Source organism: Phytobacter sp., assembly GCF_059074235.1.
This window is the reverse complement of record NZ_JCACPZ010000009.1, coordinates 287534-328326: the sequence shown is the minus strand read 5'-3', so window position 1 is coordinate 328326 and position 40793 is coordinate 287534. Positions and strand designations below refer to the sequence as shown.

Sequence of the window (40793 nt, the reverse complement as noted above, 5' to 3'; positions counted from 1 at the left end):
AGGTCGTCAAAAAGGTATGGGTTGATTATGGGCTACACCAATATTCGTTCCGGGGAAGAGGTGGTGAAATTGCTCGAGCGGGTAAAAGAAGAAACACTGCAATTCAGCAATGGCTGAAAGGGGGCAAGCCCCCTTTCAGGATACTACTCAGGGTAATGCACTGACGAATGAGATATCCCATGCCGTGGCAATAAGCGAGATACCGAATACCAGGCCCATTACGAGCGGTAACGTTTTTTCCAGCTTTTCCATTGCTTGTCCCTCTCTTCGTTCGTGTTGCGCCAGCTTCAGCGACAACGGATTTGCCCTGGCCGACAAGGTCGACACCGTTACGGCAAGAAAATTATAGGAAAAAAAAGCCGTCCTTGTTAGCTATTCGTGTTTTAGGCACCGATGCCGATGTTTCTGTCATGACAGCAAACAACAGTATGTTGTAACTAATTCATAAATAAAATAAAGGGAAGCGGCCAAAGACTCGCTCCCCCTGCATTAAATCACTGTCGCTGTTAGCAGAGTGGTTTAACCGCCTCACGCATACCACGCAGCAGAATGGCATCCAGATCCAGAGAAATCTGTTCTACCAATCCAGCAACCTGCGTCAAATCTTGCTCCCAGTGATCGCTGACAGACAGAATTGAGCGGACCAATTCTGTAGTGCTGATTTGACGGTCACCGTGTTGGCTCCACAGCTGCTGATAACGCTCGATCCAGTGTGCATCGTCCTGCACCGGATAAGCTTCGCCGTTGCGTTCGGCACGGTAGAAGGCGATCAGTGCCGCCAGAGCGAAGGTCAGACGTGCAGGTAATTTACCGTTTTGCTCCTGTCCTTTCAGCAACTGCGGCAGAATACGGGTACGGAATTTAGTCATCCCGTTAAGCGCAATCGACAGCAACTGATGCTTGATGTACGGGTTACGGAAACGCCCCGTTACCGCGCTGGCAAAGGATTCCAGCTCATCGCGTGGCAGGTCGAGGACCGGAATGATCTCTTCGTAAATCGCTTTTTCCACGAAGGCACAGATTTCCGTGTCGTTCATGGCTTCGCCGACAGTATCCAGGCCCGCCGGGAACGCCACCGGTACCAACGCAGTGTGCGCGCCGTTGAGGATGGCTACTTTACGTTCTTTGTACGGCTTAATATCGTCAACAATCAGTACGTTGAGCGGATATTTGTCCAGACGCAGTTCCTGCGCGAGGGATTTCGGCCCCTGAATAACAAACAGATAGAAGTGCTCAGCGGTATCCAGGAAGCCGTCGTGGTAACCCAGTTCGGCTTCAATCTGTGCAACTTCATCACGCGGATAGCCGGTCACAATGCGGTCAACCAGTGTGGAGCAGAAGGTGTTCGCCTCGTTCAACCACTGGGTAAAGGCCGCTGGCAGTGCCCAGTCCTGTGCATAACGCAGCACCAGTTCTCGTAGCGCATCGCCGTTATAATCAATCAGTTCGCATGGGATGATGATCCAGCCTTTATCCGCTGCGCCGTTGAAATGGTTGAAGCGTTCGAACAACAAACGGGTCAGTTTCGCCGGGTAGCTGACGGCAGGTGCATCTTCAAATTTGTCACCCGCATGGTAGCTGATGCCCGCTTCGGTCGTGTTGGAGAAAACAAAACGCATATCCGGGTTGTGTGCCAGTTTCAGGAACTCATCGTATTGGCTGTAAACACTGATTTCACGGTTTACAGAACGAATGAGGCGGGAGTCGCTGACCGCTTCGCCCTGCTCATTCAGCCCACGGATAATGGTGGTGTACAGACCATCCTGAGTGCTCAGTGACGGCGGGAAAGTACTGTCGATAGGACGAACAAGCACAATGCCTGCATTCAGATCAGTGTGCTCGTTTAGTAAGTCTATCTGCCAGTCAACGAAGGCGCGTAAGAAGTTGCCTTCACCGAATTGAATTACGCGCTCAGGGTAAGAAGCACCGGGAAAATCGCGACGGTTAACAGTGTTCACAATGTGTTCCTTTTTTGATTAGTCATACAACCCAGGAAGATTGGTGTAATCACTTACCAGACTTTTGAACCATGAACCCCTGTTTTGATCAAAGTGAGCAGACAAATTTAATGTCTATCACAAAAACTTATAAAATACGCTAGTACTTGTCATTTCCCCATCCGGCATCAATGCATAACGCGGAATTTCTCCGACTTTTTGCCACCCGCATTGCGTATAGAAGGTTTCCGCACCGCTGCCGGTACTGGTATCCAGAACTAATACCGTTTTACCGTGATCCCGTGCTGCTGTTTCCAGCGCCGTCATTAAACGCCCGGCTACACCTTTACGCCGTGCACGGTCGTGCACCAACAGCTTGGCAACATCAGCGCGATGTGGCTGGTTTTCGGGTTGATCGAGGATGAGTTGCACCGTGCCGACTATCCCCAGCCCTTCGGGTTCATCGACCAGTACCAGGCGTTCGCCACGCGCCACGCTGGATGCGACTTGTTGCCAAAAAGCGCGGGATTTTTCACGACCGAAAGGGAGCATAAAGCTGACTGAGGCCCCGCCCTGCACACAGTTTTCGAGTACATCGCAGAGTTCATCAATACGGGCGGTAATGTCGTCAGCAGACAGGGTATGAAGAGAAGAGAGAGTGGCCATTTTCATTCCTTAAAAACAACCACTATGCATTTTACATTTTCACAACACAATCAATGACGTCAAAGCTTTTTGTAATGACGTTAGCGAGTGTGTTGATTGTCCGATTTCATAGCATACATCTTGGTGTCGGCATCTTTCAGCCAGGGCTTCACATCACCATCCCCGTCGTGGTCAAACTCGCTGACCCCCCAGGAAAAGGACAGTTTCCAGGGTTTTCCTGACGTGAGATTCCAGGCTTTGGTCTGCTCGGCCAGATGTTCAACGGCGATCCAGGCCCCCTTCTCATGGGTATCCGAGAAAAGCACAGCAAACTCGTCTCCCCCGTAGCGCACCAGCAGATCGGCTTCACGGAAACTAGCCCGCATAATCTCTGCCATCGCCTTCAGCGCTTCGTCACCTTCACCATGACCCCAGGTGTCATTGATTTTTTTGAAGCCATCAAGATCCAGCCACGCCAGGGCCAATGGTTCCGCACGACGCCGGGCACTGGAAATCGCGAACTTCACAAGACTATCAAACGCACGGCGATTAAAAAGTCCCGTCAGCTCATCGGTGGTTGCAGCACTCATTACTGCAAATTCATTTTCCACGATCAGCGCGAAATCCTTGAGGATCTCCAGCTCTGCGGCAGTGAAATCGCGCGGATTCCGGTCAATGAGGCAGAAAGAGCCCACAATTGCGCCGTCCGGCAGATGCAACGGATAGCCAGCGTAAAAACGCAAACTGGATTCACCAATGACCAGAGGATTGTCCGCAAAGCGTTCATCTTGCTTAGCGTCATTAATGATTAACGGTGCGGCGCTGAGAATGGCATGGCCACAGAAGGAAATATTTCGCGGCAGATGTTCATGCGAAAGTCCGTCACTGGACTTGAAATGCAATGTCTGTTCGCTCACCAACGTAACCAGGGCAACCGGAACATTAAACAGCCGTTTTGCCAGCCGGGTGAGGCGGTCAAAACGCTCACTGGTGCCAGTATCGAGCAGTCCGGAGTCACGTAAGGACGCCAGCCGTTTTTCCTCATTAGCAGGAATTGCAGGTGCTTTCATAGGGTGCTTTCTCGCTATTCATGACCTGATGTTTTCCGCGATTATAAAAACCATCCAGCGTTAACTTCGCGGTGTATAGCATAAAGCGTAGCGTATTCAGCAAGTTTAGTGGGCGTAGATCTGGTTTTTTCCGAGACGTTTTGCGCGGTACAACGCATCATCTGCTGCTTTTAACCAATGGGGGACGCTGTACATGCCGGGTGCCGCACTGGCAATACCGATGCTGAGCGTGCAGCGAAAGGTATGTTCGGGTTTAACGGTCATCAATGCTGAGGCTTCGAGTATCCGCGTCGCGACCACCATCGCCTCATCAGGTGTGGTGTTCGGCAACAGAATCACAAATTCATCACCGCCAAGCCTCGCAGGAGTATCCGTTTTACGTGAAGCTGCATGAAGGATTTTCGACACCGATACCAGCAGCGCGTCGCCCACCTCATGACCAAAGCGATCGTTGACCTCTTTGAAATTATCGATATCAATCGAGATCAGTGCCGAGTGACGCGGAGCCTGGTTAAACTGATTTAACTCATTCTGAATGCGCTGTTCCAGTAAACGTCGGTTCGCGATGTCCAGCAGCGGATCCATCATCGCAATACGTTCCAGCTCCCGGCTTTTAATGCGCAATTTCACCGCAATATTGTCGGTCAGGACGCTGAGTGCCAGCATGTAAACGGCAATGAGCGGCAAGGTAGCAAACATTGTGCGTTGAGTCACAAGCGGTTCGAAATGCATGCCCTGAGCAATCCAGGCGGCGGCGAAAACGCCCAACATCGCCAGTCCGGCTTTACGCATCAGTTCAAAGCCACCCGCTGACAGTCTGTCGGAGAGCAGTATGGTTGCAATCACGACGGATGGCAGAGGGTTCACTGCCATCATCGCGATCCAGAATCCCCCCACTCCCGCGTCAAACACGAGGTTGTAATGTTCGATGGTTAGCGGTGTCGGTGAACGGCGCGCGCGTAAAAACGCCACCGTGGGCCAGATAAAGGCATTCGCACCAAGCAGCAACATCAACCAAAGCGGTCGTTGCAATTCAAGCAATACAGAGAGGATTGGAAAGAAACACAAAAACGTTCCCAGAATACGCATCAGGTACATTCTTCTGACAAAACGTCTGCCAGTTACCCGTGAACTTTTTTTCAAATGATCCGATCCGTTCATGACGCGATTTAATTCCGAAACGTATACTGAGTTATAGTATTGACGATAAAAATTAGTAGCAAGCAATTTAATAAGTTATCGCTATCGTTTCCGCTTATATCTCGCTTTTCCGTTCACTTTTTTTGCAATTATATGTGACTGGGTAAGGTTGCGTTTTTTTCATCCGCTGAAGGCTTAACCATACTCGTACAATTACGTCCTGATTTTTTAGAACGATAAAGGTATTCGTCCGCCTGCGATAAAAGCTTATTAAAGGTTTCGGTCAGCCGTTTAGGTCGTGGGGTGCCATTACTCAGACCAATACTCACAGTTAAACGCAGGGTATTGCGCCGCCACATAAATTCATGTGCTTCAACGGAAAGGCGGATCTTCTCCGCCAACGCAAAGCCTTCATCCGGGTCCCGTGTTGCAACAACCACCGCAAACTCCTCTCCGCCCATACGCGCTAATACGCCCTGCTCGCCGATTTCCTGTTGCACCTTTTGGGCAAAAGATTTCAATACACGATCGCCACATTCATGACCGTAGTTGTCATTAATGCTTTTAAAAAAATCGATATCCAGCAGCATCACCGTCAAATGCGTATTGGCAAAACGATTACTGCCATGATTAAGGGCTTCATAGAGTCCAGAGCGTGAATAAACCTGAGTCAAAAAGTCAAAATCCGCACGCAGAGAAACCTGGCGAATCAGCCGATTAATGGTTGCCACACTGACGGAGACAATGACCGGGCAAATCGCCATCGTAGCAATACCCAGACGGGCAGAAAACATGCGCGGCATTTCCGCAGGCGACGCAACGAAAATATTAATAATGCCGTTGGCCATTAAAATGATTTCTAACCCGCCAGTCACTAACGTAACCAGACAGGTGACCGGGAGTGGGTATTGCACCGCACACCAGATAAGCGCCGGCAGAGGAAAAGCCAGGCTTCCCGCTCCACCAATGAAGACAGAGACCGCCACCGATGCCATCAGCGCCAGTACTGGCAGAAAATTTTTGCCTTTGAAGGTGGGCATTTCACGTGGCCAGCTAAAGGTTAGCATGCAGGGTAGAATCAATACGCCCGTTGAAAATTGCTCACTGAACCAGTCGCAGAAAAGCGTCCAGAAACCTAAACCACCAATGCCGACCGAAGCCACGGCGCCGAGCAGCGCACACAACATGGCGGAGATCAGACAGTAACTGAACAGATTAAGGGCATTTATGGGTTGTGGCGTCTTGCGGATCCGGCGTTTTTCTCGCAGAACCAGCGTGGCCATGCTCAGGATAAACACCATATTAGAGAGATTAATGAGTACCGATGCCATGCCCCAGGTGGTGGTGACACCGTCGTACACCAGCATCGCGATATAGCTCAGGAGATACAAATACCAACGGTTAAGAAAAGCATAGCGCGCAAAAATACCTGCCATAACAGCATTTAGCGGCCAGAATAACGACAGTTCATCCACCAGGCGCAGCATGGCACCAATGAAATAAAACAGCGTAGTTACTGTAAAAATGAGAATCGCATTGACCAGCGGTCTACCCTCCCGAAAGGGTCGGAAGGGTCCAGCAAATAAAGCACGCATTAACTATCAATCCATTTCATTGGCGGCGCGAATCAATTGGGCGTGGCAAAAATTAGCACGTAGTTTACCATGCAATGCTCTGATAACAGCCAGCTAACATACCTAAAAGCGTGATTCATTAGCGTGATGAATTCATTTGCTGCACCAGCCAGTGATAAATGACCTCCACCACATAGCGTTGCTGCGCTTCAGAGAGAGCAATACCTGCCGGAATATGGTGCCACTTCTCCAGACATCCCCGACAGCAGGTCGCCGTTGCATGTTGGGCAATAAACACTGGATGCCCCCGCATTGGTGTCTGTTTGCCGTCATTACGCGGCAGCGCTGGCGCGAGACGTTGGGCGATAAAATCGGCCGCGTGCTGCTCGATAACCGGAGCACCTTTATCAAAGCAATACTGGCGCTCTTTCACCCCCAGACGGAAACGCGAACGAAAAGGCGAACGTGCCAGACGAACAAACAGCGGTGCAAGATGCGTCATCAGTAAACCGAACGCCCCAGTTGTTGCGTCAACGCTTCGAGCAACGCAATACCCGCCAACGAATTCCCGGCTTCGTCCAGCTCTGGACTCCAGACAGCAATCACCATCTCATGGGGTACGACGGCCACAATTCCCCCACCAACACCTGATTTAGCGGGCAATCCGACGCGCCATGCAAACTCACCGGCGTTCTGGTACATACCACTGGTTGCCATCAGAGCATTCACCTGCCGGGTCTGTTGCGGCGTCAAAATAGCGGACTCACTCTGTGGAGCCTTGCCTTGATTGGCCAAAAAAAGGAACGTTCGCGCCAGCTCTGTGCAACTCATTCTCAGTGCACAGTAGTGGAAATAATTTTGCAGCACGGTGGTGACGTCGTTGTGAAAGTTGCCAAATGACTTCATGAGCCAGGCAATAGCGGCATTGCGCGCAGAATGGTCAAACTCTGAACGTGCCACCACATTATCGAAACTGATATCCGGCGTGTCCGGAGAGCTTTCTGACAATCTCCAGCATACGCTGACGCGGTGCGCTAAGCCGGCTTTGCAGCATATCGCAGACCACCAGCGCCCCGGCGTTGATAAACGGGATTACGCGGCTTACCCTGTTCGATTTCAAGTTGCAGGAGCGAATTAAAAGGCTGACCGGACGGGTCTTTCCCCACCCGCGTCCAGATCTCAGCTTCATCGTAGTGGTTCATCGCTACCGTCAGGCTGAGCACTTTCGACAGTGACTGGATGGAGAAACGCTCATCTGCATCACCCGCCTGATAGTGCTCACCGTTCACCGTGCTGATGGCGATACCCAGTTTTTTGCCACTGACCTGAGCCAGCGCAGGAATGTAATCGGCGACCTTCCCTTGCCCTAACAGCGGGCGTACCTGCTCCAGCAGCGCGTCAAGCACGCCATTACCCATCACATTCGCCACTGTTTTACCTTACTCGCCGCTTACGTCGGGCTGCGAGTATACCAAAGTTCAGGCGGGGAGACGAAAACGGGAAACCGCCTGAATAAGACGGTGGGAATCCTCATGCAGCTGCACGGAGGCCTCGCGCCGCACGCAGTCACCAGCTCCCCGGTGCGCTGCGCCACGTTATTGAGCGAGTGCAACTGGCGAGTCATATGGTGAATGCTCTCCCCCTGACTCAGGGTCGCGGAAGAAATGTCATTCAACAAACCGCTGAGATGCCCCACCAGCCCGGTCACTTTTTGCAGATTATCTTCGAGCTTGCTCACCGCCTGAGATCCGTCGTCGATCCCTTGCAGCGAGTGGTTGATCAGTGTCTGAATGGTTTGAGTCGAGTGGCTGCTCTTACGCGCAAGCAGTCCTACCTCTTTCGCAACCACCGCAAAACCGCGCCCGTGATTGCCCGCATGGGCCGCTTCGATTGCCGCGTTCAGCGCCAGGATATTGGTCTGAAAGGCCACACCGTCGATCATTTCGACAATGCCGCGCATTTCCGAAGCTCTGTCGACGATTTTACGCATCGACTGATTCACCGTTTCCATCATGCTGTCCCCGCCTGCCGCCGCCTTACGCGCTTCATCTGCACGCTGACTGGCAAGCTGCGCATAACCGGTGTTGCCTTCAACGTGCGATTCCAGGCTGGCAATGTGCGAAGTAACATCCGCCAGCTCCTGTGCCTGGCGCGTCGATTGCTGGTAGAGTTTCTGATTACCTTCGGCAAGCATGTCGATATTGCTGACCATTGAGCTTGTGGCATGACTGACCTGCATCACCAGTTGCTGCAATCCCTGCTGCATGGTGTCGATACTCAGACCAATCTGGTCGATTTCCCGGTTAAAGCGTTTCACGTCTGGCAGTTCCGCCGACAGGTCGCCCGCCGAGAGGGTATTAATGTGTGCAATCAGTCGGCGCAGAGGGGTGATCACCCAGCGCGACATTGCGAACCAGACGACAATCGCAATCACAATGAGTAGCGCAGGCACCAGCACAAACACATGCTGTAGCTGAGATAAATTCCCCATCAGCGCCTGACGGCCCTGTTCGGCCTGCTTCTCGCTGGTCTGCTGGAAACGCGCATAGTTGTCATTAAAATCCGCCTGGAACGCCTGAGCCGGAACGGCAAAGAACGCGTCGATGGATTGGGTTTTGACCAGGCCATCCGCCTGCTCTTTAATGGCTCCATAAAAGAGTTGATAGCTGTTAATCAGCCCTTCGTCTTTTGGTGGATTGAGCGCCTGCCAGTCCTGCCAGGCCTTCTGCGATGTGGCTAACGCCTGCTGTGTTTCGTCCATCAGGCTATGCCAGCTTCCGTCAGAGCCAGTCTCCTTGTCCTGCATAAAGTAAACACCTGCGCGATTGAGCAGATCGCTGGCCGCCAGCAATGACACTCGCGCTTCGTCGACTTTGACCTGCTGCATGTGAGCCTGCTGATTCAGTTGTTCGTTGTGCTTAGCGTCATTAAGAGAGGTGGAAAGCAGGATCGATGTGGCGATTTGTAATGCTGAAAACAGCCCAATAATCCAGAAGATACCTGCCAGTAAGCCAAAATTCCGTGGAGTAGTACGCCGGAAGATACGGCGAAAAATTTGATTTAAGTTCATGATATTCTTCTATAACCTTACGATTGACGTGAGTCTACGAAAGAATAATGACAGAACCATGACACGCAGATATGGCGCGCCCTGGATGGGCGCGCAGAAGGTTAGAGACGGTCTTTCCAGACCGTTTGCACATTGCAAAACTCATGCAAACCAAAGTGTGACAGTTCGCGACCAAAGCCGCTTTTCTTCACCCCACCAAATGCCACGCGGGCATCACTGGCGCAATAACCGTTGATAAACACGCCGCCACACTCCAGGCGCGCAGCAAAGTCTTGCGCCAGCGTATCGTTAGTCGTAAAGACCGTAGCAGAAAGGCCAAACTCGCTGTCATTGGCAAGCGCCAGTGCATGCTCTGCATCGCGTGCCACAGTTATCGCTGCGACCGGGCCAAACATCTCCTGGCGAAATGCCGTCATTTCCGGCGTGACGTTGGTCAGCACCGTGGCCGGGTAGTAATTCCCTGCCCCGACCGGTTTTTCGCCGCCCAGTGCGAGGGTTGCCCCTTCGTTCACCGTCGCCAGTACCTGTGCGTGTAGCTCATCGCGCAGATCAAAACGTGCCATTGGGCCAAGATAATTCTTCTCGTCCTGGGGTGCCCCCTGCTGCAAAGCGGCCGCTGCGGCGATAAATTTCTCGGTAAAGGTATCGGCAATGCCCGCTTCGACGATAAAACGTTTGGCAGCGGCACAGACCTGCCCGGTGTTCTGATAACGTCCGGTGACTGCGGCTTTCACCGCCAGTTCGATGTCTGCATCGTTAAGTACAATAAACGGATCTGAACCGCCCAGTTCCAGCACACACTTTTTCAGTGCCGCACCGGCCTGCGCACCAATCGCCGCCCCGGCCCGCACGCTACCGGTGACGGTGACCGCTGCGATGCGCGAGTCGTTTATCGCCTGACTTACCCCGTCATTGGTGGCATTCACCCAGTTAAATACGCCTTGCGGAATACCTGCTTCGGCGAAAATTTTTCCCGTTAATTCGGCACAGCCGAGCACGTTCGGCGCATGTTTTAACAGGTAGGAATTCCCGGCAAGCAAAATGGGCACCGCCCCACGCAGCACCTGCCAGAGGGGGAAGTTCCACGGCATTACCGCCAGAATCGGCCCCAATGGACGGTACTCAATGGTCGCGCGATTGTTTTCCACCAGCGTGGGCTCACTGCCGAGCATGGCCGGGCCGTGGTCGGCATACCAGTCACAAAGACTCGCTGATTTGCTCACTTCACCGCGCGCCTGGGCAATGGGTTTACCCATCTCAAGGGAGATCAGTTGCGCCATCTCTTCGCCGTGCGCACGCAGAACCGTTCCGACGTTACGCAAAAGAGCGGCACGCCCGGCAACAGGCTGCTGTCGCCACTGGCGATATGCGCTGGCTGCGAGTTCCAGTGCGGTATCCACATCCTCGCGGCTGGCCCAGGGTCTGGCGGACAGGGTTTCACCATTTGCCGGGTTAACAGAAAGTGCATGGGTTGCAGGTGATATTGACATGGTTTTCTCTCTCATTTCTGGACTACGGACATGTTCGCCGGGTTTACTCTTTCTGAAAAGTGAATAATATTAAGCAAAGCGTTCACGATGAGAGAACAAAATGGACCTGACGCAACTTGAGATGTTTAACGCCGTGGCGCAGACCGGCAGCATTACCCAGGCCGCCCAGAAGGTGCACCGTGTGCCGTCAAACCTGACGACCCGCATTCGCCAACTCGAGGCCGATCTGGGCGTCGATCTCTTTATTCGTGAAAATCAGCGCCTGCGCCTTTCCCCGGCCGGACACAGCTTCCTGCGCTACAGCCAGCAAATCCTTGCGCTGGTTGATGAAGCGCGGATGGTGGTCGCCGGAGATGAACCGCAGGGGCTTTTCTCTCTCGGCTCACTGGAGAGCACCGCAGCGGTGCGCATCCCCGCCACGCTTGCAAAATATAACCAGCGCTATCCGCGTATTCAGTTCGATATGGCGACCGGCCCGTCCGGCAAGATGATCGACGGCGTACTCGACGGGACGCTCAGTGCCGCCTTTGTCGATGGCCCTATCATGCATCCCGGTCTGGAAGGTATTCCGGTCTATCGCGAAGAGATGATGATCGTTGCGCCGCACGGTCACGAACCGATCAGTCGCGCTTCTCAGGTTAATGGTTCAAGCATTTACGCCTTCCGTGCCAACTGTTCTTATCGTCGCCATTTCGAAAGCTGGTTTCACGCCGATCAGGCCACACCCGGCAAAATTCACGAGATGGAGTCGTATCACGGTATGCTCGCCTGCGTGATTGCCGGTGCGGGTCTGGCGCTTATCCCGCGCAGCATGCTGGAAAGTATGCCCGGTCATCATCAGGTGGGGGCCTGGCCACTGGCGGAAAACTGGCGCTGGCTGACCACCTGGCTGGTCTGGCGGCGTGGAGCCAAAACCCGCCATCTTGATGCGTTTATAGAATTGCTAAACGAACATCCTCAACCAGTCCCTTCTCCATAAAAATGCTGAGCGGATCGTCTTCATATGGCGCAAATGCGCTGCGTTGCTGATAGCCGCAGCGCGTATAGAGTTTCACTGCTGCAGGTTGTTTAATGCCGGTTTCAAGTCGCAGCGTATGGCAGCCACGGGACAGCGCTGCTTTTTCCAGCGACTCTATCAACATTTCACCCAGTTTTTGCCCGCGATGGCGTTCGTCGATGTAGACCCGTTTCATTTCTCCAGCACCTTTACCGTCCAACACGACGGCACCGCACCCGATGGCCTCTCCACTGTGATGCTGGATAGCCAGCAGAATCAGTGTCGATACGGGTATCTCAGTCAGTTCGAGCAGATGATTGCTCTCCTGCGGGTAGAGCTGGCCCTGCCAGGCATCAAGAGTCGCAATCAAAGCACGAATATCGGGTTGCGATGCAGAGGCGGGTATCACGGTGTACATGGCGGTCTCCTGTTATTGTCTTGTTAAATTACGCGTAAAGGTTGTCCAGTCGGCCATACAATTAACTTATAAATACCTGCCTGGATTGCGTAATGCGTTCCCTGAGCGGTACTTTACGCTCAAACGTACTCCTGACAACGGAACTGAGATGAATACCAAAGCCCGTAAAGTGATGATCATTGGCACCGGTAACGTAGGCGCGTCTGCCGCCTATGCCCTGCTCAACCAGAATATTGCTGAAGAGTTGATCCTCGTGGACCTCAACCGTGACAGGGTTGAAGGACATGTACAGGATCTCGCGGATGCCGCCGCGTATATGCCTGGAATGATGACCATCTCCAGCCGCGATGCGACTGACTGTGCGGATGTGGACATCGCGGTAATCACGGTTTCCGGCGGCCCGCTTAAACCCGGCCAGACACGCCTGGATGAGTTACAAAACACCGCGCGGATCGTGAAGAATATCGTGCCGTCCATGATGGAAAACGGCTTTAATGGCATTTTCCTGATTGCCACAAATCCGTGCGACATCATTACCTGGCAGGTGTGGAAGCTCTCCGGCCTGCCGCGCAACCAGGTCATCGGCACTGGCGTTTGGCTGGACACTACCCGGCTGCGTCGGGCTCTGGCGCAAACTCTGGATATCGGCGCGCAGAGTATTGATGCTTTTATCCTTGGCGAGCATGGCGACACCCAGTTCCCGGTCTGGTCACACTCCTCTGTCTACGGCTCACCGATTGCCGACGTCTGGTTGCGTAAAACCGGTCTGGCGCTGGATTGTGATGCACTGGCTGAGAAGGTACGTAAACATGGCTTTGAAATTTATGCCCGCAAGGGCTGTACCGAGTACGGTATTGCAGGAACAATTGCCGAAATTTGCCGCAATATCTTTACCGGCAGCCACCGGGCGCTGGCTATCTCCTGCGTACTGGACGGGGAATATGGTGTGAATGATGTCGCCATTGGCGTACCGGCAGTATTGGCGCAAAACGGTGTGCAGCAGATAATTGAATTACAGCTCGAAGGTGACGAAGTGGCGAAATTCAACCACTCCGTGTCGGTCATTAAAGAGAACATCTCTCGTCTGCCGTAACGGCACGACGATCAGTTGGCGATGGTTAGCCGTCCCGGCAGAACCGCCAACTGTTGGCGAATATCGTCACCGAGTTGACCGTCGGTGATGATATCGGTGAGTGAGTCCAGCCTCGCGACATTAAACAGCGACCAGGCGCCGTATTTGCTGCTGTCTGCCAGCAACACCCGGCGCTGAGCGTTATCGATAAGCGCTCTTTTCAAGGCCGCTTTTTCTTCGGTTGGCGAGGTAATGCCCTTTTCCATATCCCAGCCGTTGCAACTGACAAAGGCCAAATCCGGCCAGATTCCCTGCAACAGCTTGCGTCCATGCTCACCGACACAGGACTGACTGGAGTCGTCAATTCGCCCACCAATAATTGTCACTTCGATTTGCTTGAATTCAGATAAAAACAGCGCGATGTGCAGATCGCTGGTGATGACCCGGAGCGGTAGATGAGTCAACTGACGTGCAAGCTCAATCATTGTCGTGCCCGCGTCCAGCACAATTGCATCCCCTGCTTTTACCAGAGAGGCCGCCGCCGTGGCGATGGCATGTTTCTCTGTCAGGTTACGCTGCATCTTCTCAAGCGTGGTTGGCTGAGAGGGTATAAACCGGTTAAGGGTCACGCCACCGTGGGAACGGCTGATCACCCCTTCCTGATCGAGCTTGATCAGGTCACGACGAATGGTGGCGGGTGACGCATTGGTTGCGCTCACCAGTTGATCCACCGTCACCAGATTATGGCCTTTAAGATAATCCATAATCTGCTCTAACCGGTTATAACCCTTCATATTATTCTCGCGTAATTTGCATCGCTAACTGGATGGATACCGCCATGCTCTCCGGTTTTGCTTTGCCGGTCCAGGCAATATCAAATGCGGTACCATGATCCGCAGAGGTACGGATAAACGGCAGGCCCGCAGTGATATTAACTCCATCGTAAAAGCCCAGCAATTTTAACGGAATATGGCCCTGGTCGTGGTACATCGCCACCACCATGTCATACATGCCCTCATGGCACTGCATAAACACGGTATCTGGCGGGCACGGCCCCGTCACGTTCAGCCCTTGTGCCTTCATCGCCTCAACGGCTGGCCCGACCGTCGTTATCTCTTCGTCACCGAAAAGACCGTTTTCTCCGGCGTGCGGGTTCACCCCGGCCACGGCGATACGCGGGTTATCGAAACCAACGCGTTTCAGGAAGCTGTCAGCCACGCGAATCACCGTCTTGATACGGTCCTGATTCAGAGTGTCGAGGAATTTACGCAGCGCAATATGCGTCGTGACATGAATCACTTTGAGCTTATCGGTATACAGCACCATGGCGTAATCATTGATGTTGGTCAGCTTCGCCAGCAGCTCGGTGTGACCCGGATAGTGGTGGCCTCCCAGATGCAGCGCTTCTTTGTTCAGCGGCGCGGTGGCAATCGCTTTCACTTCACCCGGCCATCGCCAGTTCAGTCGCACGGCGAACGCAACGGTACGCCAGATCGCCCGCCTGTGCCTGCACTTTGCCTGGTTCTAACGCCTGTGGATCCGCCAGTGGCTCATCCAGCACGTTAATCACACCCAGGCGCAAAATGCGCCTGGCTCACCTTATCAATAATGCGCAGTTCCGCATGCGGCGTGACGTTCAGTGCCAGTACGCGGTTAAATGTCTGCGCGCAACCTATCACTACGACCGGCGCCCCGGAAAGTTCACCTTCAACCAGCGATTTAATAATAATCTCCGGGCCAATCCCTGCCGGGTCGCCCATGGTTACGGCAATAACATTAGTCACTCGATTTCTCCTCAATAAAATTCAAAACCTTGAGCAGTGTGGTTTCGTCGCCGAAGCCCCCTGCTTTGGTCATCACTGGTCGTTGCCATTCGCAACCTGAAAAATATCCCCACGGCACGCAGCCTGCGGCGCGGCCCTGGATTCGAAACCCTTTTGCACCCAGGGTGGCGTGCTACCGCAATGGCGACATCGCCGCCAGACAGGTAGAGCGCATCGGGTTGCGTTTCAGCCAGCACATCACGGGTCAACTGACCCAGATACGCACAAATTCGCTCACCGCATTCAGCACGTGAAAGTTGCCAGCGTTCGCACAACGCCGCCACCTGATGGCGTGCCAAATCGTCCGGGCAGGTATGCACCAGACAGTGTTTGCCAGCGCTCAGTGCAGCAACAATGCCCGCCCGGTAATCCACCGGCTCAGAGGCAAACGCATTGTTGATATCAATAAAGAGGTGTTCGCAACGCGGATGCGCAGCCGCCACAGCAATCTGTTTTTGAGCGATTTCACTCATGGAGCCGACAATCGCCAGCACCGTCCCCTGTTTTGCCGGGGCAAGCTGACGCGACAGGGCATCACAAATCCCCGCAGATCCCACCAGCAATGGGCGAACAACAGCCTTCATGGCATGACCAACGATCGCATCGAGGTCAGCATCGGTTTGCGCATCCACCACTACCATGACTGGCTTATCCACCGTAGCGTTCGCCAGTATCTGTGGCAGATCGCCCGGCTGCACATTGATGCTCGGCCCGATAAAGAGTGCCCCAACGTCGGCATGGGTGATCGGCGTTTTCGGATCGCTGGCGAATTCGGTTTCCGTCAGCAGTACACCATTCACGAAGCATTTGCCGTTGCGGGTCACACGACCCGCAACCGGAAAAGCGGGCGCAATAATCACGGCAGCCGCACCTGCCACCAGCTGCATTGCAGCCACTTCGGCTCCCGGATTACCCCGTAAGGTGGAATCTATCTTCTTCACCAGCCAGTCAGGCGCATGCTGACGCAACACCTTTTCCGTCAGTACAGCGACCCGCTCCGCGGCGACATCTGCAGACAGTGCCCGACTGTCAGTGTTAAAGACCAGTGCCTCGGCGTCGCTGATATCGATTTCATCCAGTGCCACTTCCACTCGCATTCCAGCCTGCGCCAGGCTCACGCCTGCGTCGTTCGCACCAGTGAAGTCATCGGCCAGAATCACAACTCTGTGTTCTGCGGTTTGTTTATTCATCCCTACTCCGGGTCGTTTCGTTCTGGGTGTGATTATATTCAATCATGATTGATTATATGTGAGCAAGATCAACTTATTTAATTTGCGAATAAATTATAAATTTAGCCCATACAGTGACCGTGGTTGAAATTGATGATTAAGTTCAATCACCACATAGAAAGACAGGAGAACGTTGTGGTTACGATTAACAGCACCCTTATTAGCGGCGCAGGGGCGATTCCCGCCCTGGCACCGCTACTTGCAGGCAAGAAAAATCTCTTACTGGTCAGCGACACCAATGTCATCAAGCTTGCCGCCACGCAGCAGATCCTCGCGCTGCTGGCAGCCGATGGTCGCCAGGTAGAGATTATCGACAATGTGCCGCCAGAACCGAGCCAGCATGACGTGGCGAAGATTATGGCCAATGCCCCGGTAAGTACTTTTGATCTAATTGTCGGGATCGGCGGCGGTAGCGTGCTGGATGTCACCAAACTGTTGTCCGTGCTGCATCACCCGCGTTCACCGGGTCTCGATGCGCTGCTTGAAGGCGTTAAACCGGTTGAACGTATTGCCTCTTTACTCATCCCAGCTACGGCGGGCACCGGCTCAGAAGCCACACCGAATGCGATTCTGGCGATTCAAGAACAGGACACCAAAATTGGCATCATCTCCCCCGTGTTGTTACCGGATTATGTCGCTCTGTTGCCCGAACTGACGACCAGTATGCCTGCGCATATTGCCTCATCGACCGGGATTGACGCCCTGTGCCACCTGATTGAGTGCTTTACCGCCACCATCGCCAACCCGGTTAGCGATAACGTTGCCCTGACCGGACTGCGCAAACTGCTGCACAACATCGAAACCGCAGTGAATGAGCCACATAACCTGGTCGCCCGTCTCGAAATGCTGTGGGCTTCTTACTACGGCGGTGCGGCGATCACCCATGCGGGCACACATTTGGTCCACGCGCTCTCTTATCCGCTCGGCGGGAAATACCACCTGCCGCACGGTGTGGCGAACGCCATTCTGCTGGCACCGTGCATGCAAGTGGTTCGCCCATACGCGGTTGAGAAATTTGCCCAGGTCTGGGATCTGGTGCCAGGTGCGGATACCTCACTGAATGATGAAGAGAAATCCCACGCGCTGGTGCAGTTCTTTGCCGATCTCGTTAAACGCCTGAATCTGCCGGATAACCTGGAAAGCCTGGGTGTACCGCGTGCCGACATCCCGTTACTTGCCGACGCTGCGCTGAACGTCAAACGCTTAATGAACAACGCCCCTTGCACCGTGAACCACGACGATGTGCAGGCGATTTATCAGACACTGTTTAAATAATGATTCAAGGAGAGGCTGTAATGAGCAAGAAAATTGAGGGCGTGTTGACGGCGATCGTCACGCCTTTTGATGAGGAAGGTGCACTGCACCTTGAGTCGCTAAAACAACAGATCGATCGCCAGCTTAACGCCGGGAACGGTATTTTCTGCGGCGGTACCAACGGTGAGTTCTTCGTGCTGAATGAGCAGGAAAAAATCGCTGTCACCGAAACCTGCGTTAAGCAGGTGTCAGGTCGCGCTAACGTGGTTGCGCACATTGGTGAGATTTCTACGCGTGAAACCATTCGTCTGGGAAAACAGATTGAAAAACTGGGCGTCGACGCCGTCTCGGTCATCACCCCTTATTTTGTGCCGTTAAAACAAAACGAATTAATTACCCATTATACCGCCATCGCCGATGCCCTCAGCGTACCGGTATTTCTGTACAACATTCCTGCCCGCACCGGGAACACCCTTGAACCCCAAACCGTTCGCACACTTGCCTCACACCCGAACATCATCGGCATTAAGGACAGCGCAGGCAGCTATGAGAGCCTGAGCGGTTATCTGAATGCGGTGAAAGAGATTGAAAACTTTGATGTCCTTAACGGCCCGGATTCTCTGATTCACCAGGGCTTTGTTGACGGTTGCTCGGCCTGCATTTCGGGTCTGGCTAACGTTGCGCCGAAAGAGATCAACACCATCTGGGCGCGCTTTAAAGCGGGAGATATCGAGGGCTCCCGCCAGGCTCAGGAAAACGTCACTGGCCTGCGTACCGACCTGTACAGCGTCGGGTTCTCACCTGCAGCGGTGAAAAAAGCCCTGCAAATCATGGGATATGACGTCGGCGCAAGCCGTTACGCCGTCACGTTCAGCGAAGAACAACAACAGCAAATTCGCCAGATAGTGACCCAGTACCTGCACTAAGGCGCAATTTTTTAATAGTTACCCTAAATAATTCGCGTTGCAGGCAGGCGGCAAACGAGTTCATCCCGATGAGCTTACTCAGGTAAGTGATTCGGGTGAGCGAGTGTAGCCAACGCATCTGCAACATGAATGATGACGGGTATAACAATATAGGGCACCTCAGGTGCCCAGAATTCACACGCCCTGAAGAGAGGCAAAGATGAACACTTTTACTTCACAAGATACCCTAATCATCGTCGGTATAGTGATTGCCTATATCGTCTTTACCACCTGGCTTACATTCCGTTTACGCAGTAAAAACTCCGGCGATTTTATGGAAGGTTCCCGTGCCATGCCGGCCTTCCTCGTTGGGATCTTGTTGATGTCTGAATACATCGGCGCAAAATCCACCATCGGTACCGCACAGGCCGCGTTCGAAGGCGGGATTGCCGCATCATGGTCCGTTCTCGGTGCAGCCATTGGCTTCCCACTGTTCGGGTTATTGCTGGTCAAACGTATTTATAACACCGGTAAAATCACCATTTCTGGCGCGATTGCTGAGAAGTACGGCAACAGCACCAAAAATATTATCTCTATCATCATGATCTACGCCCTGCTGCTGGTAAACGTAGGTAACTACGTCAGCGGTGCCGCGGCCATTGCCACCGTGCTGAAAGTGAGTCTGCCGATTGCGGCCTTTATCACCGCAATCGTCAGTACCTTCTACTTCGCTTACGGCGGCATGAAAGGTGTCGCCTGGGTGACCCTGCTGCACAGTGCCCTGAAATACTTCGGTATCCTGATCATCATGGGCTTTGCACTGTCCAAAACCGGCGGTTTTACGCCGATGATCAAAGAGATGCCGCACTTCTACTGGACCTGGGACGGTAACTTCGGCCCGAGCACCATCTTCGCGTGGCTGATTGGCACCATTGGTTCTATTTTCTGTACCCAGTTCGTGATTCAGGCGATTTGTTCCACCAAAGATGTGAAGACCGCGAAGCGTTCCACCTGGATTGCATTCTGGTTCTGCCTGCCGATTTCTCTGGCGATTGCCATCATCGGTGTGGCGGCGAAGTACCTGCACCCGGAAATCAACAGCCTGTACGCGATGCCGGTCTTCCTGCAGGATATGAACCCATGGATTGCCGGTTTAGTGACAACGTCACTTGTTGCTTCCATCTTCGTGAGCGTGAGTACCGTTGCATTGGCTATCGCCTCGCTTGTCGTAAAAGATTTCTACGTGCCTTACCGTAATCCGACGCCGGAACAAGAGTTTAAAGCCACCCGCTGGTTATCCCTGTTCATCGGTTTCCTGCCGCTGGTGCTGGTGCTGTTCGTGCCGGAAGTGCTGAAGCTCTCTTTCTTTACCCGTGCGATTCGTCTGTCTATTACCGTTGTTGCCGTCATCGCCTTCTACGCGCCGTTCTTCAAGAGCACCCGTGGTGCAAATGCCGGCCTGATTGGCGCCTGCGTCGTGACTTCTCTCTGGTATGTGCTGGGCGACCCGTTTGGTATTAACAACATGTATATCGCGCTGATTACGCCTGCGGTGATCATGGTGCTCGACCGCCTGATCCCGAACAAAGAGCACGCAAAAGCGCCAACACCCATTCAAAATAGTGGAGTTTGATATGTCCGTTACCGTTAATCGTGATGGTGTAATTCGTCAGCAGGAAGACACACAGGTACAAAGCGCTATGCTGCCGTCACCCTGCCCGCAAAACCATGCAGCCAACATTCAGCCGCTGCCAGATGGCTCGCTGATGTGCGTCTGGTTCGGTGGCACACAGGAAGGCGTAGCGGATATTTCCGTGTGGGGCTCGCGCCTCACACCAGGCAGCGACCGCTGGAGTGATGCCGTTAAGTTGTCAGACGATGCGACCCGCTCCGAGCAGAACCCGGTGCTGTTCCTCGCACCGGATAATGTGTTGTGGTTGATGTGGACCGCACAGCTTTCCGGCAACCAGGACACCGCCATTGTGCGTTTTCGTCAGTCTCAGGACCTGGGTCAGAGCTGGGGGGAGATTGCCACCCTGCTGGATAAACCCGGCACCTTTATTCGCCAGCCGGTCACCGTACTGGAGAACGGCAACTGGCTGCTGCCGGTGTTTTATTGCCGCACCCAGCCGGGTGAAAAATGGGTCGGGAATGACGACATCAGCGCGGTGAAAATCTCCGCGGATCAGGGTAAAACCTGGCGTGATGTTGAAGTCCCGGAAAGCCTGGGATGCGTGCACATGAACATCACCGCGCTGAAAAATGGCAATCTGGTGGCCCTGTTCCGCAGCCGCTGGGCAGATAACATCTATTACAGCCAGTCGACCGATGGCGGCGAAAGCTGGTCTGTTCCTGAACCGACCACCCTGCCTAATAATAACTCGTCCATTCAGGTCACCACACTTGCAGACGGTAACCTGGCACTGGTCTTCAACTTTATGAGTGCCGCAGGTGCGCTGGAACGCCGTGCATCTCTGTACGATGAAATCGACGACGGTGACGGACGTAAAGAGCCGGAAGTTACCGGTGGCCGCAGCGCCTTCTGGGGGGCACCGCGTGCGCCCATGACCGTAGCGATTTCGCCGGATGGCGGTAAAAGCTGGCCGTGGCAGCGTCATCTTGATGAAGGTGACGGTTACTGCATGACCAACAACTCGCAGGAAAAACTCAATCGTGAGTTCTCCTACCCGAGCATCAAGCAGAGCGCCGACGGCACGCTGCACATTGCTTACACTTACTTCCGCCAGGCGATCAAATACGTTCGTGTATCACCTGCGTGGGTAAAGGAGTAACCGATGATTGTGGGTCACCTCAACGCCCTGCCGCAGGCAGGGTTACCCCGCGCGTTGCGTGACATTCTCGATCTGCCGGAGTGTTCTCTGGCAGCTTTGCAGGCACGGGACGACGGACGCTTTCAGTTACCAGGTGCTCAGTGGTTCTGCAGCGTCGGTCCGGCCAACACGCAGTATCGTGAGCAGCGCCATACCGAGTATCACCACCAGTGGGCGGACATCCAGGTATTGCTGGACGGCGAAGAGATCATCTACGCCGGGTCTCAGTTTGAGACGCAGACAACGGATGAGGAACGTAAGCCGGACCTGTTTATTACCACCACGGCGGAACTGCCGGTCAGCATGCTGTTACAGGCAGGCGACTTTGCTGTATTTCTGCCGGGCGAGCCACATCAGGCGTTGTGTGCTGCCGCTGAGCCGTTAACCGTGCGCAAAGCGGTATTCAAAGTGCCTCGCGCCCTGCTGGAGGAATAAAGATGCCACATGCGGTAGTAACCGGGGCCAGTTCAGGTATTGGCGAAGCGATTGTCAGTTGGTTGCTCGAACAAGGCTGGCGTGTGACGGGGCTAAGCCGCTCGAAGGTGGTGCGAGATACCCCCGCGTTTGAGAGCGTCTGCGTGGACTTGAGCGACAGTGCTGCTCTGGCTGAAACGCTGACCACTCTGCCAGTGCCTGACGCAGTGGTTCACGCGGCGGGAATGATGGCTGCCGCACCATTGGGTGAGATAACTGCGGATGTCAGTCAGCGGTTGTGGCAACTGCATGTGCTGGCCGCTGAGACGCTGGTCAACCATTTCGCCCCTCAGATGACACACGGCGGACGCATTGTGATTATTGGCAGCCGCACCTCTAGGGGTGCGGCCGGGCGTTCACAGTATGTGGCGACCAAGGCCGCCCTGGTAGGGATGGTACGCAGTTGGGCGGCGGAACTCGCTCCACGCGGTATTACCGCCAATGTGGTCGCACCGGGTGCGACGCAAACCCCGATGCTCAATGCGCCAGGTCGCGCAAGCTCGCCGCCAAATATGCCGCCTATCGGACGGTTGATCGAACCGCGAGAAGTGGCGGCACTGGTGGGGTTTGTGTTGTCGGCAGATGCGGCGGCAATCACTGGCCAGGAGCTGGTGATGTGTGGTGGGGCGTCGTTGAAGTAAGGTGCCGTATTGTAGAGACGGAAAAGGTGACATTGCGTCACCCTTTTTTGTCTTAATCCCGCAGATACACCTTACCAATCAAATAGGTGGTGGCCTGACCGCCAATCAGCACCCTGTCACCTCGCCATTCGCAGCGCAAATCACCACCGCGGGCAGAAACCTGGCGCGCCTGCATCACGTTCTTGCCCAGCTTATCGCCCCAGTACGGAATCAACATGCTATGCGCGGAGCCGGTCACGGGGTCTTCCGCAACCGCTTCGCCCGGGCAGAAGAAACGGCTGACAAAATCGTCATTGTCGCCAGGTGCGGTGATGCAAACCATTTTACCCAGCGGGATCATGCCTGCGATATCTGGCGTAATGGCTTCGACCTGTTGCTGATTTTCCAGTACTACCATGTAATCACGTGCCACGCGGACTTCTTTGGCGCTGTCGATACCCAAAGTCTCGAACAGCAGTGCCGGCGGTACATCCACCGTTTCGGTTCCCCATGCCGGGAAATCAAGCGTCAGCCAGTCACCTTTACGGGTCACTGACAGCGGGCCGACAAAACGGGTAGCGAACTGAATTTGGGTATCAGGGAAGTCGAGATACTCAAAAATAACGTGCGCAGCCGCCAGGGTTGCATGGCCGCACAAGTTAATTTCATGTTGGGTCGTAAACCAGCGCAGTTCATAACCGGTGTCGTTGCGAACAAAAAAAGCCGTTTCAGACTGGTTGTGCTGCTGGGCCATCTTCAGCAACTGCTCGTCAGGCAGCCACTCGGTCAGCGGGCAGACGGCTGCTGCGTTACCGCCAAAGGTGCGGTCACTAAAAGCATCTACCATGTAAAAGTCGATTGTATGCATAGCGTTTCCTCTTGTTTTCCTTTTGTTTTTCACCTGTATTTCTACCACATTCAATCGACATTTTTCATACCCAATTAAAATTGAGACATTCGTCACAAAAAGTTTGTATTTTGCGCAGAAATAGATCTAAGATCGCACTAATTTCTTCTCCTGCTACGAATCCCAAAACACTATGACAACACAACTGGTTTCACGGAAAGTCGCGTGGCTTCGGGTGGTTACGCTTGCCGTCGCTGCGTTCATTTTTAATACCACTGAGTTCGTGCCTGTGGGGCTGCTGTCGGACATTGCGCAAAGTTTTGATATGGAAACGCCGCAGGTAGGCATCATGCTGACCATCTATGCCTGGGTTGTGGCACTGATGTCGCTGCCGTTTATGTTGCTCACCAGCAAAGTTGAGCGACGCAAACTGCTGATAGCCCTCTTCGTCCTGTTTATCGGTAGCCATGTGCTCTCGTTCCTGGCATGGAGCTTCAACGTACTGGTGATTAGCCGCATCGGGATTGCCTTTGCCCATGCGATTTTCTGGTCGATTACCGCCTCTCTGGCCATTCGTCTGGCCCCTGCGGGCAAACGTGCGCAGGCGCTGAGCCTGATTGCGACTGGTACGGCACTGGCGATGGTACTTGGCATTCCGATTGGTCGTGTTGTCGGGCAGTACTTCGGCTGGCGCACCACTTTCTTCGCGATTGGTTTTGGCGCACTGGTGACACTGGTCTGTCTTATCAAGCTGCTGCCAAAACTGCCGAGCGAACATTCCGGCTCACTGCGCAGCCTCCCTGAACTGTTCCGTCGCCCGGCGTTGTTAAGCATTTATCTGCTGACCGTGGTTGTGGTGACTGCGCATTACACTGCCTATAGCTACATCGAGCCATTCGTACGCGATGTCGCTGGCTTTAGCGGCAACTTCGCAACGGTACTGCTACTGGTGCTTGGTGGTGCGGGCATTGTTGGCAGCGTGCTGTTTGGTAAACTCGGCAACAAACACGCCTCTGCGCTTATTAGCGGCGCAATCGGGCTGCTGGTGCTCTCCCTGCTCTTCCTGCGCTCAGCGGCAGGCAGCGAACAACATCTCGTCATTCTGAGCGTGTTCTGGGGCGTGGCGATCATGATTATCGGCCTTGGCATGCAGGTCAAAGTGCTGGCACTGGCACCGGATGCGACAGACGTGGCCATGGCGCTGTTCTCGGGTATTTTCAATATCGGGATTGGTGCGGGTGCACTTGTGGGTAATCAGATAAGCCTGCAGTGGTCAATGTCAGCCATTGGCTATGCAGGTGCGATCCCTGCTGTGGCCGCGCTGGTGTGGTCGGTGATTATTTTCCGCCGCTGGCCAGTTTCGCTGGAAGATAACCAGCAGCCGCATCATATGTAATAGATGTGTCAGGCCGGGGAGCCTTTCTCCGGCCCACGACCTCCGTTAACTTCCAGACACCACCTCTTTCATCACCTGCGTCTGCCAGTCGAACCACGGGTTCCAGGTCAGCCGGGCATGCACCTTGTCTTTTTCCACCAGCCCCCAGTCGGAATACCAGACCTCTTCCCCTTTCAGGCAGCGCTGCGTCGCCGCGTCGGATTGCCCGTTGGCGCAAAGCAGCACGCTGCCTTTGCGTCCGTACAGCGAATTGCGCGGGGAAAAAAGCACGGACATGTGCGAGAACTGGCTGATGCGCTCATCGGGCAGGAAATCGGGTTTAACACGCACACGTGAAACGTTAGACACCTCAGCACGCGGTGCACCGTACCAGATCACACGGCTTGCCGGATGGGTAAAGGTGCGGTCGAAATGGTCGAGGATCCAGGCCGTATCGAGTACCGAATCATGCTCACTGAGTACAATTAACACTGGTTTATCGAAGGTTTCACGGGCAATAAGATGCTGCGCTGAAGCGCTGGTGCGGTAAAACTGGGCAAATCCATTCGTGGGAACACGCAAATAACGGGTGGCGATTTGCTGCGGGAATACCGCGCTTGGCGGGCGAAGCCAGTCGCGAAACACGGCGGCTACCGGGGCCAGAAAATCATAACCAGTGCTGGATTTAATGGCAGGCGAAAAGAGCAATAACCCCTGTATCTGCGGGTGCTGCATGGCATATTCCAGTGCCAGGTTACCGCCGGTGGAGAAGCCACCGAGCCAGACTTCGCTCACGTCTTTACCCATAATGGCAGCTTGTTCGCTCACCACCTGACGCCACTGGTCGACGCTGACATGCAGCATATCGGCCGGACGTGTGCCGTGACCGGGTAACAACACGGTGCGCACCAGAAATCCCTGTTTCACCAGCTCAGGCGCAATATCCGTAAACGACCCAGGCGCATCACCCAGACCGTGAATCAGCAGGATACCGCGTGAGGGTTTGCCTTCAGGCCGCCACTCCTGCGGGGTATTCCATTGCAGTTCGGTGGTTTTATCCAGCGTCTGGAACGCCCGGTGGCTGGCAACCCAGTCACGGGTTTGCTGCTGATACCGGGCAAAGCTGTCTTGACCGAGCGGCGGTTGACTGCTGCGTGGCTGCTGACACCCCGCCAAAACGCTCATTAGCAGTACCAATACAATCCTGGCCACGCAACCCATTAATGTGTCGCCGGGAAATGGGTGATAATTTCCAGCACGCCATTGATAATAAATTGCACGCCCATACAGACCAGCAAAAAGCCCATCAGGCGAGAAATCGCCTCAATACCGCCCTTACCTACCAGGCGCATAATGGCGCCAGAACTGCGCAAACAGCCCCATAAAATCAGCGAAACAGCAGCGAAAACCAGCGGAGGCGCAACCCAGACAACCCACTCCGGGAAGGTCGAACCATCACGAATGGTGGCGGCCGAACTGATGATCATCGCAATGGTTCCGGGACCCGCCGTACTCGGCATCGCCAGTGGCACGAAGGCAATGTTCGCCGTGGGTTCTTCTTCCAGCTCTTCCGATTTAGTTTTCACTTCCGGTGCTTCGTGCGCTTTTTGCGGCGGGAACAGCATGCGAAAACCGATAAACGCCACGATCAGGCCGCCGGCAATACGCAGGCCAGGAATCGATATTCCAAAGGTGTTCATCACCACCTGACCCGCATAGTAAGCCACCATCATAATGGCGAACACATAGATAGACGCCATTTTCGACTGCTGATTACGCTGCGCGCTGTTCATGTTCCCCGCAAGCCCCAGGAACAACGCGACGGTGGTCAGGGGGTTCGCCAGTGGCAGCAACACCACCAATCCCAGGCCAATTGCTTTAAATAAATCCATCATTTAACAGAGCACTCCTGCAAAAACATCGTACCGGCAAGTATATCTGCATCCTTGCCCCTGCGGCATACCGCTTTACGATTCGTTACTTTTTGTAAGAAATTTCATGGACATAGTCACCATGACAATCGTCTTTCAGCGTACTTTAGCAATTCGTGGCATAAGCTAATTCATTCAGTTGACTTATACTTGCCTGAGCAATAATATCTGCCGTGATTAATCTACTTGCCGGGGCAACCATTGTGAAAAGCACAAGTGATCTGTTTAACGAAATCATTCCACTTGGTCGCTTGATCCATATGGTTAACCAGAAAAAAGACCGCTTACTGAATGACTACCTGTCACCGTTCGATATCACAGCAACGCAATTTAAGGTGCTTTGCTCTATCCGCTGTCAGGTCTGCATCACGCCGGTTGAATTAAAGAAAGTACTGTCAGTCGATCTGGGCGCATTGACGCGCATGCTGGACAGGCTCGTCTGTAAAGGCTGGATCGAACGTAATCCGAATCCGCACGATAAGCGTGGCGTCCTGGTGCAATTAACCACCGAGGGCAAAGCGCTGATTGAGCAATGTCACGAATTAGTAGGGCAAGACCTGCACCAGGAATTAACAAAAAACTTATCGGCAGACGAAGTGGCAACTCTTGAGTACCTTCTCAAGAAAGTCTTGCCGTAAAACAAAGAGGTATGACGATGTCCAGACGCAATACTGACGCCATCACTATTCATAGCATTTTGGGCTGGATTGAAGAGAACCTGGAATCTCCGATGTCGCTTGAGCGCGTCTCAGAACGTTCAGGTTATTCGAAATGGCACCTGCAACGGATGTTCAAAAAAGAAACCGGCCATTCGCTCGGTCAATACATCCGCAGCCGCAAGCTGACTGAAATCGCACAAAAGCTGAAAGAAAGTAATGAACCGATCCTGTATCTTGCGGAGCGCTATGGGTTTGAATCGCAACAGACCCTGACCCGTACGTTCAAAAATTACTTTGACGTACCGCCGCATAAATATCGTGTGACTAACATTCCCGGTGAGAACCGGTATTTGTTCCCCATTAATAACTGTAGCTACTAATTCGCCTGCTTTAAGACGTATCGAGGAAATCATGAAACGTATTACCTGTGCCGCCATCACCCTTATGGTGCTGTTTTCTGGCCAGAGTTATGCGGAGCAATTCGCTCACCCCGCACAGCAAAATATTCGTGATGTGATGGTGATGCCCACTGCCCACGACCAGTCACCGTTCGACTTTAACCATATGGGTGCCGGCAGTGATAAATCCGACGAGTTAGGTGTGCCGTATTACAATACGCGCACCTGACCGTGTTTGCCCCGCATATGCGGGGCTTTTTTTATGACTTTACCGCCACCTGGCGACGAAGACGAAAACCAAACACGTTAATGTACAACCCCGCCATTACCAGTACCGCACCGAGTAATTGCAAAAGCGTCATGGACTCGCCCAGTAGCAGCGCGGCGCTGGCTAACCCCACCACCGGAACCAGCAGCGACAACGGCGCAACACGCCAGGTTTCATAACGCCCGAGCAACGTGCCCCAGATGCCGTAACCTACAATCGTGGCTCCCAGCGACAGATAAACCAGTGACAGGATCGTTGTCAGGTCAATAGAGACCAGACTCTGCAGCATCGGTGCCGGACCGTCGAAGATCAGCGAGGCAACCATAAACGGAATAATGGGTATCAACGCGCTCCAGACCACCAGCGACATCACTGCAGGACGTGATTCATGCTGCATGATTTTTTTGTTGAAGATGTTTCCGCAAGCCCAGCAGAAGGCCCCTGACAGCGTAAGGATGAAGCCCAGCAGAGGGACATGCTGACCGTTAAGGCTCGACTCAATCAGTACCATCACGCCAACAACCGCAAGGGTTATCCCGGCGACCTGTTTGGCCTGTAACCGCTCGCCAAATATCCCCGCCCCAAGAATAATCGTGAAGAAAGCCTGTGCCTGCAGCACCAGGGACGCCAACCCTGCGGGCATGCCAAATTTGATGGCGGTAAACAGAAACGCGAACTGCCCGAAGCTGATGGTTAAACCGTAACCGAGCAACAACCTCAACGGCACTTTTGGACGCGCAACGAACAGTAAAGCCGGGAACGCTACCAGCACGAAACGCAGTCCCGCCAGCATCAACGGCGGCATGTTATGTAACCCGACTTTAATCACCACAAAATTCAGGCCCCAGACTACGACCACTAAAAGTGCCAGCAACCCATCTTTACGCGTCATTCATCGCCTCTGTCTTTGTTCAACTTTTGTAAAGAATTTACGTTAACGCAAAAATCAGTCCAGAGACAGATCATTAATATTGGCAGGTCAGTTTTGGCATTTCTGCACAAAACAACCATTGTGCATCACGCTTTATGCATGTTATTGCTGTTAGTCATCACAAAAAAATATAACAACAAGCATATGTCGGGCAGGAAAATGATCTCATCACAACAGCGGTCCATCGCCGCATTACTCGCGTCATCTTTACTTTTAACCATAGGTCGTGGCGCTACGTTGCCGTTTATGACTATCTACCTCAATCGCCAGTATGGTATGAGCGTTGAGCAGGTGGGCTATGCGCTGACGATTGCGCTGACCATCGGCGTGGTGTTCAGCTTAGGCTTTGGCATTCTTGCCGATAAGTTCGATAAAAAACGCTATATGGTGCTGGCAGTGTCGGCGTTTTTGATTGGGTTTGGTGCGATTCCGGCCGTGGATCACGCAGGACTGGTGGTGCTCTTTTTCGCCATCATTAACTGTGCCTATTCGGTGTTTTCCACCGTGCTGAAGGCCTATTTTTCTGATTCACTGGGGGCAACGGCGAAGGCAAAAATTTTCTCGCTCAACTACAGCGTGATCAACATTGGCTGGACGGTCGGTCCTCCGCTGGGGACGCTGCTGGTGATGTATAACCTGAATTTCCCCTTCCTGCTGGCGGCCACTTGTTCGGCTATTCCAGTGGTGGTCATTCAGATGTTCGTTCAGCGCATTACGGTTAAAGCCAGTGAAGAAAATAGTGTCGCCTGGTCACCGTCGGTGCTTCTGCGAGACCGTGCGCTGCGTTGGTTTACCTTCTCCGGTTTTCTGGCGTCCTTTGTTGCCGGCTCCTTTGCGTCCTGCATCTCTCAGTACCTGATGTCAGTTGCAGATAATGAATTCGCGGAAAAGGTAGTCGCGGTTGTGCTGCCAGTCAACGCCGCTATGGTGGTTACGTTACAGTACGCAGTCGGACGTCGACTGACCGCTACCAATCTGCGTCCACTGATGGGAGCCGGGACGGTCTGCTTTATCCTGGGGCTGGTCGGCTTTATGTTATCAGGCAATAACCTGTGGTTCTGGGGCGTCTCTGCCGCCATTTTCACCGTCGGTGAAATCATCTACGCACCGGGTGAATACATGCTGATCGACAACATCGCGCCTCCTGGGATGAAAGCGAGCTACTTCTCCGCACAGGCGCTGGGCTGGTTAGGCGCGGCAATGAACCCGATGATGACCGGAATTATTCTGTCGTCGATGCCGGGGTGGTCGCTGTTTGTCATCATGATACTGGTGACCTTCTTTGCCTGGCTCGCGATGGTTCGCGGCATCCAGGCAAAACCACTCGGTCAGATGCAAGTGCCTAAAAGCGAGCCGGTTTAAGGATGTGTCCGCAGCTGGACGCGGTTGTCCAGCTGGCGGATGGACGGTGTCCAGCTTGTCACCAGTGTAGCCAGCACCACCGCAAGGGCACAGGCAAGCAGAACCGTCGGGCTACCAAACTGAAGTGCCAGTGGCCCGGCGGCTATTTCCCCCACCGGGATAGCAACGAACGAGCCCATCGCATCGTAGGCATAGACGCGCGCCAGTTTTTGCGCCGGAATATGCGTTTGCAGCGACTGCGCCCAGACCACACCAAACTGCCCGAAGCCTAATCCCGCCATAAAGAAAGCCACCATCAGTAACGGCGTTGACGGGTAAAAGCCGAGGATCACCATCGGAATAGCGCATAACGCCACCAGAATCACGCCCACCAGCAGGTCACGCCGGGGTCGCCAGCGCAATGCAATCAACGACCCGACGATCAGACCTATGCTTTGTGCCGCGACGATAAAGCCCCAGCCGGTGCGTCCAAAGGTGCTGTCTGCCACAATCGGGCCGAGTACCATGACCACCCCGCTGAAGGCCGCATTAATGATAGTGAATTGCGCCACAATCGCCCAGACCCAACTGCGGGCAATGAACTCTTTCCAGCCATCTCGTAGGTCCTGCAGTATATTGGAGGTCGATTTTTCGGTGAGCATCGCATTCACCCGAATGCGTTGGTAGAGCGGTGCGGCGGCGGCAAAGCCCAGCGCATCAATCGCCAGCCCCCATCCAGGACCGATCGCACTGGTCAAGAGTCCCCCCATAGAAGCACCGATCACGGTACCGCCGTATACCCCTAACTGAATGAGCGCATTGGCTTCGCGCAGGTTATGCACCGGCACCGTTTGCGGCACCATAGCCGACGAGGCAGGCAGGGCAATACCGGCAGCGGCACCGTTCAGTGCGCCCAGCACAGCAAGCAACGGAATGGTCGCACTGCCATCGAGCACCACCCACGCCACAACACCTTGCGAAACGGCAGCAGCAAGTGAAGACGAAACCATCACCAGACTGCGCGAATACCTGTCCGCCAGGACGCCACCCAGCAGCAAGAAAGCAACGTTGAACAACGAACGGGCCGCCACCACGATGCCGAGATCGGCAGCCGAGCCGCCAATATCCAGCACTGCGAACGCCAGTGCGATAGGCGCAATGCCGTTACCCAGTACGGTCAGCAGGCGGGCAGAAAAGAGATTGCGAAATGAAGCCGAATGTAACGCGCGCTGAGGACTCACTGCACGCTCCCCAACGATGAGAATTCTTTCATTGCTCTGGTCCTTATTATGTTTATGTGTCCGCGTGACCAGGGAACGACAAAACGGACAGGCAGGATCTCCCCTGCATGTCCGTTTAAAAATGGGTCAACTCAGTGCGTCTGGCTTACCAGACCTGCTCTGCAATTTGGGTCACGAGGCGTACTTTATCCCATTGCTGCGCAGGTGTCAGGGAATTGCCCTCTTCCGTTGAGGCAAAACCACACTGCGGGCTCAGGCAAATCTGGCTGAGATCCACATATTGTGCTGCTTCCTGCAGACGCGCTTTGATGCCCTCAGGGTTTTCCAGCTCACCATTTTTGGTGGTGATCAGCCCCAGCACAACCTGCTGCTTGCCAGGACGTACAAAGCGTAACGGCGCGAAATCGCCAGAACGGTCATTGTCGTATTCAAGGAAGAATGCATCGACGTTGACGGTGCCAAACAGCACTTCAGCGACCGGCTCGTAGCCACCTTCGGAAATCCAGGTTGAACGGAAGTTGCCGCGACAGACGTGCAGACCGATGGTCAGGTCATCCGGTTTACCTTCCAGCGCTTTATTCAGCACGCGGGCATAAATGCGCGCCAGCTCATCGGCATCTTCACCGCGTTCGGCAATCTGACGACGCTGCTCGTCGGAGCAGAGGTACGCCCAGACGGTGTCATCAAGTTGCAGATAGCGGCAACCGGCTTCATAGAACGCATGAATCGCATCGCGCCAGGTGGTTGCCAGGTCGTCGAAATAGACATCCAGATCCGGGTAAACATTGGCATCAATGCCTTTGCGCCCACCACGGAAGTGCAGCACGCTCGGGCTGGGAATGGTCATCTTCGGTTGGGCATTACCACTGATGCTTTTCAGGTAACGAAAATCGTCCAGCATCGGATGAGAGCCGAAGCCCAGTTTGCCGGTCACGCGGACGCTATGTGCTTTGGTTTGCACGCCGTTGAACTGAATGCCTTGTTCGGATTCGTAGCGCTCAACACCCTGCAGACCGTCAAAGAAATCAAAATGCCACCATGCGCGACGGAATTCCCCATCGGTCACCACATGCAACCCGCAATCGCACTGCGCCTGCACCACTTCCTTGATGGCGGCATCTTCCACTGCTCGAAGCTGTGCGGCGTTGATTTCCCCTTGAGCAAACTGCTGGCGAGCAAGTTTGATGCTGTCCGGGCGTAAAAAACTGCCGACGACGTCAGCGCGATACGGGGCCTGTTGGCGTTGCATGGTCTTCTCCTTGCACGCCAGGCCAAATAGTTGCCTGACGTGATAGTTCATTATTTGAATTTTTAGCCATCTGGACGGCTAAATGTCCAGTTAAAATGTCATGACAACAGCATTCGGGCAACCGAGATTTTTTCACGTATCATGAAAAAAATTCAACTTGTTGCGAAAGTGAACCCTTCATCCTCCCAACCCGTTATCCCGCCCAGCATGATTTTAACCGCCAACCCCATCCGGGCCAGCTTGAGCGCCGCACGGTCTGCACCGTTACAGTGTGGTCCAGCACAATAGACAACGAAAACGGTATCTCTTGGCCACTCGGCCATACGCGGCTCCGTCATTTCGCGATGCGGCAGATGTAACGCGCCGGGCACATGCCTGCGGGCAAACGCCTCCGGGCTGCCGACCACATGGAGCAGGACAAAATCCTGCTCTTCATGATTAAGGGCGTAGTGCACATCAGCGCAATCCGTCTCCACGCTCAAACGGCGCATAAAATGACCTACGGCTTCTTCAGGTGATGCGGCTGGAAAGTCGGTTACTGTGCTCATCGTGTTTTCTCCGTGTTTGTGTTAACACTACTGTAATGAATACCCCACCCGCTGACTGCATAGCGTCATGACAGAAAACCGCAAAATAATGACAATTTCAGGATCCTCCCGACCGCCTCATCAGGTTGTTGTTCTGGCTTATGACGGCCTTTGTACATTTGAATTTGGCGTGGCGGTGGAAATTTTCGGTTTGCCCAGACCCGAGCTGGGAGAGAACTGGTACTGCTTCGCCGTTGCAGGAGTAGATGTAGGCACTCTGCAAGCAACGGGCGGGATCCGCATCATGACCGAAGGTGGCCTTGAACTCTTAGCACAGGCCAATACCATTGTGGTGCCCGGCTGGCGCGGCGCTGATATGCCCGTGCCGGACGCACTATGTGACGCGTTGCAACAGGCACATCAACGAGGCTGTCGCATTGTGTCTATCTGCTCTGGTGTCTTCGTGTTGGCGGCCGCCGGGTTGCTTAATGGACGTAAAGCGACGACCCATTGGCGCTACACCGAACAACTCCAGCAGCGTTACCCGCAAATTGATGTACTGGAAGATGTGCTTTATTACGACGAAGGCAATGTAATGACGTCTGCGGGAAGTGCCGCAGGGATCGACTTATGTTTGCATATTGTGCGGGAAGACTTTGGTCGGGAAATTGCCAATAACGTGGCGCGAAGACTGGTGGTACAGCCTCATCGCGATGGGGCGCAGACTCAGCAGGTATCAGGCCCTGTCGCCCGTTCGCGTGAGAGCCAGACACTGGGACAACTGTTCGATTATCTTCATCAGAACCTGGGCTTCAATCACACTGTTGCTTCACTTGCGTCACGCGCAGGCATGAGTCCCAGAACATTTTTACGGCGTTTTGCAGAATCAACCGGGACAACACCGGCCCGCTGGATTTTGCAGGCGCGTTTAGACCGGGCAAAAACGTTATTAACGCAGTCGACAATGCGCATTGAAACCATTGCGGGTCATGCAGGTTTTAATAACACCGCGTCCATGCGTCATCATTTTCAACAACACATTGCGCTTACACCTGGCCAGTATCGGCGTAAATTTACGTTTCCCGGTGAATAATTCACCTAATTCAGCGTTTGTTTAGGTTCACCAGGTTAGTATCTCTCCTGTCGCGGCTACGATTAAGGTAAGTGAGGCAGATATTAGTTATTAACAGGAGAGTCATCATGTTAGGAAATATGCACGTTTTTATTGCAGTACTGGGAATCATCGTATTTTCTGGTTTTCTTGCTGCGTATTTTAGCCATAAATGGGATGACTAATGAACGGCGATAATCCCCCACGGTAAAGGCCCCTTGCGTTATTACGTAAGGGGCCTTTCTTTTATCTGTCATTAAGTTCAGACGAAAAAAAACCGCCAGTGAACTGACGGTCAAATGCTTGCATGGATAGATTTGTGTTTTGGTCTTTTCGCCATCCCGCTCTGGTGAGGAGATTCGCGGATCAAAAGCACTCTACGCAAAGCATCTTCAATGAACCCTAAACGACAAGATGTTAACAGTCAGCCCGGCCAACGATGATGCTGTTGTGTGATAACCATCAACGTCCCTTCATTTTTACTGTTCTATCAGCAGCTTCCGCTCATATCTATTTGCCTTTCATCACTAGATTTACCGCTCGCGCAAAAACATCTTCTTCTACACCATCGCCCCTGTCTCTCCCCTGGCGCTGAATCTCTTCGATGATGCTGTCCCGACTGATTATTTTACCCGACGAAACCAAGCCAATCACCGCAGCACCAATGGCTAATCCAATGAGTCCCGTGCGCTCGTCATTGAATGTCATACGCTATATTCTCCTCGTGAGTTACCCGAAAAAAATTTAGCACAGTGTTATGCAACGTCCAGCATCGGTGAAAAAAAGCCGCTTTTTTAGTATGGCAAAGTGTAACGATTTAAAACGCTGGCAGTAGATGTTCAGCGTCTCTGACACAGCCAAATGGAATGCCCGGCACATTCTGGATCTTCGAACACCACGTCCTTTACGTCGAAATGGTTATGGTCAAGCAGCGCCCGATACTCATCAGGCGCAAGACTGGCATGAAAAAGCGGTTCACCTTCGAATTCTCCCATCGCAATACCGTGACTTGTGCCGCTGGTGAACATCAGGACACTGCCTGCATGACTATGGGCGGCGAATACCGGGAACATGGTGCGTTGATCGTCCTGAGTGAGATGAAAAAAACTGTCCCAGGCCAGCAGACCATCAAAGGTTTCACCCAAGGCAAGCTGGCGCATATCACGCTGTAACCAGCGCTGATGCGGAAACCTATGCTGCGCGCGAGCGATCATGGCAGCTGCACCATCGATACCTGTGTGGATAAAACCTTTTTTAATGAAATACTCGGCAATGGGCTGGCCATTTCCACATCCGATATCAAGAATGCTCCCGGTCTGAGATAGATAATGTGAAAATTTTTCCAGCCACTTTTTTTCGAATAATGTTCGCGATCGCTGTGCGGCAAAAGCGGAAGCATGACGCTCGTAAAGGGAGAGGATATTAGCAGCAGTAGGCTGGTTCATCGAATTAATGTCCATCTTTATTCAGATGGGACATCATAAATAAAAAGCTCCGGCCATTGCCAGAGCTTTAAAAATGTTAGTCTCACTAAAGATGATGCGCTGTGTGTGTATTTAAACCATAATGAGCACGTACAACTTGTCCCAACACGTTACGATCCACAGTGACGGCTGCACGTTCTTCTGGAATAGCCAGTCGATATTCGCAGCCAGGGATAATGGTTGTTAAACGATGCCATTTCTTCTTATAAAGGATCCATCTCATCACTCCCCTCCCATCTTCCGTTCTTCAATTCATTCTTGCTTTAGGTATATTGTAGTCCGGGTTAACACGAAGGTAATGATTAAGATCAGCTATTCATCCAATTTGAGAAAATACCCACAAAAACCAGGCAAAGAGTGTGGTCTTTAAGTAAAAGAAGAGCTTAAGTCAGGCAGAAGAGAATATATTCTGGCTAATCACATTTGAGATAAGTTGATACATTCAGAAAACCGCCATCAACACAATAAAATGCTGAAATTTGTGTTTGATTAGTTAAAAATAACGACACTAAAATCGTCTCTTGCCGGTATAGCAATCAATGAAATGCAACGGCATATAACCCAAGCCTGGAAATGACTTAATACCTCGAGGGCTTCAGTGTTAGCCACGGTTAAGTTTGATTTGTGCCAACCAATTGGTATGTTCGCAGAGGATATTGTATTTATTTTCAACAGATTAATATCGATTTTCACCTATTGTCGTGATAAAACTCCGCAGCAGTGGCCTTTATACGGATGGTCACTTAACCTGTCACATCCGATACTGTTCTCAGCCCAGTATTATCAATAGCCAGGATCAGATTCGGTTCGTATCCAGTCCCGCCGACTTCAGTCGGTCGGTAATTTTAAACATTTTTGCGACTACGGTTCTGAACGACTGGTTAACGCCAATGCCATCGCAAATGTCTTCACGTGGCAGATGTTTTAATTGATCAGCATATTTAATGAGTTGCAAATGCATTTCTGCCAGTTTTGCGCGTGGCGGTGCACCGTTAAGTGCCTTCTTGATCGCCGCGTAAATTTGTTGCTCACTATTCATTAAGAGTGCCTTATATTAATGCGCAAAACTTGTTGTATCACATGACGCTTTGCGCTGGCACTAGGTGCTTTCACATTGTGTAAATAAATCTCGCCCCTCGCGAGCGAAATTCAGAAAAGATGAAAGAGACGGCGTTGGAGGTGATATTAGCATCGCCAATAATACCAGCGACATACTTAACCCCTAAGGCAAATTACCCCTATTTACTTCAGCAGGTCAGGGGGCATAAAACCAAGTGGTTAAAACGTTTTAACAGTGATACGAAATATACCGCTGAAGCGCTCACGCCCGAAGCACCTTAATCAACGCGTCCCCTTTAGCCGTCATGGAAAACAAACCGTGCACTCTGCCCGGTTTGTTTTCGCTAACATGCCTCTAATCACTCAACCCGCGATTCACCAGCATCGGTTCGATCAGCGGATCGTGCCCGCGCCACTGACGATAAAGTTCAGCCAAATCAGTGCTGTTGCCACGGGACAAAATTGCCTCACGGAAAATCTGCCCGTTTTCACGCGTTAATCCACCGTTATCAACAAACCACTGATAGCCGTCGTCGGCCAGCATTTGCGTCCACAGATAGGCGTAATATCCTGCCGCATAGCCGCCGCCGAAAATATGGGCGAAATAGCTGCTGCGATAGCGCGGTGGAACAGCGTGAATATCCAGCGATTCACGACGAATAGCTTCGGTTTCAAACGTATCGACATCATCAACCTTTTCATCTGCACGCAGACTATGCCAGTTCATGTCCAACAGCGCAGCGCTGAGCAACTCTGTCATATCATAGCCTTTGTTGAACTGTGTACTGCGCAGCATTCGCTCGCGCAATCCTTCCGGCATGGGCTCACCACTCTGATAATGGCGCGCATAGCGAGTAAACACCTCAGGATGGCGCGCCCAGTGTTCATTGATTTGCGAAGGGAACTCAACAAAATCTCGCGGGGTATTGGTGCCGGAAAGAGTGGCGTAACGCTGGCTGGCGAACAGGCCGTGCAATGTGTGGCCAAATTCATGGAACAGCGTCACCACATCGTCCCAGGAGAGCAGTGCCACCTGTCCATCGGCAGGTTTCTGGTAATTACAGACGTTGTAGATGACCGGTGAGGCATCTTCGAGCGTTGACTGCTCGACAAAATTGCCCATCCATGCGCCACCACTTTTCGAATCACGAGCAAAAAAATCGCCGTAGAACAGTGCCATACCTTTACCGTCAGCGTCGAAAATTTCCCAGACGCGCACATCAGGGTGATACACAGGAATGTCGAAACGCTCAACAAAACGGATGCCAAACAACTGTTTAGCACAGTAAAAAACACCGTCAATTAGCGTATTTTCGAGGGCAAAGTAAGGGGCAATTTGCGCGTCATCAACGTCATATTTTGCCAGTCGCACCTGTTCGGCATACCACGACCAGTCCCACGCCTGTACTGTGAAACCGCCCTGCTGATCGTCAATCACCTTCTGAATATCCGCCAGTTCTCGCTCGGCTCTGAAGCGCGCTGCCAAGGCTATCCCACGCATAAACTCAAACGCAGCCTGCGGTGTTGCAGCCATCTGGTCCGCGATTTTCCAGCTCGCGTAGTCCGGGAACCCGAGCAACTTCGCCTGTTTTGCACGTAATTCAGCAAGGCGCAACACAATGCTCCGCGTATCGTTTGCCTCGCCTTTTGAGGTGCGCTGCGTGCTGGCGAGGAACAGGTTTTCACGGGTTTGTCGCTCACGCAGTGATGCCAGTAACGGCTGTTGCGTGGTGTTGAGCAACGTGAGCAGCCAGCGGCCAGTCAGCCCTTTTTCTTTCGCGGCAGTGGCGGCTGCAGTGATCGCTTCTTCACTGAGCCCATCCAACTGATGCAGATAATCCACCACCAGTCCGCCCGCTTTATCAGCGGCCAGTAATCGTTGGTTAAACTGACTGGTGAGACCAGCCGCTTCGGTGTTGAGTGCTTTTAATGCCTGCTTGTCTTGCGCACTTAACGTTGCACCCGCGAGCATGAATTTCTGCCAGACCACCTCTGTCAGCCGCAAAGATTCCGCATCAAGTCCGGCCGATTCCTGATGTTGCCAGACGCTATCAATACGGGAAAACAACGCGTTATTGAGGTAAATCTCATTCGCCAGTTGTGCAAGCTCGGTAGAGAATTCTTCGTCCAGTTGCTGCAAAAAATCATTGGTATGGGCGGAGGTCATCGCAAAGAAGACGTTTGTCACTCGCGAGAGGATCTCGCCACTGCGCTCCAGGGCCAGGATGGTATTGGCAAAATCCGCCGGTGCCGTATTTTTTGCAATGGCATCCACTTGCGCGCGTTTTTGCGCCACGCCCTCGTCAAAGGCCGGGCGGTAATGGTCCTGATGAATCAGATCAAAAGGGGGAGCCTGATACGGCAGTGCGCTGATACCTGAGAAAGGATTTGTTACCGACATATTCCACTCCTGAATACGGTGAGTCACAGCAGACCAGGCATCCGCTTGCGTTATCGCAATGATTGACCAGACTGGGATAAAAATCTTGCCCGCATTTTACGCTGGCAACATAGAATGATGAAGAAAATACAATACTGCAACAAATCAGGGCTAGCCCTATAGTGTCGAACATGCCAGGCTAATCACACATAAAAAGCGTTGAGGAACAGTGAGATGATTATTTTAGTTACCGGAGCAACGGCGGGTTTTGGTGAGAGCATTACGCGTCGTTTCTTGCAAAACGGGCACAAAGTCATTGCTACGGGTCGCCGCCAGGAACGTCTGCAAGAACTGAAAGATGAACTGGGTGATAACCTCTATACCGCGCAGGTGGATGTGCGTAACCGTGCGGCCATCGAAGAGATGCTCGCGAATTTGCCAGCAGAATGGCAGAGCATTGATGTGCTGGTTAACAATGCCGGACTGGCACTGGGTCTGGAGCCCGCACACAAAGCCAGCATTGATGATTGGGAAACGATGATCGATACCAATAACAAAGGCCTGGTCTACATGACCCGAGCCGTGTTACCGGGTATGGTTGAGCGTAACCGGGGTCATATCATTAACATTGGGTCTACCGCTGGGAGCTGGCCTTATGCGGGCGGCAACGTCTACGGGGCGACCAAAGCCTTTGTCCGTCAGTTTAGTCTGAACCTGCGTACCGACCTGAACGGTACCGCCATTCGCGTAACCAACCTTGAACCAGGGCTTGTGGGCGGCACTGAGTTCTCTAACGTGCGCTTCAAAGGCGATGATAACAAAGCTGGTAAAACGTACGAGAACACCAATGCCCTCTCTGCGGAGGATGTGACCGAAGCAGTGTGGTGGGTCGCGAACCTGCCAAAACACGTTAATATCAATACGCTGGAGATGATGCCGGTTAGTCAGACCTATGCAGGCTTAAGCGTTCACCGCGAAGGTTAATTTCCGCCCCGGTCTGCGGGCCGGGTATGGGAACGACGGCAAATAAGTGGTATGGTAGGTAAGTTAACCTCATAAAAAGTAAGCACGAATGACCGTTGAAACCCAGCTCAATCCGACACAGCCCGTCAACCAGCAAATCTATCGCATTTTGCGTCAGGATATTGTGCATTGCCTGATCCCGCCGGGAACCCCACTTTCAGAGAAAGAGGTGTCGGTGCGTTTTGACGTGTCGCGTCAGCCTGTCCGTGAAGCCTTTATCAAACTCGCCGAAAACGGTCTGATTCAGATTCGCCCCCAGCGCGGCAGCTACGTGAACAAAATCTCGTTAAGTCAGGTGCGCAATGGTTGTTTCGTGCGTCAGGCGATTGAGTGTGCAGTTGCCCGCCGCGCGGCTGGCATGATTACTGACAGTCATTGCTATCAACTTGAGCAAAATCTCAATCAACAACGGATCGCCAT

General features: G+C 53.0%; 37 protein-coding genes and 4 pseudogenes (1 of these 41 cut by a window edge). 17 read left to right on the top strand and 24 right to left on the bottom strand.

What is annotated here, in order from left to right:
• Positions 1 to 506: 506 nt before the first annotated feature.
• The 9 genes and pseudogenes from AC5JPW_RS26070 to sad all read right to left on the bottom strand — a co-directional run bounded on the left by AC5JPW_RS26070 (position 507) and on the right by sad (position 10926).
• Positions 507 to 1958 carry a tagaturonate reductase gene (locus AC5JPW_RS26070; protein ID WP_494241418.1) on the bottom strand — a complete coding sequence of 484 codons (1452 nt, stop codon included), beginning with the start codon at positions 1956 to 1958 and terminating at the stop codon, positions 507 to 509.
• Between the two features lie 117 nt (positions 1959 to 2075).
• Entirely contained in the window at positions 2076 to 2603 is a 528-nt protein-coding gene (locus AC5JPW_RS26065) for a GNAT family N-acetyltransferase (RefSeq protein ID WP_494241420.1), read from the bottom strand.
• Positions 2604 to 2683: 80 nt separating this feature from the next.
• Positions 2684 to 3652, bottom strand: coding sequence for a sensor domain-containing diguanylate cyclase (locus AC5JPW_RS26060; protein ID WP_494244431.1), 969 nt, complete (start codon positions 3650 to 3652; stop codon positions 2684 to 2686).
• 105 nt (positions 3653 to 3757) lie between these two features.
• On the bottom strand, positions 3758 to 4750 hold the full coding sequence (locus AC5JPW_RS26055) for a sensor domain-containing diguanylate cyclase (RefSeq protein ID WP_494244455.1): 993 nt from the start codon (positions 4748 to 4750) through the stop codon (positions 3758 to 3760).
• 191 nt (positions 4751 to 4941) lie between these two features.
• Positions 4942 to 6387 carry a GGDEF domain-containing protein gene (locus tag AC5JPW_RS26050; RefSeq protein ID WP_494244430.1) on the bottom strand — a complete coding sequence of 482 codons (1446 nt, stop codon included), beginning with the start codon at positions 6385 to 6387 and terminating at the stop codon, positions 4942 to 4944.
• Positions 6388 to 6505: 118 nt separating this feature from the next.
• Positions 6506 to 6868 (bottom strand): DUF4186 domain-containing protein, encoded by a 363-nt coding sequence (locus AC5JPW_RS26045; RefSeq protein WP_494244429.1) that lies wholly within the window; start codon positions 6866 to 6868, stop codon positions 6506 to 6508.
• Positions 6868 to 7784: pseudogene (glsB, locus tag AC5JPW_RS26040) on the bottom strand (glutaminase B). Before glsB ends, AC5JPW_RS26045 begins: the two are co-directional and overlap by 1 nt.
• Positions 7785 to 7844: 60 nt before the next feature.
• Positions 7845 to 9436: pseudogene (locus AC5JPW_RS26035) on the bottom strand (methyl-accepting chemotaxis protein).
• A gap of 101 nt (positions 9437 to 9537) precedes the next feature.
• Positions 9538 to 10926, bottom strand: coding sequence for a succinate-semialdehyde dehydrogenase (sad, locus tag AC5JPW_RS26030; protein ID WP_494244428.1), 1389 nt, complete (start codon positions 10924 to 10926; stop codon positions 9538 to 9540).
• 100 nt (positions 10927 to 11026) lie between these two features.
• Between sad and ptrR the strand changes: the two genes are divergently transcribed.
• The gene (gene ptrR, locus AC5JPW_RS26025) at positions 11027 to 11905 is read left to right on the top strand and encodes a putrescine utilization regulator PtrR (RefSeq protein ID WP_494244426.1); all 879 of its coding nucleotides are present in this window, start codon (positions 11027 to 11029) and stop codon (positions 11903 to 11905) included.
• Here ptrR and AC5JPW_RS26020 read toward each other — a convergent pair.
• Positions 11859 to 12341, bottom strand: coding sequence for a GNAT family N-acetyltransferase (locus tag AC5JPW_RS26020; RefSeq protein ID WP_494244424.1), 483 nt, complete (start codon positions 12339 to 12341; stop codon positions 11859 to 11861). The genes ptrR and AC5JPW_RS26020 overlap by 47 nt on opposite strands.
• Before the next feature lie 148 nt (positions 12342 to 12489).
• Between AC5JPW_RS26020 and AC5JPW_RS26015 the strand changes: the two genes are divergently transcribed.
• Entirely contained in the window at positions 12490 to 13434 is a 945-nt protein-coding gene (locus AC5JPW_RS26015; RefSeq protein WP_494244423.1) for an L-lactate dehydrogenase, read from the top strand.
• Between the two features lie 11 nt (positions 13435 to 13445).
• Here AC5JPW_RS26015 and AC5JPW_RS26010 read toward each other — a convergent pair whose 3' ends face one another.
• From AC5JPW_RS26010 to dtnK, 3 genes and pseudogenes are all read right to left on the bottom strand, one after another.
• Entirely contained in the window at positions 13446 to 14207 is a 762-nt protein-coding gene (locus AC5JPW_RS26010) for a DeoR/GlpR family DNA-binding transcription regulator (protein ID WP_494244421.1), read from the bottom strand.
• A 1-nt stretch (position 14208) separates the two neighbouring features.
• Positions 14209 to 15173, bottom strand: a pseudogene (locus AC5JPW_RS26005) (D-threonate 4-phosphate dehydrogenase).
• Positions 15174 to 15189: 16 nt separating this feature from the next.
• A pseudogene (dtnK, locus tag AC5JPW_RS26000) lies at positions 15190 to 16426 on the bottom strand (D-threonate kinase).
• Between the two features lie 174 nt (positions 16427 to 16600).
• On the opposite strand from dtnK, the gene AC5JPW_RS25995 reads away from it, so the two are divergent.
• From AC5JPW_RS25995 to AC5JPW_RS25970, 6 genes are all read left to right on the top strand, one after another.
• Complete coding sequence (locus tag AC5JPW_RS25995) at positions 16601 to 17740, top strand: iron-containing alcohol dehydrogenase (protein ID WP_494244419.1); 1140 nt, start codon at positions 16601 to 16603, stop codon at positions 17738 to 17740.
• A 20-nt stretch (positions 17741 to 17760) separates the two neighbouring features.
• Positions 17761 to 18645, top strand: coding sequence for a dihydrodipicolinate synthase family protein (locus AC5JPW_RS25990; protein ID WP_494244417.1), 885 nt, complete (start codon positions 17761 to 17763; stop codon positions 18643 to 18645).
• A 199-nt stretch (positions 18646 to 18844) separates the two neighbouring features.
• A complete protein-coding gene (locus tag AC5JPW_RS25985) occupies positions 18845 to 20257 on the top strand; it encodes a sodium:solute symporter family protein (protein ID WP_494244416.1) in 1413 nt (470 codons plus the stop codon).
• A gap of 1 nt (position 20258) precedes the next feature.
• Complete coding sequence (locus AC5JPW_RS25980; protein ID WP_494244414.1) at positions 20259 to 21416, top strand: sialidase family protein; 1158 nt, start codon at positions 20259 to 20261, stop codon at positions 21414 to 21416.
• 3 nt (positions 21417 to 21419) lie between these two features.
• Positions 21420 to 21890 (top strand): NanQ anomerase/TabA/YiaL family protein, encoded by a 471-nt coding sequence (locus AC5JPW_RS25975; protein WP_494244412.1) that lies wholly within the window; start codon positions 21420 to 21422, stop codon positions 21888 to 21890.
• A gap of 2 nt (positions 21891 to 21892) precedes the next feature.
• Positions 21893 to 22570: an SDR family NAD(P)-dependent oxidoreductase gene (locus AC5JPW_RS25970; RefSeq protein ID WP_494244410.1), complete on the top strand. Its 678-nt coding sequence runs from the start codon at positions 21893 to 21895 to the stop codon at positions 22568 to 22570.
• Between the two features lie 52 nt (positions 22571 to 22622).
• On the opposite strand, the gene AC5JPW_RS25965 is transcribed toward AC5JPW_RS25970, so the two are convergent.
• Positions 22623 to 23417: a PhzF family phenazine biosynthesis protein gene (locus AC5JPW_RS25965; protein ID WP_494244409.1), complete on the bottom strand. Its 795-nt coding sequence runs from the start codon at positions 23415 to 23417 to the stop codon at positions 22623 to 22625.
• A 172-nt stretch (positions 23418 to 23589) separates the two neighbouring features.
• Between AC5JPW_RS25965 and AC5JPW_RS25960 the strand changes: the two genes are divergently transcribed.
• Entirely contained in the window at positions 23590 to 24792 is a 1203-nt protein-coding gene (locus AC5JPW_RS25960; RefSeq protein ID WP_494244407.1) for a sugar transporter, read from the top strand.
• 45 nt (positions 24793 to 24837) lie between these two features.
• Here AC5JPW_RS25960 and AC5JPW_RS25955 read toward each other — a convergent pair whose 3' ends face one another.
• Entirely contained in the window at positions 24838 to 25956 is a 1119-nt protein-coding gene (locus tag AC5JPW_RS25955) for an alpha/beta hydrolase (protein ID WP_494244406.1), read from the bottom strand.
• A 35-nt stretch (positions 25957 to 25991) separates the two neighbouring features.
• Positions 25992 to 26666 (bottom strand): MarC family NAAT transporter, encoded by a 675-nt coding sequence (locus tag AC5JPW_RS25950; protein ID WP_494244404.1) that lies wholly within the window; start codon positions 26664 to 26666, stop codon positions 25992 to 25994.
• A gap of 239 nt (positions 26667 to 26905) precedes the next feature.
• On the opposite strand from AC5JPW_RS25950, the gene marR reads away from it, so the two are divergent.
• Genes marR through marB form a run of 3 tightly spaced genes read left to right on the top strand, consistent with a single transcriptional unit; the run spans position 26906 to position 27988 of the window.
• A complete protein-coding gene (gene marR, locus AC5JPW_RS25945) occupies positions 26906 to 27340 on the top strand; it encodes a multiple antibiotic resistance transcriptional regulator MarR (protein WP_494244402.1) in 435 nt (144 codons plus the stop codon).
• A gap of 17 nt (positions 27341 to 27357) precedes the next feature.
• The gene (gene marA, locus AC5JPW_RS25940) at positions 27358 to 27741 is read left to right on the top strand and encodes an MDR efflux pump AcrAB transcriptional activator MarA (protein ID WP_437434031.1); all 384 of its coding nucleotides are present in this window, start codon (positions 27358 to 27360) and stop codon (positions 27739 to 27741) included.
• Between the two features lie 31 nt (positions 27742 to 27772).
• Positions 27773 to 27988, top strand: coding sequence for a multiple antibiotic resistance protein MarB (marB, locus tag AC5JPW_RS25935; protein WP_458043017.1), 216 nt, complete (start codon positions 27773 to 27775; stop codon positions 27986 to 27988).
• A gap of 31 nt (positions 27989 to 28019) precedes the next feature.
• On the opposite strand, the gene eamA is transcribed toward marB, so the two are convergent.
• On the bottom strand, positions 28020 to 28919 hold the full coding sequence (gene eamA / locus AC5JPW_RS25930; protein ID WP_494244401.1) for an O-acetylserine/cysteine exporter: 900 nt from the start codon (positions 28917 to 28919) through the stop codon (positions 28020 to 28022).
• Positions 28920 to 29117: 198 nt separating this feature from the next.
• Here eamA and ydeE point away from each other — a divergent pair, with 198 nt between their 5' ends.
• Positions 29118 to 30320, top strand: a complete 1203-nt coding sequence (ydeE, locus tag AC5JPW_RS25925; protein WP_494244399.1) for an efflux MFS transporter YdeE — start codon at positions 29118 to 29120, stop codon at positions 30318 to 30320.
• On the opposite strand, the gene AC5JPW_RS25920 is transcribed toward ydeE, so the two are convergent.
• From AC5JPW_RS25920 to AC5JPW_RS25910, 3 genes are all read right to left on the bottom strand, one after another.
• The gene (locus tag AC5JPW_RS25920; protein WP_494244398.1) at positions 30317 to 31540 is read right to left on the bottom strand and encodes an MFS transporter; all 1224 of its coding nucleotides are present in this window, start codon (positions 31538 to 31540) and stop codon (positions 30317 to 30319) included. The two genes, ydeE and AC5JPW_RS25920, sit on opposite strands and share 4 nt — an antisense overlap.
• A gap of 145 nt (positions 31541 to 31685) precedes the next feature.
• Complete coding sequence (locus AC5JPW_RS25915; RefSeq protein ID WP_494244396.1) at positions 31686 to 32789, bottom strand: cobalamin-independent methionine synthase II family protein; 1104 nt, start codon at positions 32787 to 32789, stop codon at positions 31686 to 31688.
• Positions 32790 to 32941: 152 nt separating this feature from the next.
• Positions 32942 to 33337, bottom strand: a complete 396-nt coding sequence (locus AC5JPW_RS25910) for a rhodanese-like domain-containing protein (protein WP_494244395.1) — start codon at positions 33335 to 33337, stop codon at positions 32942 to 32944.
• 67 nt (positions 33338 to 33404) lie between these two features.
• On the opposite strand from AC5JPW_RS25910, the gene ftrA reads away from it, so the two are divergent.
• A complete protein-coding gene (gene ftrA / locus AC5JPW_RS25905) occupies positions 33405 to 34409 on the top strand; it encodes a transcriptional regulator FtrA (RefSeq protein WP_494244393.1) in 1005 nt (334 codons plus the stop codon).
• A 107-nt stretch (positions 34410 to 34516) separates the two neighbouring features.
• Complete coding sequence (mgtS, locus tag AC5JPW_RS25900; RefSeq protein ID WP_097163057.1) at positions 34517 to 34612, top strand: protein MgtS; 96 nt, start codon at positions 34517 to 34519, stop codon at positions 34610 to 34612.
• Between the two features lie 325 nt (positions 34613 to 34937).
• On the opposite strand, the gene AC5JPW_RS25895 is transcribed toward mgtS, so the two are convergent.
• The 4 genes from AC5JPW_RS25895 to dcp form a co-directional block, all read right to left on the bottom strand.
• A complete protein-coding gene (locus AC5JPW_RS25895) occupies positions 34938 to 35135 on the bottom strand; it encodes a hypothetical protein (RefSeq protein WP_494244391.1) in 198 nt (65 codons plus the stop codon).
• Between the two features lie 131 nt (positions 35136 to 35266).
• The gene (locus AC5JPW_RS25890) at positions 35267 to 35872 is read right to left on the bottom strand and encodes a class I SAM-dependent methyltransferase (RefSeq protein WP_494244389.1); all 606 of its coding nucleotides are present in this window, start codon (positions 35870 to 35872) and stop codon (positions 35267 to 35269) included.
• A gap of 835 nt (positions 35873 to 36707) precedes the next feature.
• On the bottom strand, positions 36708 to 36950 hold the full coding sequence (locus AC5JPW_RS25885; RefSeq protein WP_494244387.1) for an HTH-like domain-containing protein: 243 nt from the start codon (positions 36948 to 36950) through the stop codon (positions 36708 to 36710).
• Between the two features lie 375 nt (positions 36951 to 37325).
• A complete protein-coding gene (dcp, locus tag AC5JPW_RS25880) occupies positions 37326 to 39371 on the bottom strand; it encodes a peptidyl-dipeptidase Dcp (RefSeq protein ID WP_494244386.1) in 2046 nt (681 codons plus the stop codon).
• A gap of 213 nt (positions 39372 to 39584) precedes the next feature.
• Here dcp and ydfG point away from each other — a divergent pair, with 213 nt between their 5' ends.
• Together ydfG and AC5JPW_RS25870 are read left to right on the top strand one after the other, a co-directional pair.
• Positions 39585 to 40334: a bifunctional NADP-dependent 3-hydroxy acid dehydrogenase/3-hydroxypropionate dehydrogenase YdfG gene (gene ydfG / locus AC5JPW_RS25875; protein ID WP_494244384.1), complete on the top strand. Its 750-nt coding sequence runs from the start codon at positions 39585 to 39587 to the stop codon at positions 40332 to 40334.
• An 88-nt stretch (positions 40335 to 40422) separates the two neighbouring features.
• Positions 40423 to 40793 carry the 5' portion of a GntR family transcriptional regulator gene (locus AC5JPW_RS25870; RefSeq protein WP_494244383.1) on the top strand. The gene runs 316 nt beyond the window's last position, so the window shows 371 of its 687 coding nt (coding positions 1–371); it begins with the start codon at positions 40423 to 40425; the stop codon falls past the right edge of the window.

Bases quoted from the DNA above. Each gene is read 5' to 3' on its own strand.
- AC5JPW_RS25955 (WP_494244406.1), bottom strand. From the start codon at position 25,956: ATGAGCGTTTTGGCGGGGTGTCAGCAGCCACGCAGCAGTCAACCGCCG.
- AC5JPW_RS25960 (WP_494244407.1), top strand. From the start codon at position 23,590: ATGACAACACAACTGGTTTCACGGAAAGTCGCGTGGCTTCGGGTGGTT.
- AC5JPW_RS25965 (WP_494244409.1), bottom strand. From the start codon at position 23,417: ATGCATACAATCGACTTTTACATGGTAGATGCTTTTAGTGACCGCACC.
- AC5JPW_RS26055 (WP_494244455.1), bottom strand. From the start codon at position 4,750: ATGTACCTGATGCGTATTCTGGGAACGTTTTTGTGTTTCTTTCCAATC.
- AC5JPW_RS25890 (WP_494244389.1), bottom strand. From the start codon at position 35,872: ATGAACCAGCCTACTGCTGCTAATATCCTCTCCCTTTACGAGCGTCAT.
- AC5JPW_RS25975 (WP_494244412.1), top strand. From the start codon at position 21,420: ATGATTGTGGGTCACCTCAACGCCCTGCCGCAGGCAGGGTTACCCCGC.
- AC5JPW_RS25980 (WP_494244414.1), top strand. From the start codon at position 20,259: ATGTCCGTTACCGTTAATCGTGATGGTGTAATTCGTCAGCAGGAAGAC.
- AC5JPW_RS26015 (WP_494244423.1), top strand. From the start codon at position 12,490: ATGAATACCAAAGCCCGTAAAGTGATGATCATTGGCACCGGTAACGTA.
- AC5JPW_RS26020 (WP_494244424.1), bottom strand. From the start codon at position 12,341: ATGTACACCGTGATACCCGCCTCTGCATCGCAACCCGATATTCGTGCT.
- AC5JPW_RS25915 (WP_494244396.1), bottom strand. From the start codon at position 32,789: ATGCAACGCCAACAGGCCCCGTATCGCGCTGACGTCGTCGGCAGTTTT.
- AC5JPW_RS25950 (WP_494244404.1), bottom strand. From the start codon at position 26,666: ATGATGGATTTATTTAAAGCAATTGGCCTGGGATTGGTGGTGTTGCTG.
- sad (WP_494244428.1), bottom strand. From the start codon at position 10,926: ATGTCAATATCACCTGCAACCCATGCACTTTCTGTTAACCCGGCAAAT.
- ydeE (WP_494244399.1), top strand. From the start codon at position 29,118: ATGATCTCATCACAACAGCGGTCCATCGCCGCATTACTCGCGTCATCT.
- ydfG (WP_494244384.1), top strand. From the start codon at position 39,585: ATGATTATTTTAGTTACCGGAGCAACGGCGGGTTTTGGTGAGAGCATT.
- AC5JPW_RS25895 (WP_494244391.1), bottom strand. From the start codon at position 35,135: ATGACATTCAATGACGAGCGCACGGGACTCATTGGATTAGCCATTGGT.
- ftrA (WP_494244393.1), top strand. From the start codon at position 33,405: ATGACAGAAAACCGCAAAATAATGACAATTTCAGGATCCTCCCGACCG.
- AC5JPW_RS26065 (WP_494241420.1), bottom strand. From the start codon at position 2,603: ATGGCCACTCTCTCTTCTCTTCATACCCTGTCTGCTGACGACATTACC.
- AC5JPW_RS25910 (WP_494244395.1), bottom strand. From the start codon at position 33,337: ATGAGCACAGTAACCGACTTTCCAGCCGCATCACCTGAAGAAGCCGTA.
- AC5JPW_RS25985 (WP_494244416.1), top strand. From the start codon at position 18,845: ATGAACACTTTTACTTCACAAGATACCCTAATCATCGTCGGTATAGTG.
- marA (WP_437434031.1), top strand. From the start codon at position 27,358: ATGTCCAGACGCAATACTGACGCCATCACTATTCATAGCATTTTGGGC.
- dcp (WP_494244386.1), bottom strand. From the start codon at position 39,371: ATGTCGGTAACAAATCCTTTCTCAGGTATCAGCGCACTGCCGTATCAG.
- AC5JPW_RS26050 (WP_494244430.1), bottom strand. From the start codon at position 6,387: ATGCGTGCTTTATTTGCTGGACCCTTCCGACCCTTTCGGGAGGGTAGA.
- mgtS (WP_097163057.1), top strand. From the start codon at position 34,517: ATGTTAGGAAATATGCACGTTTTTATTGCAGTACTGGGAATCATCGTA.
- AC5JPW_RS26060 (WP_494244431.1), bottom strand. From the start codon at position 3,652: ATGAAAGCACCTGCAATTCCTGCTAATGAGGAAAAACGGCTGGCGTCC.
- ptrR (WP_494244426.1), top strand. From the start codon at position 11,027: ATGGACCTGACGCAACTTGAGATGTTTAACGCCGTGGCGCAGACCGGC.
- AC5JPW_RS26045 (WP_494244429.1), bottom strand. From the start codon at position 6,868: ATGACGCATCTTGCACCGCTGTTTGTTCGTCTGGCACGTTCGCCTTTT.
- marB (WP_458043017.1), top strand. From the start codon at position 27,773: ATGAAACGTATTACCTGTGCCGCCATCACCCTTATGGTGCTGTTTTCT.
- AC5JPW_RS25970 (WP_494244410.1), top strand. From the start codon at position 21,893: ATGCCACATGCGGTAGTAACCGGGGCCAGTTCAGGTATTGGCGAAGCG.
- AC5JPW_RS25990 (WP_494244417.1), top strand. From the start codon at position 17,761: ATGAGCAAGAAAATTGAGGGCGTGTTGACGGCGATCGTCACGCCTTTT.
- AC5JPW_RS26010 (WP_494244421.1), bottom strand. From the start codon at position 14,207: ATGAAGGGTTATAACCGGTTAGAGCAGATTATGGATTATCTTAAAGGC.
- AC5JPW_RS25885 (WP_494244387.1), bottom strand. From the start codon at position 36,950: ATGAATAGTGAGCAACAAATTTACGCGGCGATCAAGAAGGCACTTAAC.
- eamA (WP_494244401.1), bottom strand. From the start codon at position 28,919: ATGACGCGTAAAGATGGGTTGCTGGCACTTTTAGTGGTCGTAGTCTGG.